Source organism: Pantoea sp. UYEF8 (assembly GCF_040546285.1).
Lineage (GTDB): Bacteria > Pseudomonadota > Gammaproteobacteria > Enterobacterales > Enterobacteriaceae > Pantoea > Pantoea brenneri.
The window spans coordinates 53,801-111,353 of record NZ_JBEPNM010000009.1 but is presented as its reverse complement, the minus strand read 5'-3'; the positions used below and the strand labels follow the sequence as shown (position 1 = coordinate 111,353).

Here is a 57,553-nt window from a genome sequence, read left to right as displayed (position 1 = left end):
GGGTAAGCCGTTGCCACCGCTGGTCGCAGCCTTCCTGCAGCAGGTGCTCTCGGCGCAGGGACAGCGACGGGTCAGCGAAGCGGGTTATCTGCCACTCTCTGATAGCCAGATGGCGCAGGCGCGCGCGGCGCTTAACTGATCCTCTTCAGAGGCGCATTCTGCTCTGCTTGTGTGCTGTGCGCGATGTTTAAGTGAGGGTCTCCAGGCGCGTAGGGCTTTCGCTGTCCGGAACCTGGAAGGTTCACCTTCAGGCGCGCATTCTCTCCTTAACCGCTATGGATGTGCTCCTCTCCCGGCGCGCGCATGTCGCTGCTTATCTGCTGCAAAACCGCGCGGTAGCCCGTCTTATCTGCCAACATGAATTTTCTTCAAGGCCGGTGAATTTTCTTCTATTGCAGCGGGCGGCGGCACATGTCATTCTGCGTTCAGACGTATAGCCATCCAGATGGCTATAAATAACAGAGCGCAATTATTTCCTGCTGAAACCATCGGCAGGCGAGACAGGAGTGATCATGCAAAGAAATACCGCCCCGTTCCGTGCTGATACCGTAGGCAGTTTTCTGCGTCCCGCCGCGATTAAGCAGGCGCGTGAGCAGTTCGCCGCTGGCGAAATTGATGCGGCAGCGCTGCGCCAGGTTGAAGATGACGCCATCCGCGATGTGGTCGCCAGACAGCGCGAAAATGGCCTGCAGGTGGTGACCGATGGCGAATTTCGTCGCGGCTGGTGGCACTTCGATTTTTTCTACGGCCTGGATGGTGTGGAAGCTTATGAAGCAGAGCAGGGGATCCAGTTCAACGGCGTGCAGACCAAAGCGCATGGCGTAAAAGTAGTGAGCAAGCTCGGCTTTTCCAGCCATCCGATGCTGGAACACTTTCGCTTCCTGCAAAGCATTGCCGGTGATGCGGTGGCAAAAATGACCATTCCCAGCCCCAGCGTGCTGCACTTCCGCGGCGGTCGCAAAGTGATCGACGCTGAAGTCTATCCGGACCTGGCAGATTATTTTGACGACCTGGCACAGACCTATAAAGACGCCATTAAGGCGTTTTACGCCGCGGGTTGCCGTTATCTACAGCTGGATGACACCGTCTGGGCCTACCTTTGCTCTGAGGATCAGAAACGCGATATCCGGGCACGCGGCGACGATCCGGAAGCGCTGGCGCGGACCTATGCTCAGGTGCTGAACAAGGCGCTGGAAGACAAGCCAGCCGATCTGACCGTTGGTCTGCATGTCTGCCGTGGCAATTTCCGCTCAACCTGGATTTCAGAAGGTGGTTACGAGCCGGTGGCGGAAATCCTGTTTGGCAGCGTCAATGTCGATGCCTTCTTCCTCGAATATGACAATGCCCGTTCAGGCGGTTTCGAGCCGCTGCGCTTCATCAAGCCAGGCCATCAGCAGGTGGTGCTGGGCCTGATCACCACCAAATCCGGTGAGCTGGAAGATCCGGCGCAGGTGAAAGCCCGACTGCAGGAAGCGGCGCAGTATGTCAGCCTCGACCAGATCTGTCTCAGCCCGCAGTGCGGCTTTGCCTCTACCGAAGAGGGCAACAGCCTGAGCGAAGAGCAGCAGTGGCAGAAGATTCGCCTGGTGGTCGATATCGCAAAACAGGTGTGGTAATGCTGTAAACTTGTGCAAACAGGCGCGTAAAACGCGCCTTTTGTGCATTTGTCAGCGGCGTTATGCGGGGAATTCTCGCGGTCTGTTTATTATTTAGGCACATCATCTTGTGTGCCTGGGTTAAAAATTAACGCTATCCACTGGTTGTTACGTAAATAACGGGATAACCTTCTGGTTTTCCGATCCCGTATTGCCTTTCCCCGCTATAAACGTTTTACTTAGCCCCGTTGTCGATCCATCCCTCCGTGAACAGAAAAAAAGCAGCTTAAATCACCTGCGCTTCACCTCACGACGAGCATAATGCGCTGACATTGGCTGGCTGGTCGTGGTTTTAACGCAGCGAGGGGACAACACAAACCCAACTTCCACCGCAACATCAGTGACAGGCCGTATGACACATCGTTTAACCTCGAAAGACATTCTCGCGCTGGGCTTCATGACATTTGCCCTGTTCGTTGGCGCGGGCAACATCATTTTCCCGCCGATGGTTGGCATTCAGTCTGGCGAACACGTCTGGACCGCCGCTATTGGCTTTCTGATCACTGCCGTGGGTCTGCCGGTGATGACCGTGGTAGCGCTGGCGCGCGTCGGCGGCGGCGTGGATGCACTCAGTACCCCAATCGGTAAGGTTGCCGGTCTGGTGCTGGCCACCGTCTGCTATCTGGCGGTCGGGCCACTCTTTGCGACGCCGCGGACGGCCACCGTCTCCTTTGAGATGGGGATTGCCCCGCTGACCGGTGATGGCGCGATGCCGCTGTTTATCTACAGCCTGGTCTATTTTGCGCTGGTGATTGGCGTGTCGCTCTATCCGGGCAAACTGCTCGATACCGTCGGCCATTTCCTTGCGCCGCTAAAAATTGTGGCGCTGACCGTGCTGGGCATTGCTGCGCTGGTGTGGCCAGCGGGCGGCACTATTCCGGCGACGGAAGATTATCAGCGTGCGGCGTTCTCCAGCGGTTTTGTGAACGGCTATCTGACCATGGATACGCTGGGCGCACTGGTGTTCGGCATCGTGATCGTGAACGCGGCCCGTTCACGCGGGGTTGATAATGCCGCGCTGCTGACGCGTTACACCGTTCTGGCCGGCCTGATTGCTGGCGTGGGCCTGACGCTGGTCTACCTGTGCCTGTTTAAACTGGGCTCCGGCAGCGGCGCGCTGGTCGATCAGAATGCGAACGGCGCAGCGATTCTGCACGCTTACGTTCAGCAGACATTTGGCGGTATGGGCAGCTTCTTCCTGGCGGCGCTGATCTTTGTTGCCTGTATGGTAACGGCGGTCGGTCTGACCTGTGCCTGTGCGGAATTTTTTGCGCAATACCTGCCATTGTCGTATAAAACGCTGGTGTTTATCCTTGGTCTGTTCTCGATGGTGGTGTCGAACCTCGGCCTGAGCCACCTGATTCAGATCTCCATCCCGGTCCTGACGGCGATTTATCCGCCTTGTATCGTGCTGGTGGTGCTGAGCTTCACCCTGAACTGGTGGAACAAGAGCAGCCGGATTATTGCGCCAGCAATGCTGATTAGCCTGCTGTTCGGCATTATTGATGCGATTAAAACTACCGGGTTTAAAGCGTTGCTGCCTGCATTCAGTCAGCACCTGCCGCTGGCCGATCAGGGACTTGCCTGGTTGCCGCCATCGCTGGTGATGCTGCTGATTGCCGCCGTGGTGGATCGGGTTAAAGGACGCGAACAGGTTTCCGTTCACTCGTAGCAGATGGCACTGATTTTTCTTTAACCACGGGCTTGCCCGTGGTTTTTTCATTTCACAGGTACAGGTTGTTATGCAAGAAACCAATAAGCTCAAACGCGGACTGAGCACGCGCCACATCCGCTTTATGGCGCTGGGATCGGCGATTGGCACCGGGCTGTTTTACGGTTCCGCCGATGCGATCAAAATGGCCGGACCCAGCGTGCTGCTCGCCTATATTATCGGCGGGGCCGTGGCCTACATCATCATGCGTGCGCTGGGTGAGATGTCCGTCAACAATCCCCAGGCCAGCTCATTCTCCCGTTACGCCCAGGATTATCTCGGTCCGATGGCGGGCTACATTACCGGCTGGACCTACTGCTTCGAAATCCTGATCGTGGCGATCGCCGATGTGACGGCGTTCGGCATCTATATGGGCGTCTGGTTTCCGGAGGTGCCGCACTGGATTTGGGTACTGAGCGTGGTGCTGATCATCGGCGCGGTCAACCTGATGAGCGTGAAGGTGTTTGGCGAAGTGGAGTTCTGGTTCTCTTTCTTCAAAGTCGCCACCATCATTGTGATGATTCTGGCCGGTTTCGGCATGATTATCTGGGGCATCGGCAACGGCGGCCAGCCGACCGGCATCCATAACCTGTGGACCAACGGCGGCTTCTTTGCCCACGGCGTGGTCGGAATGCTGCTGTCGCTGCAGATGGTGATGTTCGCCTACGGCGGTATCGAAATCATTGGTATCACGGCCGGTGAAGCGAAGGAACCGGAGAAGTCGATTCCGCGCGCCATTAACTCGGTACCCTGGCGTATTCTGGTGTTTTATGTCGGCACGCTGTTTGTGATTATGTCGATCTATCCGTGGAACCAGGTAGGCACCTCGGGCAGCCCGTTTGTGCTGACCTTCCAGCATCTGGGCATCGCGGCGGCCGCCTCGATTCTTAATTTTGTGGTCCTGACCGCCTCACTGTCAGCGATCAACAGCGACGTGTTTGGCGTGGGGCGCATGCTGCACGGTATGGCCCAGCAGGGACATGCGCCGAAGATGTTTATGAAAGTCTCTTCACGCGGTATTCCGTGGGTGACGGTGGTGGTGATGATGTTCGCCATGTTGATTGCGGTCTATCTCAACTACCTGATGCCGGAAAAAGTGTTCCTGGTCATCGCCTCGCTGGCCACCTTTGCGACGGTCTGGGTGTGGATCATGATTCTGCTGTCGCAGATCGCCTTCCGCCGCAAAATCGGCAAACAGGCTGCCAGCGAACTGAAGTTCGCGCTGCCAGGCGGCAGCTGGACCGCGGGTGTCGGTGTCGCATTCCTCTGCTTCATCATTGCGCTGATCGGCTATTTCCCGGATACCCGGATATCGCTTTATGTCGGCGTGGTGTGGATAGTGGTGCTGCTGCTGGGCTACAAGCTGGTACGTAAACCGCGCTGATTGTCGGCTGCTCCCCCTGGCGGGGGAGCAGATGCGCTTTGCCATCTCTTCCATCTTCTCTCTTCCCCCGACTGACTTCTCTGACGCTGCGCTGGCTATTTATGTCAGTCACAACACCGTAACGAAATAACCCGGGCGGATGGCGCTTTCAGACGGTGGAATAACCTATCCGCCTGCGCGGTTAATTATCTGCGGTGAAGGGGATTGCCAGCTAAACATCGGCGTTAAGCGCATCAGGGCGGCTGTGGCGGGGCGAAGAGAACAGCAAATAAATAAAAAAACGGCGAAACCAGTCGCCGAAATATTCAAGAGAATCAGAGAAATAAAAAGGGATGATTGACCCGGTTATCGTAAAACAAAATTAACGCCGCTGATAGCTGGGTTATTTAAATAAGAAAAGTACCAGGTGACAGCAATACAACCAATTAAGCCTGATAAAGCATATTTACGCCGCGCAGCGAGCGCGGCATGGATTTGATTAGCGGCAGCTCAGGGCAGCCGGATGGAAACCGGCTGCGTGGCGCGCTTGTCCAGCCGTTGTTGCCAGCCGGTCAGGGTCGATTGATAAGGACACAGCAGCCCGACGTCGGTCATTCTGCAGTCTGGCTGATGCCACTCCTGACGCAATAAACCCTGTGCGTCATCAATCGGCTGTAACTGACGCAGGCCATCAAGGCTCTGTGCCTGGAAGTAGAGCCGCAGAAAACGCTCGCCGCTCTGGCTGTCACGCCAGCGCTCCAGCACCAGACTGCCGCCGGGCGGAATATTGCCGCGCGCGTAGCCCGGCAGCTGCCAGTCAAACCCCATCAGGGTACGCACCATCGCAATATTGGTGTCATGCGCCACCAGGATCAGCCAGCGGGCAGTGGAGGAATTGCTGGCGATTTCGGTCAGCATCGCCTGCAGTAAAATCGATCCCCGCCGCTGTGCCTGATAGAGCAGATCATTACTCAAATCGTAATTAGCGGTCAGCAACGGCAGCAGGCGGGTAATTTGCGCCGCGGTGGTGATATGCCCCCACGCCAGCTGATCGACGGGCAGATTTTCGCTGTAACCCAGCCGCAGGGTCTCAACCATACTGGCCATCACGCTCAGTCCTTCGACGTAGGTGTGGCCGCTGCGGGTCTGTTTGAATTGCCATGGGCGATCAAAGAAATCACATTTCGCCGTGGGCGGGCAAACCGCGGCTTTAAGCTGCTGAATAGCCGGTTGCAGTTGCTGCTGTAACTGCGCCAGATCGCCCGCTTTCTGCTGCTTAGCCGCAAGTTCTTGCTGCGGATCGGTTTGTGCAAACGCCAGCTTATCGCTCTGAAACAGTGGATCAACCTCACCGGTCACCTGATGGATCGGTACGCCACAGCCCGGAAACGCACCGTCGGCTATCGCCTGGGCGGTGGCTCGGGTGCGCTGGAGCGGGCTGGCGCGCAGATAGACGTCGTCTGCCGTCGGGCAGCCAGCAGGCAGTAAACCAAGCTGGCGGTAATGTTCGCCCTGCCAGCGTCCTTTGTTGACCACTGCGCTGTAGCCGTGACCGGTCAGCTCGCCATCCGCCGTGGTCCATACCGTCCACGGCTGCTGGCTGGCGGCTTCGATCTCTTTACGGTTGCCGGGCGTCGGTGGCCGCACGCCGTGCCGGCTCAGTTCGACCACTTTTTCCAACTGATAATGGGGCAGCGGGGCCGCCTGCATCGGCAGGCTCAGTAGCCAGAGTGCACTCAGGGCTAACGTGCATTGGCACCATCGGGTAGCGCGCATTTATTCGTCCAGCGCGCGATTGCCGGTCAGCGCTTTTATCTTTGGATAGAGCGTGGCATTCGCCAGCAGCACCGGATTGCCATTTTTCAGTCCGTCGTTACTGAGGTAATCGTTAGTGACGCCACCGGCTTCTCGCATCAGCACAATGCCTGGCAGGCTATCCCACGGATGCATATGCGCTTCGTAGTAGCCGATTAACCGGCCCGCTGCCGCCCAGGCGCTGGTCAGCGCGCCGGAACCGATGCGGATAAACATGCCGCCCTGTTGAGTCAGTCCGGCAATCAGGCGGGTAACGCTCTCGCCCGGCGTGCGGCTGGAGTGACTGATGCCGAGCAGACCTTCGTTGAGATGTTGCGCTGCATGTACCTGCAACCGGGTCTCGTTGACCCACGCGCCCTGGCCCAGTCGGGCGTGGAACAGCTCCTGATGATTAGGATCGCACACCACGCCAATCACCGGTTCACCGTCGCACACCACTGCCAGCGAGACGCACCAGTTAGGCAGGCCGTTGACGAAGCAGGCGGTGCCATCAATTGGATCGACGACCCAGATAAAGCTGGCGTTGCCTGTTTCGCCGCCGCTCTCTTCACCGTAGACGGCATCGTCCGGGAAGCGCTCCTCAATCAACGTTTTGATTAATGCTTCGACGTTGCGATCGGCTTCGCTGACCACGTCCTGCAGATCCCTCTTGTGTTCCACCACCAGGTTTTGACGCTGCTGATACCACGAATAAGCCCGGCTGGCCGCCGCACGGGCGATGTCGCAGGCGTAACGGTAACGCGCGTCAATTTCAGAATGCGAAGCGGATGACATCTTTCCCTCTTATGTTTTTTTGCCATAGCGAACGGAAGGCGCGCCTGAACAGGCGGTCTGGCTGTGTGTTTTGCTTAACTATTGTTAAGAAAGGCTTCATTAAGCCGCAGATAAGACGCGATGGCAAGATGGGGAGGGGGCGGGCAGGCGGCTTTTTTGTGCGGTATTGGCCGGCATCTGCCAGCCAACAGAAGAGGATCGGGTTTTACAGCGTTCTGGCCGTCGCCTGCGCCATTAAACGCGGATAAAAAATGAAAAACAGGGCTTCAAGCTGCTCATAGTGTTCAGTGAAGTCGTGATAAGAATCGCGCAGTGCCGCCAGGCGTGGGCGGCGGCTGGCCATGCCGTGCAGCACCCGTTCCAGCCGGGCGGGCTGGGCGTAGTGCTCGAACCAGCGTTCATGCCACATCACTGCGTTCAGCCGCTGAAATTCCTCCGGGGTCGCCGCCAGCTGCGGCACGATTTCGCGCTCGGCAGCGGCAGAAAACTGCGCCAGCGTCAGATCAGAGGTGAAATGCGTCCAGTGACGGGCCAGAAAATGGTCCCAGATGACATCAAGGGTAATCGGGGCCACGCGATAGGTTTCCGGACGGAACAGCTGACGGGCGCGACGGACTTCCGGCAACGCATCGGTCATGACGTCGAGCCGACGATGCATCAGAATGCCGTCAGCCACCGGCGTGGGCCAGTGCTGGTGCGGGTTACCGCGCACAAAATCAGCCATTAAATTGCCGAGTAGCGAGCTGTCAGCCAGTTGGGCCAGATGGAGATGAGCAAGAAAGTTCATGGCTCATTATAGGCTGAACTGCCTTTGCGCAGCCAGTTGTTCAGAATTGGTCGTTTTTCCGCTAAACTGTGCCGCCTGTTTTTGCCTGAGAAAGAACTCTTTCATGCGTGTCGCCGATTTTGCTTTTGAATTGCCCGAATCCCTGATTGCCCACTATCCCCAGGCGCAGCGCAGCGGCTGTCGTCTGCTGTCGCTCGATGGTCCCAGCGGCGCACTGACGCACGGTGTGTTCACCGACGTGCTGGATAAGCTCAATCCAGGCGATCTGCTGGTGTTCAACAACACCCGCGTGATCCCGGCGCGCGTCTATGGCCGTAAAGCCAGCGGCGGCAAAATCGAAATGCTGGTGGAGCGGATGCTCGACGACAATCGCGTGCTGGCCCATGTGCGCGCCTCAAAAGCACCCAAGCCGGGTGCAGCCCTGTTGCTGGGTGAAGATGAGAGCGTTAAAGCGACGATGGTGGCGCGCCACGACGCCCTGTTCGAGATCGCCTTTGACGATGATCGGGCAGTACTCGACATCCTGAACAGCGTCGGCCATATGCCGCTGCCACCGTACATCGATCGCCCTGATGAAGAGGCCGACCGCGAACTCTATCAGACCGTTTACAGTGCCCGTCCCGGTGCCGTCGCTGCGCCTACCGCCGGATTGCACTTCGATGAGCCGCTGTTGCAGGCGCTGAAAGAGAAGGGCGTTGAGATGGCATTTGTCACGCTGCATGTCGGGGCGGGCACCTTCCAGCCGGTGCGCGTCGACAACATCGAAGAACATCACATGCATGCCGAATATGCGGAAGTGCCGCAGGAGGTCGTGGATGCGGTGCTGGCCTGTAAAGCGCGCGGCAACAAGGTGGTCGCGGTTGGCACCACCTCAGTACGCTCGCTGGAGAGCGCGGCCAAAGCGAGTCAGGATGCGCTGATTGCGCCGTTCTTCGACGATACCCAGATTTTTATCTATCCGGGCTACCACTATCAGGTGATCGATGCGCTGATCACCAATTTCCACCTGCCCGAATCTACCCTGATTATGCTGGTCTCGGCGTTTGCCGGTTACCAGCACACCATGGCGGCCTACCGCGCTGCCGTGGCTGAGCAATATCGTTTCTTCAGTTATGGTGACGCGATGTTTATCAGCAAAAATCCGCAGGCGCCGATGGAAAAGATTGGCGACTGATTTATTAACCCACGACCTGACGCGCCTTCTGGCGCAGGGTTGTAGACATCGGACTGTTTCTCCGGTGGAGGCTTTGTGAAATTTGAACTTGATACCACAGACGGGCGCGCGCGCCGTGGCCGTCTGATTTTTGATCGCGGCGTGGTCGAAACCCCGGCGTTTATGCCGGTCGGCACCTACGGCACGGTAAAAGGCATGACGCCGGAAGAAGTGCAGGAGACCGGGGCGCAAATTATTCTGGGCAACACCTTCCACCTCTGGCTGCGTCCGGGCCAGGAGATCATGAAACTGCACGGCGACCTGCATGATTTTATGCAGTGGAAAGGGCCGATCCTCACCGATTCCGGTGGTTTCCAGGTCTTCAGCCTGGGCGACATCCGCAAAATTACCGAAGCCGGGGTGCACTTCCGTAACCCCATCAATGGCGACGCGATTTTCCTCGATCCTGAAAAGTCGATGGAGATTCAGTATGACCTCGGCTCCGACATCGTAATGATCTTCGACGAATGTACGCCGTACCCGGCGGACTGGGACTATGCCAAACGCTCGATGGAGATGTCGCTGCGCTGGGCGAAACGCAGCCGTGACCGTTTTGACAGCCTCGGTAACAAAAATGCGCTGTTCGGCATCATCCAGGGCTCGGTTTACGAAGATTTACGAGATGTGTCGGTGAAAGGTCTGGTAGAGATTGGCTTTGATGGGTACGCTGTGGGCGGCCTGGCGGTGGGTGAGCCTAAACAGGACATGCACCGTATTCTTGAGCACGTCTGCCCGCAGCTTCCGCAGGATAAACCGCGCTATCTGATGGGTGTCGGCAAACCTGAAGATCTGGTGGAAGGGGTCCGTCGCGGCGTCGATATGTTCGATTGCGTGATGCCAACCCGTAACGCGCGTAACGGCCATCTGTTTGTGACTGACGGTGTGGTTAAAATCCGCAACGCCAAATATAAAGATGACACTGCGCCACTGGATGCCGAATGTGATTGCTACACCTGTCGTAATTACAGCCGCGCCTACCTGTATCATCTGGACCGCTGTAACGAAATACTGGGCGCGCGTCTGAACACGATTCACAATCTGCGCTATTACCAGCGCCTGATGGCAGGTTTACGCCAGGCCATCGAAGAGGGTAAATTAGAGCGCTTTGTAAACGAGTTCTACCAACGGACGGGCAAAGAAGTTCCGCCTTTAACGTCTGATAATTCATCAATGAGGGAAATTTAATGAGCTTTTTCATTTCTGACGCCGTGGCCGCAGCAGGCGCACCGTCGCAGGGAAGTCCGTATTCTCTGGTGATCATGCTGGTGGTGTTTGGTCTGATTTTCTATTTCATGATCCTGCGTCCGCAGCAGAAACGTGCGAAAGAGCACAAGAAGCTGATGGATTCCATCTCAAAGGGCGATGAAGTGCTGACCAGCGGTGGCCTGGTAGGTCGCGTAACAAAAGTGTCTGACACTGGCTACGTTTCTATCGCGCTGAATGAGACCAATGAAGTGGTCATTAAACGTGATTTCGTCGCTGCCGTCCTGCCGAAAGGTACTATGAAGGCGCTGTAATTCTATCTTCCCTAAGGGAACTGCCGTGTTAAATCGTTATCCTTTGTGGAAGTATGTGATGCTGGTCGTCGTGATTCTCGTCGGCCTGCTGTATGCGCTTCCCAACCTGTATGGTGAGGATCCGGCCGTTCAAATCACTGGCGCGCGCGGAAGCGCCGCCAGTGAGCAGACGTTGGATCACATTCAGTCCGCATTAAAACAAGACAATATCCAGAGCAAATCCGTTGCGCTGGAAAATGGCGCCATTACCGCGCGCTTCGCTAACACCGATGTGCAGTTACGCGCCCGTGAAGCGATCATGAAGGCGCTGGGCGAAGACTACGTTGTGGCGCTGAATCTGGCTCCGGCCACGCCACGCTGGCTGACGATGCTGTCAGCGGAACCGATGAAACTCGGTCTCGATCTGCGTGGCGGCGTGCACTTCCTGATGGAAGTGGACATGGACACCGCCTTAGGCAAGCTGCAGGAGCAGAATGCCGATACGCTGCGTAGCGACCTGCGCACCAAAAATATTCCTTATACCAACGTCAACAAAATCGCGAACTACGGGGTGGAAATTCGTTTCCGTGACGCCGCCAGCCGCGATGCTGCTGTCTCCTGGCTGACCTCACGTCATCAGGATCTGGTGATCAAAAGCAGCGGCAATGATGCGCTGCGTGCCACCATGAGCGATGCGCGCCTGAGCGAAGCGCGTGAATATGCGGTCCAGCAGAACATCACGATTCTGCGTAACCGTGTGAACCAGCTGGGCGTGGCCGAACCACTGGTACAGCGTCAGGGTTCCGATCGCATTGTGGTTGAGCTGCCAGGTATTCAGGACACTGCACGCGCCAAAGAGATTCTGGGTGCGACCGCGACGCTGGAATTCCGTCTGGTTAATACCAGCGTTGATCCTACCGCGGCGGCCAGTGGCCGGGTGCCGGGCGACTCTGAAGTCAAAGATATGCGTGACGGCCAGCCGGTGGTGCTCTACAAGCGGGTGATCCTGACCGGTGACCACATCACCGACTCGACCTCCAGCATGGATGAGTACAACCAGCCACAGGTGAACATTTCACTGGATGGCGCGGGCGGTAACATCATGTCGAACTTCACCAAGGACAACATCGGCAAGCCGATGGCGACCCTGTTTGTGGAGTACAAAGACAGCGGTAAAAAAGATGCCAATGGCCGTTCAATTCTGGTGAAACAGGAAGAGGTGATTAACGTCGCCAACATCCAGTCTCGTCTGGGGAACAGCTTCCGCATCACCGGTATCAACAACCCGAACGAAGCACGTCAGCTGTCGCTGCTGCTGCGTGCCGGTGCGTTGATTGCGCCTATCCAGATTGTGGAAGAGCGCACTATCGGTCCGACCATGGGTCAGCAGAACATTACTCAGGGTCTGGAAGCCTGCCTGTGGGGCCTGCTTGCGTCGATCCTGTTTATGGTGGTGTTCTACAAGAAGTTTGGTCTGATTGCGACCAGTGCGCTGCTGGTGAACCTGGTGCTGATCGTCGGCGTCATGTCCCTGCTGCCTGGTGCAACCCTGACCATGCCGGGTATTGCCGGTATTGTGTTAACGCTGGCGGTAGCAGTTGATGCTAACGTACTGATTAACGAACGTATTAAAGAAGAACTGCGTAACGGGCGCTCGGTTCAGCAGGCAATTCATGAGGGCTATAAAGGCGCCTTCTCCAGTATTGTCGATGCGAACGTGACCACCCTGATCAAAGTCATCATTCTTTATGCGGTCGGCACCGGTTCGATCAAAGGCTTTGCGATTACCACCGCAATTGGTATCGCGACCTCAATGTTCACCGCGATCGTAGGTACCCGTGCCATTGTTAACCTGGTTTACGGTGGCAAACGCATCAACAAGCTGTCTATCTGAGGAGTGCGTTGTGGCACAGGAATATAACATTGAGCAGTTGAACCACGGGCGTAAAGTCGTCGACTTTATGCGCTGGGATAAGCTGGCCTTCATCATTTCGGGGCTGCTGATCGTAGCCGCGATTGCGATTGTCGGCATTCGTGGCTTCAACTGGGGTCTCGATTTCACCGGCGGTACGGTGATTGAGATCGCGCTGGAAAAACCGGCCGACCTTGATACGCTGCGTGGCGATTTGGTGAAAGCGGGCTTCGACGAGCCGCTGGTGCAGAACTTCGGCAGCAGCCGTGACGTGATGGTGCGCATGGCGCCCGTCACCGGCCCGGCAGGCACCGAGTTAGGCAACAAAGTGGTGTCGGTAATCAACCAGACCACCCAGCAGAACGCGACCGTTAAGCGCATTGAGTTCGTCGGCCCGAGCGTCGGCAGCGATCTGGCGCAGGCGGGGGCGATGGCGCTGCTGTCAGCGCTGATTGCGATTCTGATCTATATCGGTTTCCGCTTTGAGTGGCGTCTGGCGCTGGGCACCGTGCTGGCGCTGGCGCACGACGTGATCATCACCTGCGGTCTGCTGGCGCTGTTCCGGATTGAGATCGACCTGACGATTGTCGCCTCGCTGATGTCGGTGATTGGTTACTCGCTTAACGATAAAATCGTGGTTTCCGACCGTATTCGTGAGAACTTCCGCAAGATTCGCCGCGGCAGCTCTTACGACATTACCAACGTGTCGCTGACCCAGACGTTAAGCCGTACCCTGATTACGTCACTGACCACGCTGGCGATGATCCTGATCCTGTTCATCTTTGGTGGCGCGTTGCTGAAAGGCTTCTCACTGACCATGTTGATTGGTGTGACCATCGGTACGATTTCATCAATTTATGTCTCTTCGGCGCTGGCGCTGAAGCTGGGCATGAAGCGTGAACATATGCTGGTGCAGAAAGTTGAGAAAGAGGGCGCCGATCAGCCTTCTATCCTGCCGTAAGCGCGGTGGGATGATAAAAACGGGCTGCCAGTGATGGCGGCCCGTTTTTTTTGCGCCAGTTAAGGCGCAGCAGGAACGGTTTGAGCCGGTGCGTCAGCGGTAACCTGGTGCACCCGGATAAAGCCGAGCTGATCCGGAGTCAGGCCACTCAGCCGCAGCGGAACCTCAACGGTATGTTGCGGTAACAGTGAGGCGGGCACGGCGATGTTCTGACTCAGACTATCGCTGTTGAGCGGTTTGCCGGTTGCCGGGTCCAGTTCGCCCCAGATTACCGTGGCATGCAGCGCAGGCAACGGTTGATCGCCCATTGCGCGGATCGACAATGTGGTCCGCGATCCACTGGCTTCGGCTACCACCGGCGACAATGTCAGTCGCAGGGTGCCGAGCTGAGTCTGCAGCGCGACCGGGGTATTCGCCTGCGGTACCAGCCATGCACCGTTGCTGGAATGGCTGTTGAGCTGCCCCTGTATCTCCAGCGCACTGGCCTGGGTGGTTAAGTGTTGCATCTGCTGATTGAGCTGGCTCACTTCCTGATGCAACTGCTTAACCTGCGGGTTGGTCGCGGGAGTACTGCAACCGCTCAGTAACGCCAGTGAAAGTGCTGCTGGCGCCCAAACCGTCCTGATCATAAGTTTATCCTTGTCGGTTATTTTGGAATGCGTAAAACCTGGCCAGGATAGATCTTATCAGGATGCGACAGCATTGGCTTGTTGGCTTCGAAAATCTTGTTGTATTCGTTAGCATTTCCATAAACCTGCTTTGCAATAGCGCTCAGCGTGTCGCCTTTTTTCACGGTGTAAAGTTCAGACTCAGTAGCGCTGTCGCTGGTTGTCACCTTGTCTTCGACTTTGGTGATGCCGGCAACGTTACCGGCGGCGATCAGAATTTTCTCTTTCAGCTCCTGTGACAGGCCGTCACCGCTTACCGTGACGGTATCGCCATTCACTTTCACATCGACCTTGTCGCTGTCCGGCAAGCCCAGCTTGTTGATGTGGTCCTGCAGTTTTTTATTTTGATCGTCGCCACCGTTCACGGCATCCCAAAGCTTTTCACCCGCTTCTTTGACGAAATTAAACAGTCCCATACAACCTCCAGTGTGTTAGTAGATATACGCCGTCTTGCGGCTCTATAAGCGTAGACCCTTTTGCCGCAGCCGCGATTTAACACCGTTTATGCTGGGCGCTGGCCGACGGAATGGCACGGAAGAGATTTTGTTGACCGGCAGTTCGCGCTACACTGTCAGGCCCATCTATCTCGCGTCAGGAAACGTCATGCATTGCCCATTCTGCTCCGCTGTGGACACCAAAGTGATTGATTCTCGTCTGGTTAGTGAAGGATCGTCGGTGCGACGCCGGCGCCAGTGTCTGATGTGCCATGAACGCTTTACCACCTTTGAGGTGGCGGAACTGGTGATGCCGCGCGTGGTAAAAAGTAATGACGTGCGTGAGCCTTTCAATGAAGACAAAATGGCCAGCGGGATGATGAAAGCGCTTGAGAAACGTCCGGTCAGTGCTGATGCGGTCGAGAGCGCGGTGAACCACATTAAAACCCAGCTGCGCGCCACTGGCGAACGCGAAATTCCCAGTAAACTGATTGGTAATCTGGTGATGGACGAGCTGAAAAAGCTCGATAAAGTCGCCTATATTCGGTTTGCCTCGGTTTACCGCAGCTTCGAAGATATTCGTGATTTTGGCGAAGAGATCGCCCGGTTACAGGATTAAGCCATGACCGATGAAATCTACATGGCGCGCGCGCTGGAACTGGCGCGCCGCGGCCGCTTTACCACCATGCCCAATCCGAATGTGGGCTGTGTGATTGTCCGTGACGGTCAGGTGGTGGGCGAGGGCTGGCATCAGCGCGCCGGCGAGCCTCATGCAGAAGTGCATGCTCTGCGGATGGCCGGTGATAAAGCACGCGGTGCCACCGCCTATGTAACGCTGGAGCCGTGCAGCCATCATGGTCGCACGCCACCCTGCAGCGACGCGCTGATTGCCGCTGGCGTGAGCCGGGTGGTCGCCGCGATGCAGGACCCCAACCCGCAGGTTGCCGGTCGCGGATTGCACCGGCTGCATCAGGCCGGGATTGCGGTCAGCCACGGGCTAATGATGGAAGAGGCGGAAGCGCTGAATCGCGGTTTCCTGAAGCGGATGCGTACCGGTTTTCCGTGGATCCAGCTTAAGCTGGGTGCCTCGCTGGATGGCCGCACCGCGATGGCGAATGGCGAAAGCCAGTGGATCACCTCGGCGGCCGCCCGTCGCGATGTGCAGCGCTTGCGGGCGCAAAGTGCCGCGATCCTCAGCAGCAGCGCCACGGTGCTGGCTGACGATCCGTCGCTGACGGTGCGCTGGTCCGAACTCAACCCGGACACCCAGGCGTTACTTGATCAACAGCAACTGCGGCAGCCGCTGCGGGTGATTGTCGACAGCCAGAACCGCGTGACGCCGCAGCATCGGCTCATTGACCAGCCGGGTGAAACCTGGCTGATGCGCCATCAACCCGATCAGCAGCATTGGCCAGAGCGCGTCAGTCAGATCGCCGTGCCGCTGCGCGAACAGCAGCTGGATCTGGTGGCGATGATGATGCTGCTGGGTCAGCGTCAGGTGAACAGCGTCTGGGTCGAAGCGGGTGCCAGCCTGGCGGGCGCGCTGCTGCAGGCCGGACTGGTCGATGAACTGATTGTCTATCTGGCACCGAAATTACTCGGCGACCAGGGACGCGGCCTGTGCCAGTTACCGGGCCTTGATCGTCTGGCTGATGCGCCAGGCCTGATTTTCCGCGACGTTCGCCAGGTCGGTGAGGATTTACGCCTGACCCTGACGCCGCAATAACACGGACGGAAAAGCGAGAGCACGCCGCCGAAGAGTATGATAGAATCCGCCCCCCTGCGCGGGGCCAAACAAACCCCCTGAAAGGATAAGTATGAAAGTTATCGAAGCTGCTGTTGCAACGCCTGAGGCCAATGTTGCCATCGTTATTGCGCGTTTTAACAACTTCATTAATGACAGCCTGCTGGATGGTGCAGTTGATGCCCTGAAACGTATTGGCCAGGTCAAAGATGACAATATCACCGTAGTCTGGGTTCCGGGTGCGTATGAACTGCCGCTGGCAGCGCGCGCACTGGCAAACACCAGCAAATATGACGCCGTTATTGCTCTGGGCACGGTAATTCGTGGTGGCACTGCTCACTTCGAATATGTGGCCGGTGAAGCCAGCTCCGGTATCGCCAGCGTTGCCATGAACAGCGAGATTCCTGTCGCGTTCGGCGTGCTGACCACCGAAAATATCGAGCAGGCCATTGAGCGTGCTGGCACCAAAGCCGGTAATAAAGGTGCCGAAGCGGCCCTGACCGCGCTCGAAATGATCAACGTATTGAAAGCCATCAAAGCCTGATTTTTGTAAGGGGAATTTTGTGAAACCTGCTGCTCGTCGTCGCGCCCGTGAGTGCGCTGTTCAGGCGCTTTACTCCTGGCAGTTGTCCAACAACGACATTGCCGATGTGGAATACCAGTTTCTGGCGGAACAAGACGTCAAAGACGTCGATATTAGCTATTTCCGCGAACTGCTGTCCGGTGTGGCGACCAACAGTGCGTATCTGGATGGACTGATGAAGCCTTACCTGTCGCGTCAGCTCGAAGAGCTGGGCCAGGTCGAAAAAGCTATCCTGCGTATCTCGCTGTATGAGCTGAGCAAACGCGCTGATGTGCCCTATAAAGTGGCCATCAACGAAGGGATTGAGCTGGCGAAAGTGTTCGGCGCTGAAGACAGTCATAAATTTGTTAACGGCGTACTGGATAAAGCCGGTCCACAGATTCGACCCCATCGCAAATAAACAAAAAGGCCGGCTTGCCGGCCTTTTTTCATAAAGGGTTAAGCGGAACGTAATTATGTCTTGTGGTGAATTCGAACTCATCGCACGCTACTTCAACCGCAGAACGCGCAGCCGTCGTGATGTCGAACTCGGTATCGGCGACGATTGTGCGTTACTTAGCGTGCCGGAAAAACAGACGCTGGCGATCAGTACCGATACCCTGGTCGCGGGCGTGCATTTCTTACGGGATATTCATCCTGCCGACTTAGGCTACAAAGCGCTGGCGGTTAACCTCAGCGACCTTGCCGCTATGGGCGCCGATCCGGCGTGGCTGACGCTGGCCTTGACCCTGCCGCAGGTCGATGAGAGCTGGCTCGCTGCCTTCAGCGCCAGCCTGTTCGAGCTGCTGGAATATTACGATATGCAGCTGGTGGGCGGCGATACCACTCGTGGCCCTCTGAGCCTGACGCTGGCGATTCACGGCCTGGTGCCGCAGGGCCGCGCCCTGAAACGTTCGGGCGCAAAACCGGGTGACTGGATCTACGTCACCGGCACGCTGGGTGACAGTGCGGCCGGCCTGGCGCTGCTGCAACATCACTGCCGCATCAGCGATCCGGCGGTTCATGAAGCGCTGATTAAACGCCATCTGCGGCCGATGCCGCGCATTCTGCAGGGGCAGGCGCTGCGTTCTCTGGCCACCTCAGCGGTCGATCTTTCGGACGGTTTGATCTCTGATCTCGGCCATGTGCTGAAAGCCAGCGGCTGTGGCGCGCGCCTTAATCTCGACGCGTTACCGCTTTCCGCCGCGCTACGCGATCACTTCGAACCCGAGCAGGTTTTACGCTGGGCGCTGAGCGGTGGCGAAGATTATGAACTCTGCTTCACCGTACCCGAGGTGAACCGCGGCGCGCTGGATGTGGCGCTCGGCCACCTTGGCGTGCCCTATACCTGCATTGGTCAGATGGCACCGGAGTCGGAAGGGCTGATGCTGCTGGAAAACGGCAAGCCAGCGACGTTCCGCCATAAAGGGTTTGATCACTTTGATACTAAATAACGACGTGGCAAAAGGCCGCCTGCGGATGAGCAATCCGTGGCATCTGCTGGCAACCGGTTTTGGCAGCGGACTCAGCCCGGTGGTACCGGGCACCATGGGCTCGCTGGCGGCGATCCCCTTCTGGTGGCTGATGACGCATCTGCCGCAGGATCTCTATTCGCTGGTGGTGCTGGTGGGGATCTGCGTCGGCGTCTACCTCTGCCATCGCACCGCCAAAGATATGGGCGTTCACGATCACGGCAGCATTGTCTGGGATGAGTTTATCGGCATGTGGATCACCCTGATGGCGATCCCGATCAACAGCTGGCAGTGGGTGCTGGGCGGCTTTGTGCTGTTCCGCATTCTGGATATGTGGAAACCCTGGCCGATACGCTGGTTCGATCGCAACGTGCATGGCGGCATGGGCATCATGGTTGACGATATTATTGCCGGCGTGATTGCCGCCGCGATGCTGTACGGCTTCGGTATCTGGCTGGCCGGCTAAAACGGTGGTCGGCATCCCGCATGGGATGCCGTTATCGCCGCGCACCTTAACTCCGCGAACTCTGCGGTCAGGTGCGGGCGTCAGCGTTTATTCGAATCCGACCGCCTGATGCGGTTGATAGACCTCTTCCAGCGTAGCAATCTCAGCCTCACTCAGCGTCACATCCACCGCCTTAACCAAATCATCGAACTGCTCAGCCCGCGAGGCACCGATAATCGGGGCCGTCACGGCGGGTTTACTCAGCAGCCACGCCAGTGCGACCTGCGCCCGGGTGACGCCTTTATCCTCAGCCACCTGCACCAGACGCTGCGCAATCGCCGCATCGTTCTCTTCGGTATTGGCATACAGCGAGGCCATCACCTTATCCGAGGTCGATCGCGCCGTGGTTTCGCCCCACGGACGGGTCAGCTTGCCGCGTGCCAGCGGGCTCCACGGCAGCACCGCGATCTGTTCCTGCAGGCAGAGCGGGTGCATTTCGCGCTCCTCTTCACGCTGAATCAGGTTGTACTGATCCTGCATGCTGACGAAGCGATGCCAGCCCTGCTGCTTCTGCAGGCTTAGTGCCTGGGCAAACTGGCTGGCATGCATTGATGAGGCGCCGATATAGCGCGCTTTACCGGCCTGCACCACATCGTGCAGCGCTTCCAGCGTCTCTTCCAGCGGCGTGTCGTAATCCCAGCGGTGGATCTGCAGCAGGTCGACATATTCCATGCCAAGGCGTTGCAGGCTGTCATCAATCGATTGCAGGATATTCTGGCGTGACAGGCCCTGCGACAGATTAGTCAGCGGGAAGTAGACTTTGGTGGCGACCACGACCTCATCGCGGCGGGCAAAATCTTTCAGCGCCCGGCCGAGGATCTCTTCACTGCTGCCATCGGAGTAGCTGTTGGCGGTGTCAAAAAAGTTGATGCCGGCATTCAGCGCCTGCTGAATCAGCGGGCGACTGCTGGCTTCCGGCAGCGTCCAGGCGTGATTCCCGCGCATCGGCTCACCATAGGTCATACAGCCGAGACAGAGACGTGAAACCTGCAGATCGGTATTACCCAGTTGAATGGTTTTCATAATGACTCCCGCGGCATAGCGCATGATTTTTAGCAGTGAATAAGCATAGCAGGGGCTGCGCTCCCCAAAGGGAAGCGCAGGGAAGGGAGGTTACTGTGCCAGCCAGGCGGCGATCTGTTGCTGAATGCCTTCGGCGTCCAGCAAATAGTCATGACGGATTTCGTCCTGCGTACCCTGCGGGATAAACTCGTCGGGCAGACCGATGTTCAGTACCGGAATGCGCAGACGTTTTGCCATCACCAGTTCGTTGACGCCGCTACCCGCGCCGCCTTTGATCGCGCCTTCTTCCAGCGTGATTAACGCCTCGTGACGGGTCGAAAGCTCAGCAATCAGCGCCTCATCCAGCGGCTTAACGAAGCGCATATCCACCAGCGTGGCATTGAGCGCTTCCGCCGCCGCAGCGGCCTCGGGTAACAGAGTACCGAAGTTAAGGATCGCCAGTTTTTCGCCCTGGCGCTTCACCACGCCTTTACCCAGCGGCAGACTTTGCAGCGGTGCCAGCGGCGTGCCGATGCCGGTGCCGCGCGGATAACGTACCGCACTCGGGCCATCCTGATAGTGGTAGCCGGTGTAGAGCATCTGCCGGCATTCGTTCTCATCACTTGGCGTCATGATCACCATATCCGGCACGCAGCGCAGATACGCCAGATCAAACGCGCCCTGATGGGTCTGGCCATCCGCGCCAACAATGCCGCCGCGATCGATAGCAAACAGGACCGGCAGTTTCTGGATAGCCACGTCATGGATCAGCTGATCGTAGGCGCGCTGCAGGAAGGTGGAGTAGATGGCGACGATCGGCTTGTAGCCGCCAATTGCCATCCCGGCCGCGAAGGTCACCGCATGCTGCTCGGCGATCGCCACATCAAAATACTGGTTGGGATATTCGCGAGAGAAGCCGACCATGCCGGAGCCTTCCCGCATCGCTGGGGTAATCGCCATCAGTTTCGGATCGTCGGCTGCCATCTCGCACAGCCAGTTGCCGAAGATTTTTGAGTAGCTCGGCAGGCCTTCTGCGCTTTTAGGCAGTTCACCGCTGGCGGGATCGAATTTTGGCACCGCATGCCAGGCGATCGGATCTTCTTCCGCCGGGGCGTAGCCTTTGCCTTTTTTGGTCATGATGTGCAGGAACTGCGGCCCTTTCAGGCTACGCATGTTGCTCAGGGTATTGACCAGCGTCAGCACGTCATGGCCGTCGACCGGACCAATATAGTTGAAGCCCAGCTCCTCAAACAGCGTACCCGGCACCACCATGCCTTTCAGATGCTCTTCGGTGCGGCGCACCAGCTCTTTAATCGGCGGCAGGCCAGTCAGCACCCGCTTACCGCCTTCGCGCAGGCGCGCATAGGTTTTGCCCGACAGGATCTGCGCCAGCCGGTTGTTTAACGCGCCGACGTTCTCTGAAATCGACATCTCGTTATCATTCAGGATCACCAGCATGTCAGGTTTGATATCGCCCGCGTGGTTCATCGCTTCAAACGCCATACCGGCGGTGATCGCGCCATCGCCGATAATACAGGCGGTGCGACGACCGAGGCCTTCACGCTCTGCCGCCGCCGCCATGCCGAGACCGGCGCTGATCGAGGTCGATGAGTGGCCAACGCTCAGTACGTCATATTCGCTTTCGCCGCGCCACGGAAACGGATGCACGCCATTTTTCTGGCGAATGGTGCCGATGCGATCGCGACGACCGGTCAGAATTTTATGCGGATAAGCCTGATGGCCGACATCCCACACCAGATGATCGAACGGGGTGTTATAGACATAATGAAGCGCAACCGTCAGTTCGACCACGCCCAAACCCGATGCAAAGTGGCCACTTGAGCGACTCACACTGTCTAACAGGTACTGACGCAGTTCATCACAGAGCGCCGGCAGCTTCTCTTTCGGCAGGGCGCGCAGCTCCTGAACCGTATTTGCCAGCGCCAGTGTCGGGTATTTCGCAATATCAAAACTCATCAGAGACTCATTATGGAAGTTATTTGTCGCGTTCAATTATGAAGCTCGCCAGCGCCTGCAATGCTGTGGTGTTATAAGATTGCGCTGCGAGAATTTCTAATGCATCAAGGGCTTCCTGATACAAATCCCGCGCTTTGGCACGGGCCTGTTCTAATCCTAACAGTGAAGGATAGGTGCTTTTACCGAGATGCTGGTCGGCACCCTGACGTTTTCCGATAACCGCGGTATCGCCCACCACATCCAGAATATCGTCCTGCACCTGAAAGGCGAGCCCGATAGCATCAGCATAGCGGTCAAGTGCCGGTAATGCTGCACGACCTGCTTCGCCCGCCGCCAGCGCACCCAGCCGCACCGCAGCCCGAATCAGTGCGCCGGTTTTATGGCGATGAATCTGCTCCAGCTGCACCAGATCGACCGACTGACCTTCTGCCGCCAGATCCAGCGCCTGGCCGCCACACATGCCTGCCACGCCGCTGGCCCGCGCCAGTTCTGACAGCATCATCAGCCGATACTCCGCGTTGACGCCGGGCATCGGCTCATCCGTCAGAATCGAGAAGGCCAGCGTCTGTAATGCATCGCCAGCCAGTATCGCGGTATCTTCGCCATATTTAATGTGGCAGGTCGGCTGCCCGCGACGCAGTGCGTCGTCGTCCATTGCAGGGAGATCGTCATGAATCAGGGAGTACGCGTGGATGCATTCAACCGCCGCAGCGGGCGCATCCAGACTCGCCGGGTCGGCATGGAGCATTTCGCCGGTGGCATAAACCAGAAAAGGGCGCAGACGTTTACCGCCTAATAATGCCCCATAATGCATGGCATTAACCAGAGGAGAACTCTGAAAAGGGAGTGGCTCTATAAAGCGCGTCAACGCGGCATTCACCTGCTGGTGATACCCGTTGAGCATCTGGGCAAAATCCATTAGTCGTTTTCCGGGGTAAAAGAGGTGAGGTCGGCATCTTTATCATCGCTCAGCAAAATGCGCACACGCTGTTCAGCCTGTTGCAACGTTTGCTGACCGGTACGCGCCAGCTGCACGCCCCGTTCAAACTCATTCAACGCCTCTTCCAACGGCAGTTCACCACTTTCCAGACGGCTGACTATCTGTTCCAGCTGCTGCAATGACGTTTCAAAGCTGGCTGGCTGTTCGGCTTTTTTCGGCATATTTCGGGTCGACTCACGGTTGGGACATTATCCTGCAATCGGTCATGGTAGCTGAGACCAAATGATTAGCAAAATAATCAATGCGGCGGCTGTTGAAGAAGCAGTCACCTGACAAAGGTGATATACTCCTGCGCCTCGGATGCGGTTGCGCCATGCAGCCCGCAATTTTGTGATTTTACCAGCTAAGTGCTGCCTGTTTTAGCACTTATTTGCCCAACGAAGCTGTGTCGCCATGAAGTTTATCATCAAGTTATTTCCTGAAATCACCATCAAGAGTCCGTCGGTGCGTTTGCGCTTTATTAAGATTCTTGCCAGCAATATCCGCAATGTCCTGAAGACGGTCAGTGATGAGATCGCGGTAGTGCGTTACTGGGATCACATTGAAGTGCGTTCGAAAAATCCGGCGCTCGGGGAAATTATTCCTGATGAGCTGACGCGCATTCCAGGGATCCATCACGTTCTGGCGGTTGAAGATCGTGAGTACACCGATATTCATCACATCTTTGAACAGACCTTAGCCCAGTATCGCGACAGCCTGGAAGGAAAAAGCTTCTGCGTCCGCGTTAAACGTCGTGGTAAGCATAGCTTCAGTTCGCAGGACGTGGAACGTTATGTCGGCGGCGGGCTGAACCAGCACATCGAGAGCGCCCGGGTACAGCTTAAAAATCCGGACGTGACGGTGAACCTTGAAGTGGAAGAGAACCGTCTGACGCTGGTGACAGCGCGTTACGAAGGGCTGGGCGGATTCCCGATCGGTACCCAGGAAGATGTGCTGTCGCTGATATCCGGCGGCTTCGACTCCGGCGTCTCCAGCTACATGCTGCTGCGTCGCGGTAGTCGTGTGCACTACTGCTTCTTTAATCTGGGTGGCGCAGCGCATGAAATTGGCGTCCGTCAGGTCGCGCACTATCTGTGGAATCGCTTCGGCCGTTCGCACCGCGTTCGCTTCGTGGCGATTAACTTCGAGCCTGTAGTAGGTGAAATCCTCGAAAAAGTGGATGACGGCCAGATGGGCGTGGTGCTGAAACGCATGATGGTGCGTGCCGCGTCGATGATTGCTGAGCGCTACGGCGTACAGGCGCTGGTGACCGGTGAAGCGGTCGGCCAGGTTTCCAGCCAGACGCTGACTAACCTGCGCCTGATTGATAACGCCTCGGACACCCTGATTCTGCGTCCGCTGATCTCGCATGATAAAGAACACATCATCAAGATAGCGCGTGAAATCGGCACCGAAGATTTTGCCAGCACTATGCCGGAATATTGCGGCGTGATCTCAAAAAGCCCGACGGTGAAAGCGGTTAAGGCGAAGATTGAGGCAGAAGAGCAGAATTTCGACTTCGATATCCTCAATCGGGTAGTGGAAGAAGCGACCAACGTCGATATCCGGACCATCGCCGAACAGACCGAAGAAGAGGTGGTGGAAGTCGAAACCGTGGCCTCGCTGGGCGATAATGATATCGTGCTGGATATCCGGGCGATCGACGAGCAGGAAGAGAATCCATTAAAGCTCAACGCCACCGAAGTGAAATCGCTGCCGTTTTATAAACTCAGCAGCCAGTTTGGCGATCTCGACCAGAACCGTACCTGGTTGCTTTACTGCGATCGCGGCGTGATGAGTCGTCTGCAGGCTCTTTACCTGCACGAGCAGGGCTATAAGAACGTCAAAGTTTACCGTCCATAGTCGATCTACGCCGGTAACACGGCCAGTCGGGACCAGCACGGTCCTGACTGGCCGCCTTCAATCTTATCAGGCCTGATAATCGTAAATGCCCGGTGCCAGCACCAGCTGTGCGGCCACCTCGCGCGCTTTCTCTTTTCCCACCAGCAGATCGATCAGCTTCAGGGCAAAATCCATTGCCGTGCCGGGACCCTGACTGGTCAGCAGTTTCACCCGCGGATCCCAGACCACCCGTCGTTCCATCCATTTCTCTTCAGGTATCGTCTGTTTCAATCCGGGAAAGCCCGTCATGTTGCCGACCGGGAACAGGTCGTGCGGTACCAGTACCGTACCGGCCGCGGCACAGATGGCCGCCACGATTTTGTCGTTGAGGTGATACTGGCGCACCGTTTCAACCAGCAGCGGACTGTCACGAAACGTCTCGGCACCTTTCAGTCCGCCGGGCAACACAATCGCGGCATAATCGTTGTCGGCTACTTCAACCAGCGGGGCATCGGCCAGCAAACGCACGCCGCGCGAGCAGCGGATTTCAAGGCTGCCATCACTCTCAACGCTGGCGGTAACCACCTTTAATCCACCCCGCACCAGCAGATCGATGGTGGTGACGGCTTCGGTCTCTTCACTGCCATGTGCCAGGCAAACCAGTACCGATGCGTTCGCGGACATAATAGGACTCCTTACGTTTAACAATGTCGTACAGCCGGCTGTTTTCCGTCAGCACCAGGCCGTGAGTTCGGGCGCGGCGCAGCAGAAAGCCGCTGATATAATCAATTTCGGTCAGGCGCTGGGCGCGAACGTCCTGCAGCATCGAAGAGGTATTGGCCGCGGTGCTTTCAATTACATCGAAAATAATATCCTGCAGGCTTTCGCTGGCGACGTTCTGACCTTCACGCTCCATCACCCAACTGATCTCATCGCACAGCCGCGCGATCTGATCGGCATAGGCGCGTAAGGCACCGTTCTGGCAATCATATTCCACCGTCATCGGATTGATGACGCAGTTGACCGCCAGCTTACGCCAGCAGGCGGCGCGGATATTGTCGTGCCAGGCGACGTCGGGCAGGGCATGATGCAGGATGTCGGCGATATCGCTGTAAGCGGCGCTTTTACGGTTGCCCGGCCCGATGTGAGTGATACCGCTGGCGATGTGTTTGATTACCGTCCCGTCGCGCATTGCCGCATGGGTAGTAACACCGCGCAGCAGCGGCTGGGTCAGCCCTTTTAGCTCCTCCAGCGTACCCATACCGTTATGCAGCAGCAGCACCGGGCAGTTTTCCGCCAGCACGCTTTCCAGGTTTTTAACCGCAGGCGAGACCTGCGGCGCTTTCAGTGTCACCAGCAGTAACTGGCTCTCAGCCAGAAACAGCGGATCGTTAGCTATAAAGGTGCGGTTTGAAATGTTGCCTTGCGGATCGATGACATTGGCTGAGCAATAGGGCTGTGGTACCCGCAACCAACCCTGAACCTCGTGTCCCTGGCGAGCCAGCGCTGTGAGCCACACCTGACCCAGAGCACCGCAACCTAACACGGTAATTTTCATACTGCCTCCCGCTGGCGGGCTATCTATTTATTCTTCACTGTCACAGAACAAGTATAGCGTTGTGTGCAGCCTGATTTTATTTAGCACCGTAAGACGCGTATTATGCATGTCACTTTAGCGTCAGGAGAAGAAGAGATGCCATCTTTCGATATCGTTTCAGAAGTCGATCTGCAGGAAATTCGCAATGCGGTGGAAAATGCCAACCGTGAAGTGTCTACCCGCTTTGATTTCCGCAACGTGAGCGCCGAATTTGAGCTCAACGAAAAGAATGAAACCATCAAAATCACCAGCGAGTCCGATTTTCAGGTCAAACAGCTGGTCGATATTTTGCGTGAGAAACTGCTGAAGCGCGGAATTGAAGGCGGTGCCTTAGAGGTGCCGGAAGAGATTGAGCACAGCGGTAAAAGCTGGGCAGTCGATGCCAAACTGAAAAAAGGCATTGAAAGCGACGTGGCGAAAAAGCTGGTGAAGCTGATCAAAGACAGCAAGCTGAAAGTGCAGACCCAGATTCAGGGTGAAGCGTTACGCGTTACCGGCAAAGCGCGTGATGACTTGCAGGGTGCTATGGCGATTGTGCGCGGCAGCAACCTTGGACAGCCGTTCCAGTTTAAAAACTTCCGCGACTAAGCGGGGGGGCAGGCTGGGTTTCCTCAGCCTGAATGCAGTGATAAAAACCCGGCAAAGGCCGGGTTTTTTGTTATCTGGCAGGAGCAGCCCTGCATCGATCTGAATTTGTTAGCCGTCTGAATAGCGGAGTCAGAGACATCGGTGGGATCGCACGCTGGCTTGCATCTCTTTGAACAAGTCAAACGTCTGGAGCGGGTTGGGAGCTTGAGGGCGTTTGTAAGATCGCGGGCTGGCTCAGGGAACCTGTGCCTTTCGCAAAGACGCAATAGCGCTATCCATGACGGCTCAGCGCGGGCGATTACGCACCTTATCCCTGAGGTGCGCCCGTAGCCGGGCCAACGCGTTGCGTTGTTCAAAAACGCTCCCGGCGTTTTTGTCCCTGGCCCGCGATGCTTTGCTACAGGCACAGGCATCCATCGCCCTGGATTTATGAGTCGTCTGTAAGAAGGCTTGTGCCGGGTTTAAGATTAAGCACCAAATCAAATTCGGGGGGATTCAGCAGCAACGTAAAAGCTAAAGGGGCGCAGAGAACACGGGCAGAAGAGGAAAGTGTCCCGCGCCAGGGACGGCGCGGGCCGAGCGTGCCATGGATGGCGGCTTTTGCGACTTTCCGATCTGACCATGTTCCCTGAGCCAGTTCGATCCCACAGCGAAACGGGCTAATCGGTCAGATTTAACCGACAGAACCCATTTTAAACTAGCAACTGCCTAACAGAGCTTCCAGCTCAGGACGGCTGGTAACCTTGCTATCAATTTTGATGTAGGCGCTTTTCTCTTCCGGCACGATAAAGACCGAGTTAACGCCCGGCTGCGCTTTCAGACGCTGTTCCAGGTTGGGCGCTGCCAGTGCCGCATCGCTCAGCACCAGCCGCAGGCTGCTGACATACGGCGGCTCCTGCATCGTCATACTGACAAACAGCCAGGCGGCGGCGACTATAGCACCGACCAGGAATACCGTTTGCGCATCGAAGTGACCAAAAACCCAGCCACCCATGCTGCCGCCCACCGCCACGCCGAGGAACTGGCTGGTGGAGTAGAGGCCCATCGCCGTGCCTTTATAACCGGCAGGGGACTCTTTACTCACCAGCGACGGCAGAATCGCTTCCATCAGATTGAAGGCGAAGAAGAACAGCTGCACGCCGACGACCAGCGTCCAGAAGTGGCCCGCCGCGCCCCACAGCACAATTTCTGCCACCACGATCATCCCGACGCAGCCGACAAATACCCGCTTCATACGACGCTTCACTTCGGCGTAGATGATAAACGGCACCACGCCAGCAAACGCGATCAGCATCGTGGCGAGATAGACTTTCCAGTGCTCAGGTGCCGGGAAGCCCGCCTGTTCAAACTGGCCGGGCAGGGCGACAAAGCTCGACATCAACAGGACGTGCAGGCAGAAAATACCGATATTCAGCTTAACCAGTCGGGAGTTGGCCAGCACTTTACGGAAGCTGCCTTTCACCATCCCGGATTCGCGGTTCAGCACGTGGTGTGAGGCGGACGGCACCACCAGCAGGGTAATCACGATGCCGAGCGACGCCAGGATCGCAATCATCCAGAACAGCGCATGCAGACCCAGCGCGTGGGTGACGATGGGACCGACCACCATTGCAATCGCAAAGGTAATGCCGAAACTGATGCCGATAAAGGCCATCGCTTTGGTGCGGTTCTGTTCGCGCGTCAGATCCGACAGCAGCGCCATCACGGCGGCGGCAATGGCACCGGACCCCTGTAAGGCGCGGCCCAGAATAATTCCCCAGATCGATTCGGTGCAGGCCGCGATCACGCTGCCCAGCACAAACAGCAGCAGTCCGCCGACGATCAGCGGCTTACGACCAATACGATCGGAAAGCAGACCAAAAGGAATCTGAAATATCGCCTGAGCAAGGCCGTAAATACCAATGGCCAGGCCGATTAAGGTTTCACTCGCGCCCTGTAACGCCATGCCATACGTGGTCAATACCGGCAGGACCATGAACATTCCCAACATGCGCAGGGAAAAGACCGTACCGAGGCCCCATGTGGCGCGCAGCTCCACCGGAGTCATTTTATTATCGTTCATTCCAACCTCTGTTAATGTGCTGCGTTTATTCTAGGGGGCGGGGCAGGGCGGGTAAAATAATAGTTTTTAAGCAGTGGTAACAAAAAGAAAGGGCGCGAAAATCGCGCCCTTATCATGCTGTTGCGGTATCGGTTACCAGACGTAGGTCAGCAGGTCTTTCGAGGCCGGAGCCATCGAATCTACCGACATCATCACGCTGAGAGCGGTGATGGCGACGATGGAGAAGACGAACAGCTTACGTGCCCAGACCCGATCGTTAGCGGTCTTGTAGCCCGATAACGCCATGCCTAGCCACCAGACGCTGACGGCAGCAGCCACCACCAGATATTTGTAGCCGGCGTATCCGCCCAGCGTCAGCATCAGCGTGGCAATCATAAACGCCAGAATGTAGAGCGTAATATGATTCTTCGCTACCGAGATGCCTTTCACCACCGGCAGAACCGGGATGTTCGCTGCCTGGTAATCTTTAAAACGGAAGATGGCAATCGCGTACGAATGCGGCATCTGCCACAGGCTAAAGATCGCCAGCAGGATTAACGCGCCTGCATCAAACTCGTTGGAGACCGCACAATAACCGATCACCGGTGGCGCGGCACCAGACAGACTACCGATCAGCGTTCCGTAGACTGAATTACGCTTCATATAGAGGCTGTAAACGCCGACGTACACCACGAAGCCCATCACCGCCAGCCACATGGCCAGCGGGTTAGCGCCGAAATAGAGCAACGCAAAGCCAGCAATACCCAATACAGTGGCATAAACCAGGCTTACTTTCGCGGAGATGAGGCCTTTTACCAGCACCCGATTCCTGGTTCTCTCCATTTTGATGTCGATGTCGCGGTCAATCACGTTGTTGAAGACACAACCTGATGCGACTACCAGTGACACGCCAACCAGTGCGGTGAGAAACAGGGCGTAATCAATGCTGCCTTTAGAGGCCAGCAGAAATCCGCCGATCACAGAAATTAAATTCCCGAAAATAATTCCTGGTTTTGTAACTTGCAGGTATTGCTTAAACATTACGCGCGACTCTTTAGTGAGGCATCATGTTGTAGTTGAGGTTCCACATGATCCACAGTGAGCCTACTACGACAATCAGGATGATAATTGCCGAGAAGACAATGGCCACCATGTTCCAGCCACCCTCAGACTTGCTGTCTAAATGCAGGAAGTAGACCAGGTGCACCAGCACCTGAATCACTGCACAGACCAGCACAACACCGAGAATGGTACCGTGAGATGCACTGCCATCCATTACCATCCAGAACGGGATTGCCGTCAGGATGATAGAGAGGATGAAGCCGATCATGTAAGACTTCACGCTACCGTGAGAAGCGCCATGTTCGTTAACAGAATGACTCATTACATGGCTCCCATCAGGTAAACAACGGTGAAGACGCAAATCCAGACCACGTCCAGGAAGTGCCAGAACAGGCTCAGACACATGATACGAGTACGGTTAGTGGCATTCAGGCCGCGTTTAGACACCTGGAACATCAGTACCAGCATCCAAATCAGACCGGAGGTCACGTGCAGACCGTGGGTACCGACCAGCGTAAAGAAGCCAGACAGGAAGCCACTGCGATCCGGACCGAAGCCTTCAGCAATCAGGTGATGGAATTCATAGATTTCCATGCCGATGAAGCCCAGACCAAACAGGAAGGTCAGCGCCAGCCAGCCGATAACGGCACCTTTTTGCTCCTTGTTCATCGAGATAACAGCCATGCCGTAAGTGATCGAACTCAACAGCAGCAGGGCGGTTTCTACCAGAACAAACGGCAGTTCAAAGATATCTTTACCTGCCGGGCCACCGGCAGTGTTGTTGACCATAACTGCATAGGTCGCAAACAGGGTTGCGAAGATAATGCAGTCACTCATCAGGTAGATCCAGAAGCCAAAGACTTTATTGGCTCCTGCATCGTGATGCCCATGCTCCGCATGGGCGTCGTGGTGATGCTTAATCAGAGTTTCAGTTGACATTATTTCAGACCTGCTTTGCTGATTTCGTCAAAGTGCTGCTTCTCAATCTTCTCAACTTCGGCAACCGGTACGTAGTAATCCACGTCTTCGTCGAAGCTCTTCACAATCCAGGTAACGATCATGCCGAGGAATGAGAGGCCAGCCAGCCACCAGATATGCCAGATCAGCGCGAAGCCCATAACCGTGGCGAATGCACAGATGATCAGTGCAGCACCGCTGTTTTTCGGCATATGAATTTCTTCATATTTTTCCGGCTGTTTGTACGCTTCGCCTTTCTCTTTCATTTCCCAGAAAGCGTCACGCTCATGGACATGCGGGATGACAGCAAAGTTGTAGAACGGTGGTGGTGAAGAGGTTGCCCACTCCAGCGTACGGCCGCCCCACGGGTCACCGGTCACATCGCGGTTCTGGTCACGGTCACGTACCGAAACGTAGAACATGGTCAGCTGACACAGGATACCCATTGCAATCAGACCCGCACCGACCGCAGCAACCACCAGTAAGGAGTGGAACTGTGGATCGATATCCTGGCTCAGACGACGGGTCATACCCATGAAGCCCAGTGCGTACAGCGGCATAAAGGCAACGAAGAAGCCAATGATCCAGAACCAGAATGCGCGCTTACCCCAGGTTTCGTTCAGGGTGAAGCCAAAGGCTTTCGGGAACCAGTAGGTCACGCCCGCCATACAACCGAACACCACACCACCGATGATCACGTTATGGAAGTGTGCAATCAGGAACAGGCTGTTGTGCAGAATGAAGTCAGCGCCCGGAACGGCCAGCAGTACGCCGGTCATACCCCCTACGGAGAAGGTTACCAGGAAGCCAACGGTCCACAGCATGGCAGAGTGCATCTGAATGCGGCCCTGATACATAGTGAACAGCCAGTTAAAGATTTTAACCCCGGTCGGAATCGCGATGATCATCGTCATGATACCGAAGAAGGCGTTAACGTTGGCTCCCGCACCCATGGTGAAGAAGTGGTGCAGCCAGACGATGAACGACAGCACGGTAATGGCGATGGTCGCCCACACCAGCGAGGTGTAACCAAACAGACGTTTTTTGGAGAAGGTCGCCGTAATTTCTGCGAACACACCAAACACCGGCAGAACCAGAATGTAAACTTCCGGATGACCCCAGACCCAGATCAGGTTGACGTACATCATCATGTTCCCGCCCATTTCATTGGTGAAGAAATGGAAGCCGAGATAACGATCAAGGGTCAACAGTGCCAGCGTAACGGTAAGAACCGGGAACGCAGCGATGATCAGGACGTTGGTGCAGAGCGCGGTCCAGGTAAATACCGGCATTTTGAACAGGCTCATGCCCGGTGCGCGCATCTTCAGAATGGTCACGAAGAAGTTAATACCGGTTAAGGTCGTACCAATACCGGAAAGCTGGAGACTCCAGATCCAGTAATCGACCCCGACGCCGGGACTGTACTCCGCGCCGGAGAGCGGCGGATATGCCAGCCAGCCGGTCTGTGCGAACTCGCCCACACCCAGCGACAGGTTAACCAGGATCACACCGACCGCAGTAAACCAGAAGCTCAGGTTGTTCAGGAACGGGAACGCCACGTCGCGTGCGCCAATCTGCAGCGGTACGGCGATGTTCATCAGGCCAACCACGAACGGCATCGCCACGAAGAAGATCATAATCACGCCATGCGCGGTAAAGATCTGGTCGTAGTGGTGCGGTGGTAATATGCCCGCTTCCCCGGCCGAAGCCAGTACCTGTTGGGTACGCATCATGATCGCATCAGCAAAGCCACGCAGCAGCATGACAAAGGCCATGATGATATACATGATACCCAGTTTTTTGTGGTCAACAGACGTTAGCCATTCTGACCACAGATATTGCCATTTACCAAAATAGGTGATGGCAGCAATGACCGCCAGACCACCTAAGATGATACCGGCGACCGTAACCATGATAATCGGCTCATGGTACGGCACTGCATCCAGTGTTAATTTTCCGAACATCGTATTATTCCTCGGCTCCCGCGGAAGCGGCGTGACTCATGTCCATACCTTCGTGCTCAGGCATGTCCATTTTCCCGTGGCTCATCTTGAACTTGTTAATGACTTGCAAGAACAGTTTCGGATCAGCTGAAGAGAAATATTCCACCGGATGATTTTCGCTTGGCACAGCCACTTTCTCGAAATCTTCCATAGTGTTCAGCGTGTTAGGGGCTGCTTTAACTTTAGCCACCCACTGCTGGAATTCCGCATCGTCTTTGGTTGCAATGGCTTTGAACTTCATGCCAGAGAAACCGCGACCACTGAAGTTCGCAGAGATACCGTCGAAAGTCCCTGGCTCATTCGCAATCAGATGCAGCTTGGTCTGCATACCAGCCATTGCATAAATCTGGCTGCCGAGTGTCGGGATGAAGAAAGAGTTCATGACGGAGTTGGACGTGATTTTGAAGTTCACTGGCGTATTTGCCGGGAAGGCAATCTGGTTGACGGTCGCAATACCCTGTTCCGGGTAAATGAACAACCATTTCCAGTCCAGTGCAACCACATCGATTTCAACCGGTTTCACATCGGATTGCAGCGGTTTGCTGGGCTCCAGTGCGTGGGTTGATTTCCAGGTCAGCACGCTGAGGAAGAGAATGATCAGGATCGGAATGGTCCAGACCACGGCTTCCACTTTGTTAGAGTGTGACCAGTTCGGGCTGTACTTCGCATTCGTGTTGGACGCCCGATATTTCCAGGCAAACACCACGGCCATCAAGACTGCGGGAATCACGACGATCAACATCAGGCCAAAGGCAGTCAGTATCAGCGAACGTTGCTCCAGTGCAATCTGTCCTTTGGGATTTAACAATGCACTATCGCAGCCACTCATTAATAAAGTGCCTGCAATTAATGACAAAATCCCCAAACTTTTATTGTATTTACTGAGTCTCATTTAACGACCTCAATGACAAAGGGCTCTATTGTCGTTTAAGTGTGCGCGCATTTTACGGGAAGGTTTATGCAGTGTAAACCAGCTTAAGGATGTGTCAGAGGCGTGTTGACACCTTTTGCTAAGGGTGTCACAGATGTTGCTTCAGGTGACAAATTATTAACGCAGACAAGCAGTTGGGGCCAATATAACAAAAACCAATGGAAGTAACCGCTAAAAAATCAGGGAAAGGAATAACCCTTACTTTTATCTCCAGATTATTTAACAAATTCGCATCATTTGATCGATGAAATTTAACCAAACTAATTGCTCACCGGTTTTTAGTATTTCAGAGGATCCTATTTTCGCAAGAATGTTTTTTTTAAAAATAACACGCGATGATAAAACCAGCTGCCCGCCGCGCTTCGGTAAAACAATAAGCAATCAGCGGTGAAACATTGATTCTGCTAATGACTGGTGGCAGGCGATGCGCCGCTGTTTTTCAGCGCCCGGTAGTCCAGCACCACACCAGACAGCACCGCCAGCAAGGTCAGCGCCATCCCGATTTCAAACAGCCGCGGCAGCCACAGCGTCAGCGTCAGCACGCCGAGCGCGTCGATCGCCAGCGCCAGCAACCACAGTGCCAGCAGGCTGCATCCGGCAGCAAACAGACGATTGGTCCAGCGATAACCCTGCGGGTAGCAGCTGCGGACCAGGAAAGTGCCGCTTTGCTGTACCTGATCCAGCGTCTGGCGGCAGAACGCCAGCAGCAGCAAGCCCGGCAGACCGGCGACTACGGTAAAGGCATAGAACGTCGGCCATCCCCACAGCTCAACCAGCCAGCCAGCTGCCGGACCGACATAGACCCGGCCAACGGCGGAGAGCGCCGACAGCAGCGCAAACTGGGTGGCGGAAAAGGATTTGTTACACAGCGTCATGAGCAGCGCCACAAATGCCGCTGTCCCCATGCCGCCGCACAGATTTTCAACAAATACCGCGCTCGCCATGCTCCACAACTGCTTGTCGGTTACCGCCAGCAGCCAGTAGCCAAAATTCGATATCGCCTGCAGCAGGCCAAAAATCATCAACGCCCGGAACAGGCTCAGGCGCTGCATCAGCACCCCGCCATATAACGCACCGATAATCGTCGCCAGCAGGCCAAGCGTTTTGTTGACCAGTCCGACGTCACCGGCATTGAAGCCCACGCCACGAATCAGGAAGGTGGTCGTCAGCGAGGCAGCAAACGCATCGCCCAGCTTATAAAGGATGATCAGGGTGATCAGCAGCCAAGCATTGTTGCGCTGGAAAAAATCTTTTAACGGATCGACCACCGCCTGACGCAGCGTATGTGGCGTGGTGATGTGAGTGTCCGGTTCGCTGGCCAGCAGGGTGGCGATAATGCCGGGCACCAGCATCAGCGCCATCAGCCAGTAGGTCGCCTGCCAGCCCAGATAGCGATCGGCCAGCCACAGCGCGAGTCCGCCCGAAATCAACATCGCCAGCCGGTAGCCCAGCACGGTGATTGCCGCACCGCTACCGCGCTCTTCCGGCGGCAGGATGTCAGTTTTCCAGGCGTCAAAAACGATATCCTGCGAAGCAGAGCAGAAGGCGATCACGACCGCCAGTGCGGCCATCAGGGTCAGATCCCGGCTGGGTTGCAGAAAACCCATCGCCACAATGCCGCCAATCAGCGCCAGCTGACTGAGCAGTAACCAGCCGCGACGCCGTCCGAGAAACGGCGGAGTATAGCGGTCCATCATGGGCGACCAGAGAAACTTAAACACGTAAGCCTGACCCACCAGCGAAAAAAAGCCGATGGTTTTCAGGTCAACATTTTCTACCGTCATCCACGCCTGCAGCGTCCCGGCAGTCAGCGCGAGCGGCAGCCCGGAAGCAAAACCGAGTAACAGTAATACGGCGGCGTTTTTTTGACTGAAGAGACGAAGATAGTGGTTCATGCTGACCCTGAATGTAGCGATGTGCCCGGCACAGAGCCGGGCAGGCGTGAAGCGGAATTAACGGGCGTTTTGCTTGATGAAGTCATTGACGCTGGTGTCCTGCGCCATATCAGCGATGACATCGCTCATGGTGGAGTTCACTGCGTTAGTAATCTTCTGGTTACTGGCGCTGAACGCACCTTCTACGCTGTAGGTCTGGCGGTAGTTTTTAACCTGCTTGTTGCCGTTTTTGGCGGTGGCGATGATCGAGATATCCGCTTTGGTGGTGATGCTGTAGCGCACATTGCCCTGCGTCACGTCGGCATACAGATTGTTCACCACAATCTGCAAATCAACTGCGCCATTCGGACCCACCATATAACCGCGTGCGGTCATTTGCTTCTCCAGCACTTCCTGCAGCAGGAAACGCAGATCGCGCGATGGCGTCAGGGTCACTAACTGACCATCACGGTTCACTTTCGCCAGCGCCTGATCGCTACGCTGATCGGCACCGTTAATGCTGACGGTAACGCCCATCAGGCCGGGATCCTGCTGCGGCAACTGAATTTTTGGCTGGATAGTGAGGGTATTATTGCTGGTTGCACAGCCGGCCAAAATGAACGCAGCCAGCAGCGGGAATAACAGTTTTTTCAACATACTTTTTCTCGTTGGTGTCGGGGGTTGGTTTGCAAAAACTGCCGCCATCATAGCATTGCCCGGCAGTGAAAAAAGCCCCGTCAAAGTGGAAAATGCGTATCAGGCGGATTTTAGATTGGATCGTTCAGCGCCGGGTTTGCTGATGCTTTCCTCTGCGTTATCATGCGCGCCGACGAAGCGCGGGCCGCAAATCGAATATTTACCGTCCGGCTACGGGAAAGCGCGATAAAAGCGACTAATATTGAAAGAGATGGGGCACAGCGCTCGCCATTGAGGAGTAATACCCATGATTCGCGAACAAATAGAAGAAAAGCTGCGCCTGGCTTTTGAGCCGGCTCATCTGGAAGTGCATGACGAAAGTTATCGACACAATGTTCCTGCCGGGTCTGAGAGCCATTTCAAAGTGGTCATTGTCAGTGATTGCTTTGCGGGCCAACGTTTCCTGGCGCGTCATCGCTCCATCTACGGTGAACTCGCGGCCGAATTAGCCGGCAGCGTGCACGCCTTAGCACTTCATACCTATACCCTGAAAGAGTGGGAAGGACTGCAGGATACGGTGCTGGCGTCGCCGAACTGTCGCGGTGCCGGAACGCTCGCCTGATCACCCCTCACGAAAACGGCCTGCGGGCCGTTTTTTTTTGCTTATTTAGCCAGAAACGCGATCTCCGGCTCAAAAAAGCAGCAAAGCTGCTGAAAAGTGGTGAGTTAGCGTCCTCGACTCATTCCGGCGATGTCGCTATAATGCTGCGTCTATTTTTCCGGAATGTCTTCGGGACGCTTCTGGTAACAGGGATCAGGTTCTCTTCACGGAAGCCGTCCCGGTTGTTGGATACGGCGCATTTCACTATGTGTGGTGTCTGAAGTTGACCGAGCACGTGATTTTTTGAGGTAACAAGATGCAAGTTTCTGTAGAAACCACTCAGGGCCTGGGCCGTCGCATTACGATTACTGTCGCTGCTGACAGCATCGAAAGCGCTGTAAAAAAAGAACTGGTTGACGTTGCCAGGAAAGTCCGTATCGATGGTTTCCGTAAAGGCAAAGTGCCGATGAACATCGTTGCGCAGCGTTACGGCGCTTCTGTCCGTCAGGACGTGCTGGGCGATCTGATGACGCGTAACTTCGTTGACGCCATCATCAAAGAGAAGATCAATCCGGCTGGCGCACCAAACTATGTGCCGGGCGAATATAAAGAAGGTCAGGATTTCACCTACTCGGTTGAATTCGAAGTTTATCCAGAAGTTGAGCTGAAAGGCCTGGAAAACATCGAAGTCGAAAAACCACTGGTTGAAGTGACTGATGCTGATGTTGACACCATGCTGGACACCCTGCGTAAGCAGCAGGCTAACTGGATCGAAAGCGATGCAGCAGCCGGTCCGGAAGATCGTGCCACTATCGATTTCAACGGTTCTGTTGACGGTGAAGAATTCGAAGGCGGAAAAGCCTCTGATTTCGTACTGGCAATGGGCCAGGGCCGCATGATCCCAGGCTTTGAAGAAGGCGTTGTGGGTCACAAAGCGGGCGAGACTTTCACTATCGACGTGAAATTCCCGGACGACTACCACGCGGAAAACCTGAAAGGCAAAGACGCGAAGTTCGAGATCGTGCTGAAGAAAGTTGAGACGCGCGAACTGCCAGAACTGACCGAAGAGTTCATCAAGCGTTTCGGCGTTGAAGATGGTTCCGTTGCCGGTCTGCGTGCTGAAGTGCGTAAGAACATGGATCGTGAGCTGAAAGGTGCAATCCGTAACCGCGTGAAAACGCAGGCGATTGATGGCCTGGTCGCGGCGAACGACATCGACGTGCCCGCCGCTCTGATCGACAGCGAAATCGACGTTCTGCGTCGCCAGGCTGCACAGCGTTTCGGTGGCAACGAGCAGCAAGCGCTGGAACTGCCACGCGAACTGTTTGAAGAGCAGGCGAAACGCCGTGTGGTAGTTGGCCTGCTGCTGGGCGAAGTGATTCGTACCCACGAGCTGAAAGCTGACGAAGCCCGCGTTAACGCGCTGATTGAAGAGATGGCGTCTGCGTATGAAGATCCGCAGGAAGTGATCGAGTTCTACAGCAAGAATAACGAGCTGATGAACAACATGCGCAACGTCGCACTGGAAGAGCAAGCGGTTGAAGCGGTTCTGGCGAAAGCCAAAGTGACCGAGAAAGAGACCAACTTCCAGGATCTGATGAATCAGACCGCACAGGCCTGATCACCGATTTAACCGTCTGTGCTAAGCCCGTGACTGAAAAGTCGCGGGCTTTTTTGTGTTTCGCGTTTGAGCGCACACTCTTTGACGCTATTTGCCTAATTATTCGGCAAATTATTCACGCATCGCTTTTTCCGGGTTAGCGATTGAAGAAAAGGTTGTTATGCTTGAAACAACTGGGCAGCATCCCCAGATACAGGGAGTATGCAAGAAAACAGTTATGCTGACTGATTAGCCGTCCTGAGGTGTCGGAAACAGGCTGAGCGTGGTTTTTTCCGCTCGTCTTACGTAGAATCGGTACAGAATGTTGCCAATGAAATTTATCCAGGAGACGGTAATGTCATACAGTGGCGATCGTGAATATACTGCACCGCACAATGCGCTGGTGCCAATGGTGGTCGAACAAACTTCGCGCGGTGAGCGTTCTTACGACATTTACTCCCGTCTGCTCAAAGAGCGCGTCATCTTTCTGACCGGCCAGGTTGAAGATCACATGGCCAATCTGATCGTGGCGCAGATGCTGTTTCTGGAAGCAGAGAACCCGGAAAAAGATATCTATCTCTACATCAACTCGCCAGGCGGGGTGATTACCGCCGGGATGTCGATCTACGACACCATGAAATTTATCAAACCAGATGTCAGCACCATCTGTATGGGACAGGCCTGCTCTATGGGTGCCTTCCTGCTGACTGCGGGCACCAAAGGTAAGCGTTTCTGCCTGCCAAATTCCCGCGTGATGATCCACCAGCCACTGGGTGGCTACCAGGGTCAGGCGTCAGACATTGAAATCCATGCGCGTGAAATCCTGAAAGTTAAGCAGCGTATGAACGAACTGATGGCTGAGCATACCGGTAAAACGCTGGAAGAAATTGAGCGTGATACCGAGCGTGACCGTTTCCTCTCGGCGAGTGAAGCGGTAGAGTATGGATTAGTCGATTCAATTCTGACGCATCGAGAATAAGACCCGACTTACCCTTGTCCTTACGCTATAGTTAACGGGATAAGGGTACCAGTTTGGGTTGAATGAATTTCGGCCGTCTCCGCACGGCCAGCGCCGTACGCCGGTATGGCCTGAGAACAAGAAGAGGTTAACTGATGACAGATAAGCGCAAAGACGGTTCAGGAAAGTTGCTGTACTGCTCTTTTTGCGGCAAAAGCCAGCATGAAGTGCGAAAGCTGATTGCCGGGCCGTCAGTGTATATCTGCGATGAGTGTGTTGATCTGTGTAACGACATCATTCGCGAAGAGATTAAAGAAGTTGCCCCGCATCGCGAACGTAGCGCGCTGCCTACACCGCATGAAATTCGCCATCACCTCGATGATTATGTAATCGGCCAGGAAAAGGCGAAGAAAGTGCTGGCTGTGGCGGTGTATAACCACTACAAACGCCTGCGTAACGGCGATACCAGCAATGGCATCGAACTGGGCAAAAGTAACATTCTGCTGATTGGCCCGACCGGTAGCGGTAAAACGCTGCTGGCAGAAACACTGGCACGCTTGCTGGATGTGCCGTTCACCATGGCTGACGCCACCACGCTGACCGAAGCGGGTTACGTGGGTGAAGATGTGGAAAACATCATTCAGAAACTGCTGCAGAAGTGCGACTACGACGTGCAGAAAGCGCAGCGCGGCATCGTTTATATTGATGAAATCGACAAAATCTCACGTAAGTCTGATAACCCGTCGATTACCCGTGACGTTTCAGGCGAAGGCGTGCAGCAGGCATTACTGAAGCTGATTGAAGGCACCGTGGCTGCCGTTCCACCGCAGGGTGGACGTAAGCATCCGCAGCAGGAATTCTTGCAGGTTGATACCTCTAAGATTCTGTTTATCTGCGGCGGCGCATTTGCCGGACTGGATAAAGTGATTGCCCAGCGTGTGGAGACCGGATCGGGTATCGGTTTCGGCGCCACCGTAAAAGGCAAATCGCAGAAAGCCACCGAAGGCGAACTGCTTTCACAGTGTGAACCGGAAGATTTGATCAAATTTGGTCTGATCCCCGAATTCATTGGTCGTCTGCCGGTAGTCGCTACCCTGAGCGAACTGAGTGAAGAAGCGCTGATACAGATTCTGCGTGAACCGAAAAACGCCCTGACCAAGCAGTACCAGGCGCTGTTTAACCTGGAAGGCGTTGAGCTGGAATTCCGTGACGAGGCGTTAACCGCTATCGCGAAAAAAGCGATGTCACGCAAAACCGGCGCACGTGGTTTACGTTCAATCGTCGAAGGGGCGTTGCTGGAAACGATGTACGACCTGCCGTCGATGGACGATGTCGAAAAAGTGGTGATTGATGAATCAGTTATTGAAGGCCAGTCTGAGCCGATGCTGATTTACGGTAAGCACGAAGCGCAGGCTTCTGGCGAATAAATAAACAGATCATCCAGGTTGTCATCTTAAAAAAGGGGAAAATGTTTCCCCTTTTGCTTTTCTCGCCTCTGTGACGTTGAATGTCGGACGATCATCCCCATATACTCAGATACCTGTGGGTTTAACTGCATACCTGCCTGATGCGGTTCCCATCACCTGGCGGACATTAAACTAAGAGAGAGCTCTATGAATCCTGAGCGTTCTGAACGCATTGAAATCCCCGTGTTGCCGCTGCGCGACGTGGTGGTTTATCCGCACATGGTAATTCCGTTGTTTGTTGGCCGGGAAAAATCAATTCGGTGCCTCGAAGCCGCAATGGATCATGATAAGAAGATCATGCTGGTCGCACAGAAAGAGGCTTCAACGGATGAACCTGGCATTAACGATCTCTTCTCGGTAGGGACCGTTGCATCTGTATTGCAAATGCTGAAACTGCCGGACGGTACGGTTAAAGTGCTGGTCGAAGGTTTGCAGCGCGCCCACATCACCACGCTGGCGGATAACGGTGATCATTTTGTGGCCGAGGCTGAATATCTGGTGTCGCCAGAGATTGAAGAGCGCGAGCAGGAAGTGCTGGTGCGCACCGCAATCAATCAGTTTGAAGGCTACATCAAACTTAATAAAAAGATCCCGCCTGAGGTTTTAACCTCGCTGAACAACATTGACGATGCGGCCCGTCTGGCTGACACCGTCGCTGCACATATGCCGTTGAAACTGGCAGACAAACAGTCTGTGCTGGAGATGTCCGACGTTAACGAACGTCTGGAATATCTGATGGCGATGATGGAGTCTGAAATCGATCTGCTGCAGGTTGAGAAGCGTATTCGCAACCGCGTTAAAAAGCAGATGGAGAAGAGCCAGCGTGAGTACTATCTGAATGAGCAGATGAAGGCGATTCAGAAAGAGCTGGGCGAGATGGACGATGCGCCTGACGAGTACGAAGCGTTAAAACGCAAAATCGACGCGGCCAAAATGCCGGAAGAGGCGCGTGAAAAAGCCGAAGCTGAGCTGCAGAAGCTGAAAATGATGTCTCCGATGTCAGCGGAAGCGACCGTGGTACGTGGCTACATCGACTGGATGGTGCAGGTTCCATGGAACGCGCGCAGCAAAGTCAAAAAAGATCTGCGTAAAGCCCAGGAGACGCTGGATATCGACCATTACGGCCTTGAGCGCGTGAAGGATCGTATCCTTGAGTATCTTGCGGTGCAGAGTCGCGTCAGCAAAATCAAAGGCCCGATCCTCTGCCTGGTCGGACCGCCAGGGGTAGGTAAAACCTCCCTCGGTCAGTCGATCGCGAAAGCGACCGGACGTAAATATGTACGTATGGCGCTGGGCGGCGTACGTGACGAAGCCGAGATCCGTGGTCACCGTCGTACCTATATCGGTTCGATGCCGGGCAAGCTGATCCAGAAAATGGCTAAAGTCGGGGTTAAAAACCCGCTGTTCCTGCTGGATGAGATTGACAAAATGTCGTCCGACATGCGCGGCGATCCGGCTTCAGCATTGCTGGAAGTGCTTGATCCAGAACAAAACATTGCGTTCAACGATCACTATCTGGAAGTCGATTATGACCTGTCAGATGTGATGTTCGTGGCGACCTCGAACTCCATGAACATTCCGGCACCGCTGCTGGACCGTATGGAAGTGATTCGTCTGTCGGGTTACACCGAGGATGAAAAACTGAACATCGCCAAACAGCATCTGTTGCCGAAACAGATTGAGCGTAACGCGCTGAAAGCCAATGAGATCACGGTCGAAGACAGTGCGATTGTCGGCATTATCCGTTACTACACGCGTGAAGCCGGGGTGCGTAGCCTTGAGCGTGAGCTGTCGAAATTGTGCCGTAAAGCGGTCAAGTCGCTGCTGATGGACAAGACGAAAAAGCACATCACTATCAATGGTGAAAACCTGAAGGATTTCCTCGGGGTGCAACGCTTCGACTACGGTCGTGCTGACAGTGAAAACCGCGTGGGCCAGGTAACCGGTCTGGCGTGGACCGAAGTGGGTGGCGATCTGCTGACGATTGAAACCGCCTGCGTACCGGGTAAAGGCAAGCTGACCTATACCGGTTCACTGGGTGAGGTGATGCAGGAGTCAATTCAGGCCGCCTTAACCGTGGTGCGTGCGCGTGCCGAGAAGCTGGGCATCAACGGCGACTTCTACGAGAAACGTGATATCCACGTTCACGTTCCGGAAGGGGCAACGCCGAAAGATGGTCCAAGCGCCGGTATTGCGATGTGTACGGCGCTGGTCTCCTGCCTGACCGGTAACCCGGTCCGTGCTGATGTCGCCATGACCGGTGAAATCACCCTGCGCGGACAGGTACTGCCGATTGGCGGACTGAAAGAGAAGCTGCTGGCAGCCCACCGCGGTGGCATTAAAACGGTGCTGATCCCGGACGACAACAAACGCGATCTGGAAGAGATTCCACAGAACGTGATTGCCGATCTCGACATCCATCCGGTCAAACGCATCGAAGAAGTGCTGAATCTGGCACTGGAAAATGCGCCGTACGGTATGCAGGTTGCGACCGCAAAATAGTGATTAACGGCATAAACCGTTAAAAAGCGAAGCTGGCAAGGCAATTGGCGCTTGCCAGCTTTTTTTTGTGCCGCTAATTTAGGTGGCTGCCGACGCGGTGTTCTCAGAGAAATTCCGTTGTTTCGGCTCCACAGGCTTGATATAACTTGCTGCGCGTGCGTATCCGGCGGGAAGCGCGGGTACGATGTGAAATAATAAAAGAGGGGATGAAGAGAGTGAATAAGTCACAGTTGATCGACAAAATTGCTGCGGATGCTGATATTTCTAAAGCAGCAGCGGGACGTGTTTTAGATGCATTCATGGGTTCTGTTTCTGACGCGCTGAAAGGCGGCGACGAAGTGGCGCTGGTCGGTTTCGGCACTTTCTCCGTGCGCGAGCGTGCTGCACGCACTGGCCGCAACCCACAAACCGGCAAAGAGATTACAATTCCGGCCGGTAAAGTACCGGGCTTCCGTGCTGGTAAAGCATTGAAAGACGCAGTCAATTAATAACAACGAAAACGTTCATTGACGTATTTTCTTCAGTGGATCAGAGGACGGTTAACGCGTTCTCATGTAACATACGGGCACATCAATCAGATGTGCCTTTTTTGTTTTAACCGGCGATAATCAGGCCATAATATGGACCGGAGCCGGCTTGAGGCTGACAGCGAAGTCTGCAGCTGCGTGATGCGTCAGGATACGGCGTATTGCGCCCGAGCTTTACATTCACACTACAGCGGAGTGTTGTCATACCATGATGGACAATTTACGCGCGGCGTCGAACCATGTCGTGCTCAAGATTATTTTGGGGTTGATTATCCTCTCCTTTGTGCTGACCGGCGTTGGCAACTATCTGATTGGCGGCAACAACGATTATGCGGCCAAAGTTAACGGTCAGGAAATCAGCCGGGCACAGCTGGAACAGGCGTTCAACAGCGAGCGCAGCCGTCAGCAGCAGATGCTGGGCGATCAATTTTCTCAGCTGGCCAGTAACGATGGCTACATGCAGCAGATCCGCCAGCAGGCGCTGTCGCAGTTAATCGATCAGGCCCTGCTCGACAGCTACATCAAAGACTTACATCTCAGCATCAGTGACGATCAGGTTAAGCAGGCGATTTTTAATCAGCAGGCTTTCCAGACCAACGGCAAATTTGATAATGCCAAATATCTTGGTCTGATCGGCAACATGGGCTTTTCTGCCGACCAGTATGCTGAAGCGCTGCGTAAGCAGCTCTCTAATCAGCAACTGATCAATGCGGTGGCAAACACCGACTTCATGCTTAAGGGCGAAACCAGCAAACTGGTGGAGCTGGTTTCACAACAGCGTGTTATTCGTCAGGCGACCCTCGACGTCAATGCTCTGGCGGCTAAGCAGACCGTGTCTGATGACGAGATAAATCAGTATTACCAGCAGCATAAAACCAGCTTCATGGCGCCGGAGCAGTTCCGTGTCAGCTACATCCTGATGGATGCAGCCAGCATGCAACAGGATGCCAGCGAGGCCGATATTCAGGCCTGGTACGACCAGCATAAAGCTGATTACACCCAGCCGCAGCGTAATCGCTACAGTGTTATTCAGACCAAAACGGAAGCGGACGCTAATGCGTTGCTGACCCAGCTGAAAGGCGGTGCCAGCTTCACCGAACTGGCAAAAAGCAAATCCATCGACCCGATCTCTGCGCGTAAGGGCGGGGATATGGGCTGGCTGGAACCTGCGACCACGCCAGATGAGCTGAAAAATGCCGGTCTGACCGAAAAAGGCCAGATGTCCGGGGTGATTAAATCCTCGGTCGGTTTCCTGATTGTGCGTCTCGACGATATCCAGCCAGAGCAGGTTAAGCCGCTGGATGAAGTTCGTGATGCCATTGCGGCGAAAGTGAAGCAGGAGAAGGGCGTCGATGCCTTCTATAAACTGCAGCAGAAAGTCAGCGAAGCGGCCAGCAACGATAACGAATCGCTGGCGGGTGCCGAGCAGGCTTCCGGCCTGAAAGCCAAAGAAACCGGCTGGTTCAGCCAGGATGCGCTGCCGAAGGAACTCGACTTTGACGCGGTGAAACAGGCGATCTTTAACGGTGGACTGGTCGGGCAGAATGGTGCACCGGGCAATAACTCTGACATCATCAGCGTCGACGGTGACCGGGCCTTTGTGCTGCGCGTCAGCGAGCATAAGCCGGAAGCAGTGAAGCCGCTGGATCAGGTTAAAACTCAGATTGCTGACACCCTGAAACACGATAAAGCTACCCAACAGGCGAAATCGCAGGCTGACAAGCTGCTGGCCGACCTTAAAGCCGGTAAACAGGATGCGTTAACCGCCGCAGGTCTGACCCTGAGCGCCAGTAAAACGGTCGATCGTAATGCCCAGGACCCGGTTGCACAGGCGGCTTTCAATCTGCCACAGCCGGCGGAGAATAAACCGTCGTGGGGCGTGAGCGAAGATATGCAGGGTAATGTGGTGCTGGTGGCGGTGGATAAAGTCACTACCGGCAGCATGCCACAGGCGCAGATCGATGAAATGGTCAAAGGCGTGACGCAGAATAATGCCCAGCTGGCGTTTGAAGCCCTGCTGCAAAATCTGCGCAAAGAGGCAAAAATTAAGTACGGCGCAGCCGCACAAATGCAGTAAGCCTCGCAGAACCGGCGTAACAAATGAAATAATCAAAGGCCGCATTCGCGGCCTTTTCCATATCTGCAATCTGGCTTTTGAAGCCATCCGGCGGGGATGCCATCCTGTGGCTGCTGTTAACCACAAGGAGAAACACAGCATGGCTAAATCGACTTTATGTGCCCTCTATTTTTCACTCGCGCTGGGCGGCGCGTTCTATCAGACCTCACTGTCTGCCGCACCTGCGCCTGCTTCGGACAGCAGCGCAGCTGCGAAAAGTATTTTGCCGTCCACACCATCGGCGGTCGTCACGCCGCAGGAGCAGGTCAGTATCAATCAGGCCACAGCCGAGCAGCTCTCTGCCGCCATGCAAGGTGTCGGGCTGAAGAAGGCGCAATCAATCGTCAGCTATCGTGAGCAGTACGGACCGTTCAGCGCCATCCAGCAGTTAAATGAGGTGCCGGGTATTGGCAATTCGCTGCTGGAGCGTAATGCGGCCCGCCTGAAATTGTGAGGCGCCACGCATCTCTGATGCTTTGTCTGCTGTAGCAGAACGACTCTGCTAAAGTGAACAGGTCCAACCAGTTCACTCGCAGCAGCAGGAGAGCATAAACATGCAGACCACAATTAAAGTGCGCGGCTACCATCTTGATGTCTATCAGCACGTTAACAACGCGCGCTATCTCGAATTCCTCGAGGAGGCGCGCTGGCAATGGCTGGAAGAAGTTGAGGCATTTCACTGGCTGCTGGAACAGAAACTGGCATTTGTGGTGGTGAATATCAATATCAACTATCGTCGCCCGGCCGTGCTGGGCGACGTACTGGCAATCGACAGCCAGATTACCCAGTTGAACGGTAAAAGCGGAATTATTGCGCAGCGGGTGTTGCTGGCGGGAGAAGAGACGGTGGTCGCTGATGCCGCGCTGACCTTCGTTTGCATCGACCTGAGAACCCAGAAGGCGGTACCGCTGGAGGGAGAATTGCGTGAACGACTGACGCGCCTGATGGCCTGAGCACATTGTGGCGCATCCTGATGAAGCAGAGGCGGCAACGGTGGTGTGATTGCCGCCCCGATAGGCTTACTCCAGGCCGCTTTTGGCCTTCATGGCGGCCATGACACCGGCACGATCGTTAAGGTAGCCCTGCAGGCCATTGGCGCGTAAATGGCAGGCGGCACACTCACCGCATCCATCGCCTTTCACGCCGTTATAGCAGGTCAGGGTCTGCTCGCGTACCAGTGGTAACTGCTGCCAGTAGTCCGCCAGCGCCCAGGTTTCAGCTTTATTCAGCCACATCAGCGGGGTTTCAAAACGGACCTCGCGCGCCATACCGAGGCTGACCGCATGATTCAGCGCTTTGACAAACTCATCGCGGCAGTCGGGATAGCCGGAAAAGTCCGTTTCACATACCCCGGTAATCACCGCTTCCGCTTCAACCTGATACGCATAAACTGACGCCAGGGTCAGGAACAGGATATTGCGGCCCGGTACGAAGGTGCTCGGCAAGCCGCTGGCGTTGGGATCGTAGGTCGGAACCGGGATGTTATCTCGCGTCAGGCTGCTGACAGCCAGATCGTTCAGCATCGTAACATCCAGCACTTTATGGGCGCGTGCGCCCAGCCTGATGGCCAGGTCGCGTGCTACCTCGATCTCTTCACGATGACGCTGACCATAATCGAATGTGACACAGTGAACTTCATCGTATTGCTGTAACGCCTGAACAAGGCAGGTGGTGGAATCTTGTCCACCGCTAAAAACGACAACGGCGCGTTTCATGCTATTTTCCCGATGGTGAGTTATGCGCTTATGGTAATGCCTCACTCCGCCGCTGAACAGCTGTGCGGCCGATCAATCGGCGGTGGGATCCAGGCACGACTGAAATCGAACCAGCCCAGGGTGTTTAACTGAATGCCTTCAACGCCGGGCGGCGCGTAAATCTGATAGCGGTAATTGAATAGCGGCAGCAGGATACCGGCGCGCATTAGCTGATGATAGAGCTGATGCAGGGCCTGATCACGAGCCTCACTGTCGGCCAGTTGCTGCAGGGTCAGCAGTTGCGCTTGTACCGCTTCACCCTGAGCGGTGGCCATGAAAGGGCGCCATAATCTGTCGAGCTGTAACCAGCCTGCAAGAGTAAACACCGGCGCATCCCCGATCAGCCGATCCCCCATCACGATATCTGCTTCATCAAGCTGCGGCACGCTGTGCCAGCTCTTAACCTCATGAAATACCACCCGCAACGTGCAGCCGTGCTGTTGTAATAGCTGGCGCAGGGCCTCAGCGGTCTGGTGCAGTTCGACCGGCAGTTGATAATACAGCGTCAGGCTGGCTGGCAGTGACAGTGGTTCGGCATCAATCGGCGGCACCGGCCAGCCTGGCAGTAACTCCTGGCTGGGGGTAATCAATCCTTCATCAAGCGGCAAGCGCGCAATAATGCCGCTTTGCTGGATCAGCTGGAACAGCCGTCGCGCCTTGGCAGGCGTAAAACCGGCGCGTGGACGACAGACCAGATAGCAAAAGCCAAGGCTGATACTGCTGCTGACCGGTTGCAGGGCTTTCAGATCGCCGGCGTCGCCAATCGCAATCTGCACCGGATGACGGCAACTGCTGCCGAGCATCGGATCAAACAGCTGCGGAGTAATCCAGTACTCCACCGCCTGCAGCAAGGGCAGACGCAGATGCCAGCGGGCATGACTTTCAATTCTCACCAGTTCCGGGGTGAAGTGCATTAGCTTCCAGGGGCCACTGCCGATACTGGCATCGTCGGGATGGGGCAGCAGGCACAGCAGGTGAGCGAGACGATGGGGCAGCCAGAAATCGCTGCGCCGCAGGGTAAACCGCACCGCGAGCGGATGAGGCGCATCGACTTCGATCACCTCAGCCAGCAGCGTGCTGACCCGCGGGTCCTGTAACAGATGCTGCAACTGCGTGACCAGCTGAGCGGCCCGAATCGGCTCCTCGTTATGCCACACCAGCTGCGGGCGTAACCAGAACAGCCAGCGGCAGGCGGACTCATCGTGTTGCCAGTGGTGGGCCAGATCCCCGACCGGCTCGTCCTGCTCAAAACGGGTCAGCCCGGAATAGAGTTGACGCACCAGATGCTGCTCGGCCCGGCCGGTGATGTGTCGCGGCTCGGTACTTTCCAGCGGGCGATAGTACGGAATACGCAGAACCGGTGAATCGTTCTGCCATTGCCCGCCCATCAGCGGCCGCAGCATATTAATCAGCCGTTCCGGCGGGACATCCAGCAATTGCAGCGCGTCGGCAGTATCCCCGGCATCCAGCTGGCTTTGCAGTAGCTGCTGACGTAGCTGCTCAGGCGAGCGCAGAAACTGCAGCAGTCCCTGTTTGCCGCGACCCGGTTCGCCGTGCCACTGCAACCAGCCGGCATGCTGCCATTGTGACAACAGGGTACGCAGATGGCGCTCACTACAAATGCAGTGGCGGGCCATCTCGGCAACGCAGGTTTGCTGGGCTGCGCCCTGGCTTTGCTGCCACAGGCGCTGAAACTGATTAAGACGGTTGAGCTGACGCATAGTAAACCCGGAACAGTTTTTTCAAAGTATTCACTATTAGTTCCGTAATTAACAGGCAATAGTAAGGCTCACCTTTACAGCAGAGGATTGATTATGGTGCGCTTAGCCGCCTTCGATATGGATGGCACCCTGTTACTGCCCGATCATCAGTTGGGCCAGCAAACGCTGGCGAGCCTGCATGCCCTGCATCAGCGCGGTATACATCTGGCGCTGGCCACCGGTCGTCACCTGCTGGAGATGCAGATCCTGCGGCAACAGATGATCCTGCCGGCGTGGCTGATCACGGGTAACGGCACCCGGATACACGATCAGCAGGGTAATCTGCTGTTTGCCCAGGATCTGCCGCCTCAGGTGGCGGAAGAGGTGATCCACAGCCACTGGCAGACCCGCGCCAGCATCCATATTTTCAACGATCAGGGCTGGTTTACCGATCGTCCGCAGCCGGATCTGCTGGCGGCCCATCAGATGAGCGGGTTCCACTATCAGTTGCGCGATTTAAAAACCATGCCGGCACATCAGGTCACTAAAATCTGTTTTGTCGATCATCATCAGTCGCTCTGCCAGTTAAAAACGCAGCTGGATGCCGCGCTGGGCGAGCAGGCCAATATCTGTTTCTCTGCCGCCGATTGTCTCGAAGTATTGCCGAAAAACTGCAACAAAGGCAGCGCCCTGGCACGGTTATGCGATGGTCTTTCATTGACCCTGGCAGAGTGCATGGCGTTTGGCGATGCGATGAACGATCGGGAAATGCTGGCGCAGGCGGGGCACGGTTTCATCATGGGCAATGCGATGGCGCAGTTAAAGGCGGCGTTACCGCATCTGCCGGTCTTAGGACATTGCGAGACACAGGCGGTGTCTCACTATTTAAATCACTGGCTGGCGACACCCCACCTCGCGTATTCCCCCGAATGCTGAGGATTGCCGTGTACCGGACAGGATGTCCGGTTTTTTATTCCAGCTCGCGCTGCCACGGCGTGATATCACCGATGTGTTTCGCTACCCACTCCGGCTGATAATAACTATCCGGATAACGCTCGCCGCTGTCACACAGCAGCGTCACCAGCGCGCCCTGCTGGTTAGCCGCCCGTAAACGTTTTGCGACCTGCATCATGCCCCAGAAATTGGTACCGGTGGAGGCACCCGGTTTGCGTCCCAGAATTTTTTCCAGCTTCAGCATGGCGGCCAGCGTCGCACCATCGGGGACTTTGATCATTTCATCTATTACGTCTGGCATAAACGAAGGCTCCACCCGCGGACGACCAATGCCTTCAATCAGGCTGCCACGCGTGCTGGTCAGGCTGGCATCGCGCTGATGCCAGTAATCAAAAAATACCGAGTGCTGCGGATCGACCACCAGTAAATTCGTGGAGAAACCCTGATAGCGGATATAACGTCCCAGCGTAGCGGAAGTGCCGCCGGTACCGGCACTCATGATCAGCGTATGGGGAACCGGATAGGGCTCATGCTGCATCTGGCGAAAAATGCTTTCGGCAATGTTGTTGTTACCGCGCCAGTCGGTTGCCCGCTCGGCATAGGTAAACTGATCCATAAAGTGGCCGTTCAGCTCGCGCGCCAGCCGTTCAGATTCGACATAAAGCTGGCAGGGATCGTCAACGAAATGGCACTGCCCGCCATAAAAGGTGATCTGCTCAATTTTCCGTTTCGCCGTGCTGGCAGGCATTACCGCGATAAACGGCAGGCCGAGCAGCCGTGCGAAGTACGCCTCAGAAACGGCAGTGCTGCCTGACGAGGCTTCAATTATTGGCGTATCCTGTTTAATCCAGCCGTTCGCCAGGCCATACAGAAACAGTGATCGCGCCAGTCGGTGTTTGAGGCTGCCACTTGGATGGGTGCTCTCATCTTTCAGGTAAAACCAGATGCCGGGATAATCCGCCAGATCGAAACGGATCAGGTGGGTTTCAGCCGATCGTTGAAAATCGGCGTTAATTTCGTTGATAGCGTGGCGAATCCAGCAGCTGTGCATCTTACGCGTCCGGCAGAGAGAGTTGCGGCTATTTTAAGGCACGAGCAGGAAAAAGAGATTGCAATATTGACGCTAAAATAGCGCTAATGGAGAAAATCATTCTCTCGGAGTGGCGAATGTTAGATAAAACTGACCTGAAACTGCTGGCGTTGTTGCAACGCGATTGTACGCTGTCGCTGCAGGCATTAGCCGAGGCGGTCAACCTCACCACCACGCCCTGCTGGAAGCGCCTGAAAAAGCTCGAAGATGATGGCATTATTCGCGCTCGGGTGGCGTTGCTGGATGGCGAAAAAATCGGATTGTCACTGACGGCGTTTATGTTTGTGAAAACCCAGCAGCACAGTCGCGACTGGTATCAGGCGTTTGTCTCGGTGGTCAACAGCATGCCGGAAGTGATGGCCTTTTACCGGATGGCCGGCGAGTATGACTATCTGCTGCGCATCCAGGTGGCCGACATGAAAAGTTATGATGCTTTTTACAAGCGGTTAGTCAACGGCGTCCCAGGCCTGATTGATGTAACCTCCAGCTTCGCCATGGAAGAGATTAAATACACCACGGCCTTACCTGTCGCCCCATAAAGGCATGAGATTGAGAACAGCGTTGTGCGATTATTCAGTCAATTAAGTTGGTACTTTCTGCGTGAGTGGCGGCGCTATCTGGGCGCGGTCACCTTACTGATCATTATTGCCATTCTGCAACTGTTGCCGCCGCATGTGGTCGGGGTAATCGTCGATGGCGTGACGCAAAACAGCATGAGCATGAGCCGCATCATGCTGTGGATCGGCGTGATGCTGGCTACCGCGCTGGTAGTTTATCTGCTGCGCTACGTCTGGCGGGTATTGCTGTTTGGTGCCTCTTACCAGCTGGCGGTCGAGTTGCGCGAAGATTTTTATCGCCAGCTGAGCCGTCAGCAACCCGCATTTTACCTGCGCCACCGTACCGGTGACCTGATTGCGCGCGCCACTAATGATGTCGATCGGGTGGTGTTTGCCGCCGGGGAAGGGGTACTGACGCTGGTCGATTCGCTGGTGATGGGCTGCGTTGTGCTGCTGGTGATGAGCACCCAAATCAGCTGGCAGCTGACGCTGCTTTCGCTGGTGCCGATGCCGATCATGGCAATCGTCATTCATCGCTACGGTAATCAGCTGCACCATCGCTTTAAGGTGGCGCAGGCCGCCTTCTCCAGCCTCAACGATCAGACGCAGGAGAGCCTGACCAGCATCCGGATGATCAAGTCTTTTGGTCTGGAACAGCATCAGTCGCAGCAGTTCTCTGACATCGCCCGCGATACCGGTGAAAAGAACCTGCGGGTAGCGCGGATGGATGCCCGTTTTGATCCCACCATCTATATCGCCATCGGTTTTTCAAATCTGCTGGCGATCGGTGGCGGCAGCTGGCTGGTCTGGCACGATCAGATGACGCTGGGTCAGCTCACCAGTTTTGTGATGTATCTGGGCCTGATGATCTGGCCGATGCTGGCGCTGGCGTGGATGTTTAACATCGTCGAGCGCGGCAGCGCCGCCTGGAGCCGTATCCGCGCGCTGCTGGCGGAAGCGCCAGCGGTCGAAGATGGCGATAAAACCCTGCCACCGGAACCAGGCAACCTGCAGGTAGCGATCCGTGAATTTCACTATCCGGCCAGTGCCGGTCCGGTGCTGAGTCAGGTCAGTTTCGAACTGAAACCTGGCGAAATGCTGGGGCTGTGCGGCCCGACCGGCAGCGGCAAGAGTACGCTGCTCAGCCTGATCCAGCGCCATTTTGATATCCAGCAGGGCGATATCCGCTATCACCAGATTCCGCTGCCACAGCTGCGGCTGGACAGCTGGCGCAGCCGGCTGGCGGTGGTCAGTCAGACCCCGTTTCTGTTTTCTGACAGCGTCGCCAACAACATCGCGCTAGGAAAACCGGGTGCGACCCAGCAGGAAATTGAGCGGGCCGCCACGCTGGCCTGCGTTCACGAGGATATTCTGCGGCTGCCGCAGGGCTATGAAACCGAAGTCGGGGAGCGTGGTGTGATGCTGTCGGGCGGGCAGAAGCAGCGTATCTCGATTGCGCGCGCGCTGCTGCTGAACGCGGAAATCCTGGTGCTTGATGATGCGCTGTCGGCGGTAGATGGCCGTACCGAGCATGAAATACTGCACAATCTGCGCCAGTGGGGACGAGGCCGGACCCTGATCATCAGCGCCCACCGTTTATCGGCGCTGACTGAAGCCAGTGAAATTCTGGTGCTGCAGCACGGCACCATCGCGCAGCGTGGCGATCATGAAGCGCTGGCGGATCGCCCGGGCTGGTATCGCGACATGTACCGTTATCAGCAGCTGGAAGCCGCGCTGGATGACGATGAGAATGAGAAAGGAGTGCCGCATGGCTAAGTCTGCCCGCTTGTGGCCCACCCTGAAGCGCCTGTTAAGTTACGGCAAGCCGTGGCGGAAATCCCTGTCGCTGGCGGTGGGCATGTTATGGATTGCCGCCGCCGCCGAAGTGACCGGGCCGGTGCTGGTCAGTTACTTCATCGACAATCTGGTGGCGAAACATCAGATGCCGTGGGGGCTGGTTACCGGGCTGGTAGTGAGTTTTATCCTGCTGCAACTGCTGGCGGCCGCCCTGCATTACTGGCAGGCACTGCTGTTTAACCGCGCCGCCATTGGGGTGGTGCAGCGCTTGCGCAGTGACGTGATGAATGCCGCGCTGTGCCAGCCGCTCAGCGCCTTCGACACCCAGCCGGTCGGACAGATTATTTCGCGCGTCACCAATGACACCGAAGTAATCCGTGATCTCTATGTCACGGTGGTGGCGACGGTACTGCGCAGCGCGGCACTGGTAGGCGCCATGATGGTGGCGATGTTCAGCCTCGACTGGCGTATGGCGCTGGTAGCGATGATGATTTTCCCGCTGGTGCTGGTCGTGATGCTGATTTACCAGCGTTACAGCACGCCGATTGCCCGCCGGGTCCGCAGCTATCTGGCCGACATTAATAACGGCTTCAACGAAGTGATCAGCGGCATGAGCGTGATCCAGCAGTTTCGTCAGCAGGCGCGTTTTGGCGAGCGGATGGGCGAGGCGAGTCGTTCGCACTATCTGGCGCGGATGGAAACGCTGCGGCTTGACGGTTTCCTGCTGCGCCCGTTGTTAAGCCTGTTTTCAGCCATGGTGCTGTGCGGATTGCTGATGCTGTTCAGTTTCTCCGTGCCCGGCGTGTTTGAAGTCGGCGTACTGTATGCCTTTATTACCTATCTGGGACGGCTGAATGAGCCGCTGATTGAGCTCACCACCCAGCAATCGATGTTGCAGCAGGCGGTGGTCTCGGGCGAGCGGATCTTCGAGCTGATGGATGCGGCGCAGCAGCAGTATGGGCCCGACGCGCGGCCGCTGGCCACCGGTCGTCTGACCCTGAGAAACCTCAGCTTTGCCTATCGCGAAGATCGTGACGTGCTCAGCGAAATCAATCTTGAGGTGCCGTCACGCAGCTTTGTGGCGCTGGTCGGGCATACCGGCAGCGGCAAAAGTACCCTGGCAAATCTGTTAATGGGTTACTACCCGATTACCCGCGGTGAGATACGCATTGACGATCGTCCGATTGGCGAACTCAGCCATGCAGTACTGCGGCGGGGTATCGCGATGGTTCAGCAGGATCCGGTGGTGCTGGCGGATACGCTGCTGGCTAACGTCCGGCTTGGTCGCGAGATCAGCGAAGAGGCGGTCTGGACGGTGCTGGAGCAGGTGCAGCTGGCCCCTCTGGCGCGTGCATTGCCTGACGGCATTCACACCCGGCTGGGCGAGCAGGGCAACAATCTGTCTGTGGGTCAAAAGCAGCTGCTGGCGCTGGCGCGAGTCCTGGTCGATCTGCCGCAGGTGATGATCCTCGACGAGGCGACAGCCAATATCGACTCGGGCACCGAGCAGGCGATTCAGCAAACGCTGCGAACCCTTCGCCAGCACAGTACGCTGGTGGTGATCGCCCACCGGCTCTCAACAATTACCGAAGCGGATAACATCCTGGTGCTGCATCGTGGCAGGGTGGTCGAGCAGGGGAATCACGCGCAATTACTGGCGCTGCAAGGCCGTTACTGGCAGATGTATCAGCTGCAGCAGGTAGGTGATGATCTGGCGACGGGCATCCCCTTAACAACCGCAGGGTAAGTTGCACCTTTTTTGCGCGGTTTTATCAGAATAATCTGTATAAATGCACGCCTTTGATGCCTGGCGCACCAAAGTAGTGCATTCGCTTTTCTGGCAGTGCGCCATTCTCTGGGCTGCTGACTGACCCCCGACAAAACACGCCTTGCCCCGTCTCGCCTCGGTGATTGATTCCACGGTTTTTTTATTTATGGCACAGGCTTTGCTTAGATCCCTGCGTGTCCGTGAGACTCACTCATTTAATCGCTGGAGGGGATCCAATGAAGCTGGTTACCGTCGTAATTAAGCCATTCAAGCTGGAGGATGTGCGTGAAGCGTTATCCTCTATCGGCATTCAGGGGCTGACCGTCTCCGAAGTAAAAGGTTTTGGTCGTCAGAAAGGCCACGCGGAGCTGTACCGTGGCGCAGAATACAGCGTGAACTTCCTGCCTAAAGTCAAAATTGACATCGCCATCGCTGACGATCAGTTAGACGAAGTGGTGGATGTCATCAGTAAAGCGGCTTACACCGGCAAAATTGGCGACGGTAAAATTTTCGTGGCTGAACTGCAGCGCGTCATTCGTATTCGTACCGGCGAGACCGACGAAGCCGCTCTGTAATTAAGACTCAGTACTGTGATGGGATGGAAAAAAATGAATAAAGTTTTCGCTAAGTTGGGCCTCACCAGCCTGGCACTGTTACCATCGCTCGCGATGGCTGCACCTGCCGTTGCGGACAAGGCTGATAACGCATTTATGATGATTTGCACCGCGCTGGTGCTGTTTATGTCGATTCCAGGTATTGCGCTGTTTTACGGCGGATTGATTCGCGGCAAGAACGTCCTCTCCATGCTGACGCAGGTTGCGGTCACCTTTTCTCTGGTCTGCGTATTGTGGATGGTTTACGGCTATTCACTGGCCTTTAGCGAAGGTAACGCCTTCTTTGGTGGCTTCGGCTGGGCGATGCTGAAAAACATCCAGCTGACCGCAGTAATGGGCAGCTTCTACCAGTATATCCACGTTGCCTTCCAGGCATCGTTTGCCTGTATCACCGTCGGCCTGATTGTCGGTGCCATTGCTGAACGTATCCGCTTCTCTGCCGTGCTGATTTTTGTTGGTGTCTGGCTGACCCTGGCCTATCTGCCTATCGCACATATGGTGTGGGCGGGCGGCTTCCTGGCTCAGGATGGCGCGCTGGACTTCGCTGGCGGCACCGTGGTGCACATCAATGCCGCAGTTGCCGGACTGGTTGGTGCTTATCTGGTTGGCAAACGTGCTGGCTTCGGCAAAGAAGCGTTCAAACCGCATAACCTGCCAATGGTCTTCACCGGTACCGCCATCCTCTATGTGGGCTGGTTCGGCTTCAACGCCGGTTCTGCCTCGGCGGCTAACGAAATTGCGGCGCTGGCCTTCCTGAATACCGTTGTCGCCACTGCGGGCGCGGTGCTGTCATGGACCTTTGGTGAGTGGGCCGTACGCGGTAAACCTTCACTGCTGGGCGCCTGTTCTGGCTTCATTGCCGGGCTGGTGGCTATTACTCCAGCCTGTGGTTACGTGGGTGTCGGCGGGGCGTTGATTATTGGTCTGGTTGGTGGACTGGCCGGACTGTGGGGCGTCACCACCCTGAAGAAATGGCTGCGGGTGGACG

54 protein-coding genes (2 of these 54 cut by a window edge) are annotated in these 57,553 nt (G+C 55.8%); 32 read left to right on the top strand and 22 right to left on the bottom strand.

Going from position 1 to position 57,553, the window contains the following annotated elements; genetic code table 11:
• The 4 genes from ABIB18_RS16870 to proY all read left to right on the top strand — a co-directional run.
• Positions 1-139, top strand: the final stretch of a protein-coding gene (locus ABIB18_RS16870) for a PstS family phosphate ABC transporter substrate-binding protein (protein ID WP_354474899.1). It extends 782 nt beyond the left edge of the window; 139 of the gene's 921 nt are visible here — the last part of the coding sequence; its start codon lies beyond the left edge, outside the window; it ends in the stop codon at positions 137-139.
• A 373-nt stretch (positions 140-512) separates the two neighbouring features.
• Positions 513-1,616, top strand: coding sequence for a cobalamin-independent methionine synthase II family protein (locus ABIB18_RS16865; protein ID WP_031374701.1), 1,104 nt, complete (start codon positions 513-515; stop codon positions 1,614-1,616).
• 391 nt (positions 1,617-2,007) lie between these two features.
• Positions 2,008-3,327, top strand: a complete 1,320-nt coding sequence (brnQ, locus tag ABIB18_RS16860; protein ID WP_031374700.1) for a branched-chain amino acid transporter carrier protein BrnQ — start codon at positions 2,008-2,010, stop codon at positions 3,325-3,327.
• A gap of 70 nt (positions 3,328-3,397) precedes the next feature.
• Complete coding sequence (gene proY / locus ABIB18_RS16855; protein WP_354474897.1) at positions 3,398-4,750, top strand: proline-specific permease ProY; 1,353 nt, start codon at positions 3,398-3,400, stop codon at positions 4,748-4,750.
• 489 nt (positions 4,751-5,239) lie between these two features.
• Here the strand turns inward: proY and ABIB18_RS16850 are convergent, their stop codons facing one another.
• From ABIB18_RS16850 to ABIB18_RS16840, 3 genes are all read right to left on the bottom strand, one after another.
• The gene (locus tag ABIB18_RS16850; RefSeq protein WP_354474895.1) at positions 5,240-6,505 is read right to left on the bottom strand and encodes a histidine-type phosphatase; all 1,266 of its coding nucleotides are present in this window, start codon (positions 6,503-6,505) and stop codon (positions 5,240-5,242) included.
• A complete protein-coding gene (locus ABIB18_RS16845) occupies positions 6,506-7,318 on the bottom strand; it encodes an inositol monophosphatase family protein (protein WP_031374699.1) in 813 nt (270 codons plus the stop codon). It lies immediately after the preceding gene.
• A gap of 205 nt (positions 7,319-7,523) precedes the next feature.
• A complete protein-coding gene (locus ABIB18_RS16840) occupies positions 7,524-8,105 on the bottom strand; it encodes an acyl carrier protein phosphodiesterase (RefSeq protein ID WP_031374698.1) in 582 nt (193 codons plus the stop codon).
• A 103-nt stretch (positions 8,106-8,208) separates the two neighbouring features.
• On the opposite strand from ABIB18_RS16840, the gene queA reads away from it, so the two are divergent.
• The 5 genes from queA (at position 8,209) to secF (ending at position 13,687) form a co-directional block, all read left to right on the top strand.
• On the top strand, positions 8,209-9,279 hold the full coding sequence (queA, locus tag ABIB18_RS16835) for a tRNA preQ1(34) S-adenosylmethionine ribosyltransferase-isomerase QueA (protein ID WP_354474892.1): 1,071 nt from the start codon (positions 8,209-8,211) through the stop codon (positions 9,277-9,279).
• 75 nt (positions 9,280-9,354) lie between these two features.
• Positions 9,355-10,503 (top strand): tRNA guanosine(34) transglycosylase Tgt, encoded by a 1,149-nt coding sequence (tgt, locus tag ABIB18_RS16830; protein WP_031374696.1) that lies wholly within the window; start codon positions 9,355-9,357, stop codon positions 10,501-10,503.
• Positions 10,503-10,835 carry a preprotein translocase subunit YajC gene (yajC, locus tag ABIB18_RS16825; RefSeq protein WP_031374695.1) on the top strand — a complete coding sequence of 111 codons (333 nt, stop codon included), beginning with the start codon at positions 10,503-10,505 and terminating at the stop codon, positions 10,833-10,835. The genes tgt and yajC overlap by 1 nt, the downstream gene beginning before the upstream one ends.
• Positions 10,836-10,860: 25 nt before the next feature.
• The gene (gene secD / locus ABIB18_RS16820; protein ID WP_072050997.1) at positions 10,861-12,708 is read left to right on the top strand and encodes a protein translocase subunit SecD; all 1,848 of its coding nucleotides are present in this window, start codon (positions 10,861-10,863) and stop codon (positions 12,706-12,708) included.
• 10 nt (positions 12,709-12,718) lie between these two features.
• A complete protein-coding gene (gene secF / locus ABIB18_RS16815; protein ID WP_069727932.1) occupies positions 12,719-13,687 on the top strand; it encodes a protein translocase subunit SecF in 969 nt (322 codons plus the stop codon).
• A 59-nt stretch (positions 13,688-13,746) separates the two neighbouring features.
• On the opposite strand, the gene ABIB18_RS16810 is transcribed toward secF, so the two are convergent.
• The gene (locus ABIB18_RS16810; RefSeq protein WP_069727933.1) at positions 13,747-14,316 is read right to left on the bottom strand and encodes a DUF3251 domain-containing protein; all 570 of its coding nucleotides are present in this window, start codon (positions 14,314-14,316) and stop codon (positions 13,747-13,749) included.
• 17 nt (positions 14,317-14,333) lie between these two features.
• Positions 14,334-14,771: a peptidoglycan-binding protein LysM gene (gene lysM / locus ABIB18_RS16805; RefSeq protein WP_089562045.1), complete on the bottom strand. Its 438-nt coding sequence runs from the start codon at positions 14,769-14,771 to the stop codon at positions 14,334-14,336.
• A gap of 187 nt (positions 14,772-14,958) precedes the next feature.
• On the opposite strand from lysM, the gene nrdR reads away from it, so the two are divergent.
• From nrdR to pgpA, 6 genes are all read left to right on the top strand, one after another.
• Entirely contained in the window at positions 14,959-15,408 is a 450-nt protein-coding gene (gene nrdR, locus ABIB18_RS16800; RefSeq protein ID WP_009091750.1) for a transcriptional regulator NrdR, read from the top strand.
• A gap of 3 nt (positions 15,409-15,411) precedes the next feature.
• Positions 15,412-16,515, top strand: a complete 1,104-nt coding sequence (ribD, locus tag ABIB18_RS16795) for a bifunctional diaminohydroxyphosphoribosylaminopyrimidine deaminase/5-amino-6-(5-phosphoribosylamino)uracil reductase RibD (RefSeq protein WP_046288488.1) — start codon at positions 15,412-15,414, stop codon at positions 16,513-16,515.
• Between the two features lie 91 nt (positions 16,516-16,606).
• Positions 16,607-17,077: a 6,7-dimethyl-8-ribityllumazine synthase gene (gene ribH / locus ABIB18_RS16790; protein WP_031374691.1), complete on the top strand. Its 471-nt coding sequence runs from the start codon at positions 16,607-16,609 to the stop codon at positions 17,075-17,077.
• 19 nt (positions 17,078-17,096) lie between these two features.
• A complete protein-coding gene (gene nusB, locus ABIB18_RS16785; protein WP_031374690.1) occupies positions 17,097-17,516 on the top strand; it encodes a transcription antitermination factor NusB in 420 nt (139 codons plus the stop codon).
• 55 nt (positions 17,517-17,571) lie between these two features.
• Positions 17,572-18,549, top strand: a complete 978-nt coding sequence (thiL, locus tag ABIB18_RS16780) for a thiamine-phosphate kinase (protein ID WP_031374689.1) — start codon at positions 17,572-17,574, stop codon at positions 18,547-18,549.
• A complete protein-coding gene (gene pgpA / locus ABIB18_RS16775) occupies positions 18,539-19,033 on the top strand; it encodes a phosphatidylglycerophosphatase A (protein WP_159223913.1) in 495 nt (164 codons plus the stop codon). The genes thiL and pgpA overlap by 11 nt, the downstream gene beginning before the upstream one ends.
• 87 nt (positions 19,034-19,120) lie before the next feature.
• Here pgpA and ABIB18_RS16770 read toward each other — a convergent pair whose 3' ends face one another.
• From ABIB18_RS16770 to xseB, 4 genes are all read right to left on the bottom strand, one after another.
• Positions 19,121-20,095, bottom strand: a complete 975-nt coding sequence (locus ABIB18_RS16770; RefSeq protein WP_354474886.1) for an aldo/keto reductase — start codon at positions 20,093-20,095, stop codon at positions 19,121-19,123.
• 90 nt (positions 20,096-20,185) lie between these two features.
• The gene (gene dxs / locus ABIB18_RS16765; RefSeq protein ID WP_046288486.1) at positions 20,186-22,051 is read right to left on the bottom strand and encodes a 1-deoxy-D-xylulose-5-phosphate synthase; all 1,866 of its coding nucleotides are present in this window, start codon (positions 22,049-22,051) and stop codon (positions 20,186-20,188) included.
• A gap of 19 nt (positions 22,052-22,070) precedes the next feature.
• Entirely contained in the window at positions 22,071-22,970 is a 900-nt protein-coding gene (gene ispA / locus ABIB18_RS16760; protein ID WP_069727938.1) for a (2E,6E)-farnesyl diphosphate synthase, read from the bottom strand.
• Complete coding sequence (xseB, locus tag ABIB18_RS16755) at positions 22,970-23,212, bottom strand: exodeoxyribonuclease VII small subunit (protein ID WP_031374685.1); 243 nt, start codon at positions 23,210-23,212, stop codon at positions 22,970-22,972. Before xseB ends, ispA begins: the two co-directional genes overlap by 1 nt.
• Positions 23,213-23,444: 232 nt before the next feature.
• On the opposite strand from xseB, the gene thiI reads away from it, so the two are divergent.
• Positions 23,445-24,893, top strand: a complete 1,449-nt coding sequence (thiI, locus tag ABIB18_RS16750) for a tRNA uracil 4-sulfurtransferase ThiI (protein ID WP_031374684.1) — start codon at positions 23,445-23,447, stop codon at positions 24,891-24,893.
• Positions 24,894-24,959: 66 nt separating this feature from the next.
• Here the strand turns inward: thiI and yajL are convergent, their stop codons facing one another.
• Both yajL and panE read right to left on the bottom strand, forming a co-directional pair.
• Positions 24,960-25,556: a protein deglycase YajL gene (yajL, locus tag ABIB18_RS16745; protein ID WP_031374683.1), complete on the bottom strand. Its 597-nt coding sequence runs from the start codon at positions 25,554-25,556 to the stop codon at positions 24,960-24,962.
• On the bottom strand, positions 25,510-26,430 hold the full coding sequence (gene panE / locus ABIB18_RS16740) for a 2-dehydropantoate 2-reductase (RefSeq protein ID WP_031374682.1): 921 nt from the start codon (positions 26,428-26,430) through the stop codon (positions 25,510-25,512). The genes yajL and panE overlap by 47 nt, the downstream gene beginning before the upstream one ends.
• 135 nt (positions 26,431-26,565) lie before the next feature.
• Between panE and ABIB18_RS16735 the strand changes: the two genes are divergently transcribed.
• A complete protein-coding gene (locus ABIB18_RS16735) occupies positions 26,566-27,057 on the top strand; it encodes a YajQ family cyclic di-GMP-binding protein (protein WP_003852530.1) in 492 nt (163 codons plus the stop codon).
• Positions 27,058-27,754: 697 nt separating this feature from the next.
• Here ABIB18_RS16735 and ABIB18_RS16730 read toward each other — a convergent pair.
• From ABIB18_RS16730 to ABIB18_RS16695, 8 genes are all read right to left on the bottom strand, one after another.
• On the bottom strand, positions 27,755-29,119 hold the full coding sequence (locus tag ABIB18_RS16730) for an MFS transporter (protein ID WP_031374681.1): 1,365 nt from the start codon (positions 29,117-29,119) through the stop codon (positions 27,755-27,757).
• Between the two features lie 132 nt (positions 29,120-29,251).
• The gene (cyoE, locus tag ABIB18_RS16725; RefSeq protein ID WP_046288485.1) at positions 29,252-30,139 is read right to left on the bottom strand and encodes a heme o synthase; all 888 of its coding nucleotides are present in this window, start codon (positions 30,137-30,139) and stop codon (positions 29,252-29,254) included.
• Between the two features lie 13 nt (positions 30,140-30,152).
• Positions 30,153-30,482 (bottom strand): cytochrome o ubiquinol oxidase subunit IV, encoded by a 330-nt coding sequence (locus ABIB18_RS16720; protein ID WP_008924889.1) that lies wholly within the window; start codon positions 30,480-30,482, stop codon positions 30,153-30,155.
• The gene (locus ABIB18_RS16715; protein ID WP_013356987.1) at positions 30,482-31,099 is read right to left on the bottom strand and encodes a cytochrome o ubiquinol oxidase subunit III; all 618 of its coding nucleotides are present in this window, start codon (positions 31,097-31,099) and stop codon (positions 30,482-30,484) included. The genes ABIB18_RS16720 and ABIB18_RS16715 overlap by 1 nt, the downstream gene beginning before the upstream one ends.
• The gene (gene cyoB, locus ABIB18_RS16710; protein ID WP_089562051.1) at positions 31,099-33,081 is read right to left on the bottom strand and encodes a cytochrome o ubiquinol oxidase subunit I; all 1,983 of its coding nucleotides are present in this window, start codon (positions 33,079-33,081) and stop codon (positions 31,099-31,101) included. Before cyoB ends, ABIB18_RS16715 begins: the two co-directional genes overlap by 1 nt.
• A 4-nt stretch (positions 33,082-33,085) precedes the next feature.
• Positions 33,086-34,012 carry a cytochrome o ubiquinol oxidase subunit II gene (gene cyoA / locus ABIB18_RS16705; RefSeq protein ID WP_031374679.1) on the bottom strand — a complete coding sequence of 309 codons (927 nt, stop codon included), beginning with the start codon at positions 34,010-34,012 and terminating at the stop codon, positions 33,086-33,088.
• Between the two features lie 443 nt (positions 34,013-34,455).
• A complete protein-coding gene (gene ampG, locus ABIB18_RS16700) occupies positions 34,456-35,946 on the bottom strand; it encodes a muropeptide MFS transporter AmpG (protein WP_069727941.1) in 1,491 nt (496 codons plus the stop codon).
• A 57-nt stretch (positions 35,947-36,003) separates the two neighbouring features.
• Positions 36,004-36,582 carry a lipoprotein gene (locus ABIB18_RS16695; RefSeq protein ID WP_031374677.1) on the bottom strand — a complete coding sequence of 193 codons (579 nt, stop codon included), beginning with the start codon at positions 36,580-36,582 and terminating at the stop codon, positions 36,004-36,006.
• A 286-nt stretch (positions 36,583-36,868) separates the two neighbouring features.
• Here ABIB18_RS16695 and bolA point away from each other — a divergent pair, with 286 nt between their 5' ends.
• From bolA to ABIB18_RS16650, 9 genes are all read left to right on the top strand, one after another.
• Entirely contained in the window at positions 36,869-37,183 is a 315-nt protein-coding gene (gene bolA / locus ABIB18_RS16690) for a transcriptional regulator BolA (RefSeq protein ID WP_031374676.1), read from the top strand.
• Positions 37,184-37,478: 295 nt separating this feature from the next.
• On the top strand, positions 37,479-38,783 hold the full coding sequence (gene tig / locus ABIB18_RS16685) for a trigger factor (RefSeq protein WP_046288484.1): 1,305 nt from the start codon (positions 37,479-37,481) through the stop codon (positions 38,781-38,783).
• Between the two features lie 334 nt (positions 38,784-39,117).
• Positions 39,118-39,741, top strand: coding sequence for an ATP-dependent Clp endopeptidase proteolytic subunit ClpP (gene clpP, locus ABIB18_RS16680; RefSeq protein ID WP_031374675.1), 624 nt, complete (start codon positions 39,118-39,120; stop codon positions 39,739-39,741).
• 134 nt (positions 39,742-39,875) lie between these two features.
• Positions 39,876-41,147: an ATP-dependent protease ATP-binding subunit ClpX gene (clpX, locus tag ABIB18_RS16675; protein ID WP_031374674.1), complete on the top strand. Its 1,272-nt coding sequence runs from the start codon at positions 39,876-39,878 to the stop codon at positions 41,145-41,147.
• A gap of 186 nt (positions 41,148-41,333) precedes the next feature.
• Complete coding sequence (lon, locus tag ABIB18_RS16670) at positions 41,334-43,688, top strand: endopeptidase La (protein WP_031374673.1); 2,355 nt, start codon at positions 41,334-41,336, stop codon at positions 43,686-43,688.
• 215 nt (positions 43,689-43,903) lie between these two features.
• On the top strand, positions 43,904-44,176 hold the full coding sequence (hupB, locus tag ABIB18_RS16665; protein ID WP_014606441.1) for a nucleoid-associated protein HU-beta: 273 nt from the start codon (positions 43,904-43,906) through the stop codon (positions 44,174-44,176).
• 247 nt (positions 44,177-44,423) lie between these two features.
• Complete coding sequence (gene ppiD / locus ABIB18_RS16660; protein WP_031374672.1) at positions 44,424-46,292, top strand: peptidylprolyl isomerase; 1,869 nt, start codon at positions 44,424-44,426, stop codon at positions 46,290-46,292.
• A 139-nt stretch (positions 46,293-46,431) separates the two neighbouring features.
• A complete protein-coding gene (locus ABIB18_RS16655; protein ID WP_031374671.1) occupies positions 46,432-46,785 on the top strand; it encodes a helix-hairpin-helix domain-containing protein in 354 nt (117 codons plus the stop codon).
• Positions 46,786-46,885: 100 nt separating this feature from the next.
• A complete protein-coding gene (locus tag ABIB18_RS16650; protein WP_031374670.1) occupies positions 46,886-47,284 on the top strand; it encodes an acyl-CoA thioesterase in 399 nt (132 codons plus the stop codon).
• A gap of 66 nt (positions 47,285-47,350) precedes the next feature.
• Here the strand turns inward: ABIB18_RS16650 and queC are convergent, their stop codons facing one another.
• Complete coding sequence (gene queC / locus ABIB18_RS16645; protein ID WP_031374669.1) at positions 47,351-48,046, bottom strand: 7-cyano-7-deazaguanine synthase QueC; 696 nt, start codon at positions 48,044-48,046, stop codon at positions 47,351-47,353.
• A 41-nt stretch (positions 48,047-48,087) separates the two neighbouring features.
• Complete coding sequence (locus ABIB18_RS16640) at positions 48,088-49,806, bottom strand: SgrR family transcriptional regulator (RefSeq protein WP_354474876.1); 1,719 nt, start codon at positions 49,804-49,806, stop codon at positions 48,088-48,090.
• 93 nt (positions 49,807-49,899) lie between these two features.
• Between ABIB18_RS16640 and cof the strand changes: the two genes are divergently transcribed.
• Complete coding sequence (gene cof / locus ABIB18_RS16635) at positions 49,900-50,721, top strand: HMP-PP phosphatase (RefSeq protein WP_089562054.1); 822 nt, start codon at positions 49,900-49,902, stop codon at positions 50,719-50,721.
• Between the two features lie 34 nt (positions 50,722-50,755).
• Here cof and ABIB18_RS16630 read toward each other — a convergent pair whose 3' ends face one another.
• The gene (locus tag ABIB18_RS16630; RefSeq protein WP_354474874.1) at positions 50,756-51,790 is read right to left on the bottom strand and encodes a PLP-dependent cysteine synthase family protein; all 1,035 of its coding nucleotides are present in this window, start codon (positions 51,788-51,790) and stop codon (positions 50,756-50,758) included.
• A gap of 116 nt (positions 51,791-51,906) precedes the next feature.
• Between ABIB18_RS16630 and ABIB18_RS16625 the strand changes: the two genes are divergently transcribed.
• From ABIB18_RS16625 to amtB, 5 genes are all read left to right on the top strand, one after another.
• Positions 51,907-52,368 (top strand): Lrp/AsnC family transcriptional regulator, encoded by a 462-nt coding sequence (locus ABIB18_RS16625; protein WP_031374666.1) that lies wholly within the window; start codon positions 51,907-51,909, stop codon positions 52,366-52,368.
• Between the two features lie 24 nt (positions 52,369-52,392).
• The gene (locus ABIB18_RS16620) at positions 52,393-54,162 is read left to right on the top strand and encodes a SmdA family multidrug ABC transporter permease/ATP-binding protein (RefSeq protein ID WP_354474871.1); all 1,770 of its coding nucleotides are present in this window, start codon (positions 52,393-52,395) and stop codon (positions 54,160-54,162) included.
• Positions 54,155-55,930, top strand: coding sequence for a SmdB family multidrug efflux ABC transporter permease/ATP-binding protein (locus ABIB18_RS16615; RefSeq protein ID WP_031374664.1), 1,776 nt, complete (start codon positions 54,155-54,157; stop codon positions 55,928-55,930). Before ABIB18_RS16620 ends, ABIB18_RS16615 begins: the two co-directional genes overlap by 8 nt.
• 257 nt (positions 55,931-56,187) lie before the next feature.
• Positions 56,188-56,526: a P-II family nitrogen regulator gene (gene glnK / locus ABIB18_RS16610; protein WP_003850469.1), complete on the top strand. Its 339-nt coding sequence runs from the start codon at positions 56,188-56,190 to the stop codon at positions 56,524-56,526.
• A gap of 33 nt (positions 56,527-56,559) precedes the next feature.
• Positions 56,560-57,553, top strand: partial view of an ammonium transporter AmtB gene (gene amtB, locus ABIB18_RS16605; protein WP_069727946.1) — the 5' portion only. It continues 293 nt past the right edge of the window; only the first 994 of its 1,287 coding nucleotides appear in the window; its start codon is at positions 56,560-56,562; its stop codon lies off the right edge, out of view.

Bases quoted from the DNA above. Each gene is read 5' to 3' on its own strand.
- ABIB18_RS16730 (WP_031374681.1), bottom strand. From the start codon at position 29,119: ATGAACGATAATAAAATGACTCCGGTGGAGCTGCGCGCCACATGGGGC.
- xseB (WP_031374685.1), bottom strand. From the start codon at position 23,212: ATGCCGAAAAAAGCCGAACAGCCAGCCAGCTTTGAAACGTCATTGCAG.
- clpP (WP_031374675.1), top strand. From the start codon at position 39,118: ATGTCATACAGTGGCGATCGTGAATATACTGCACCGCACAATGCGCTG.
- bolA (WP_031374676.1), top strand. From the start codon at position 36,869: ATGATTCGCGAACAAATAGAAGAAAAGCTGCGCCTGGCTTTTGAGCCG.
- lon (WP_031374673.1), top strand. From the start codon at position 41,334: ATGAATCCTGAGCGTTCTGAACGCATTGAAATCCCCGTGTTGCCGCTG.
- glnK (WP_003850469.1), top strand. From the start codon at position 56,188: ATGAAGCTGGTTACCGTCGTAATTAAGCCATTCAAGCTGGAGGATGTG.
- ribD (WP_046288488.1), top strand. From the start codon at position 15,412: ATGACCGATGAAATCTACATGGCGCGCGCGCTGGAACTGGCGCGCCGC.
- brnQ (WP_031374700.1), top strand. From the start codon at position 2,008: ATGACACATCGTTTAACCTCGAAAGACATTCTCGCGCTGGGCTTCATG.
- ABIB18_RS16770 (WP_354474886.1), bottom strand. From the start codon at position 20,095: ATGAAAACCATTCAACTGGGTAATACCGATCTGCAGGTTTCACGTCTC.
- yajL (WP_031374683.1), bottom strand. From the start codon at position 25,556: ATGTCCGCGAACGCATCGGTACTGGTTTGCCTGGCACATGGCAGTGAA.
- ribH (WP_031374691.1), top strand. From the start codon at position 16,607: ATGAAAGTTATCGAAGCTGCTGTTGCAACGCCTGAGGCCAATGTTGCC.
- yajC (WP_031374695.1), top strand. From the start codon at position 10,503: ATGAGCTTTTTCATTTCTGACGCCGTGGCCGCAGCAGGCGCACCGTCG.
- ABIB18_RS16850 (WP_354474895.1), bottom strand. From the start codon at position 6,505: ATGCGCGCTACCCGATGGTGCCAATGCACGTTAGCCCTGAGTGCACTC.
- ABIB18_RS16715 (WP_013356987.1), bottom strand. From the start codon at position 31,099: ATGTCAACTGAAACTCTGATTAAGCATCACCACGACGCCCATGCGGAG.
- ABIB18_RS16720 (WP_008924889.1), bottom strand. From the start codon at position 30,482: ATGAGTCATTCTGTTAACGAACATGGCGCTTCTCACGGTAGCGTGAAG.
- ABIB18_RS16625 (WP_031374666.1), top strand. From the start codon at position 51,907: ATGTTAGATAAAACTGACCTGAAACTGCTGGCGTTGTTGCAACGCGAT.
- cyoE (WP_046288485.1), bottom strand. From the start codon at position 30,139: ATGTTTAAGCAATACCTGCAAGTTACAAAACCAGGAATTATTTTCGGG.
- nrdR (WP_009091750.1), top strand. From the start codon at position 14,959: ATGCATTGCCCATTCTGCTCCGCTGTGGACACCAAAGTGATTGATTCT.
- ABIB18_RS16810 (WP_069727933.1), bottom strand. From the start codon at position 14,316: ATGATCAGGACGGTTTGGGCGCCAGCAGCACTTTCACTGGCGTTACTG.
- ABIB18_RS16840 (WP_031374698.1), bottom strand. From the start codon at position 8,105: ATGAACTTTCTTGCTCATCTCCATCTGGCCCAACTGGCTGACAGCTCG.
- thiI (WP_031374684.1), top strand. From the start codon at position 23,445: ATGAAGTTTATCATCAAGTTATTTCCTGAAATCACCATCAAGAGTCCG.
- ppiD (WP_031374672.1), top strand. From the start codon at position 44,424: ATGATGGACAATTTACGCGCGGCGTCGAACCATGTCGTGCTCAAGATT.
- ABIB18_RS16630 (WP_354474874.1), bottom strand. From the start codon at position 51,790: ATGCACAGCTGCTGGATTCGCCACGCTATCAACGAAATTAACGCCGAT.
- proY (WP_354474897.1), top strand. From the start codon at position 3,398: ATGCAAGAAACCAATAAGCTCAAACGCGGACTGAGCACGCGCCACATC.
- ABIB18_RS16640 (WP_354474876.1), bottom strand. From the start codon at position 49,806: ATGCGTCAGCTCAACCGTCTTAATCAGTTTCAGCGCCTGTGGCAGCAA.
- ABIB18_RS16735 (WP_003852530.1), top strand. From the start codon at position 26,566: ATGCCATCTTTCGATATCGTTTCAGAAGTCGATCTGCAGGAAATTCGC.
- ABIB18_RS16865 (WP_031374701.1), top strand. From the start codon at position 513: ATGCAAAGAAATACCGCCCCGTTCCGTGCTGATACCGTAGGCAGTTTT.
- cyoB (WP_089562051.1), bottom strand. From the start codon at position 33,081: ATGTTCGGAAAATTAACACTGGATGCAGTGCCGTACCATGAGCCGATT.
- ABIB18_RS16650 (WP_031374670.1), top strand. From the start codon at position 46,886: ATGCAGACCACAATTAAAGTGCGCGGCTACCATCTTGATGTCTATCAG.
- lysM (WP_089562045.1), bottom strand. From the start codon at position 14,771: ATGGGACTGTTTAATTTCGTCAAAGAAGCGGGTGAAAAGCTTTGGGAT.
- ampG (WP_069727941.1), bottom strand. From the start codon at position 35,946: ATGAACCACTATCTTCGTCTCTTCAGTCAAAAAAACGCCGCCGTATTA.
- thiL (WP_031374689.1), top strand. From the start codon at position 17,572: ATGTCTTGTGGTGAATTCGAACTCATCGCACGCTACTTCAACCGCAGA.
- ABIB18_RS16695 (WP_031374677.1), bottom strand. From the start codon at position 36,582: ATGTTGAAAAAACTGTTATTCCCGCTGCTGGCTGCGTTCATTTTGGCC.
- cyoA (WP_031374679.1), bottom strand. From the start codon at position 34,012: ATGAGACTCAGTAAATACAATAAAAGTTTGGGGATTTTGTCATTAATT.
- ABIB18_RS16655 (WP_031374671.1), top strand. From the start codon at position 46,432: ATGGCTAAATCGACTTTATGTGCCCTCTATTTTTCACTCGCGCTGGGC.
- queC (WP_031374669.1), bottom strand. From the start codon at position 48,046: ATGAAACGCGCCGTTGTCGTTTTTAGCGGTGGACAAGATTCCACCACC.
- panE (WP_031374682.1), bottom strand. From the start codon at position 26,430: ATGAAAATTACCGTGTTAGGTTGCGGTGCTCTGGGTCAGGTGTGGCTC.
- dxs (WP_046288486.1), bottom strand. From the start codon at position 22,051: ATGAGTTTTGATATTGCGAAATACCCGACACTGGCGCTGGCAAATACG.
- ispA (WP_069727938.1), bottom strand. From the start codon at position 22,970: ATGGATTTTGCCCAGATGCTCAACGGGTATCACCAGCAGGTGAATGCC.
- cof (WP_089562054.1), top strand. From the start codon at position 49,900: ATGGTGCGCTTAGCCGCCTTCGATATGGATGGCACCCTGTTACTGCCC.
- ABIB18_RS16615 (WP_031374664.1), top strand. From the start codon at position 54,155: ATGGCTAAGTCTGCCCGCTTGTGGCCCACCCTGAAGCGCCTGTTAAGT.
- clpX (WP_031374674.1), top strand. From the start codon at position 39,876: ATGACAGATAAGCGCAAAGACGGTTCAGGAAAGTTGCTGTACTGCTCT.
- tig (WP_046288484.1), top strand. From the start codon at position 37,479: ATGCAAGTTTCTGTAGAAACCACTCAGGGCCTGGGCCGTCGCATTACG.
- ABIB18_RS16845 (WP_031374699.1), bottom strand. From the start codon at position 7,318: ATGTCATCCGCTTCGCATTCTGAAATTGACGCGCGTTACCGTTACGCC.
- queA (WP_354474892.1), top strand. From the start codon at position 8,209: ATGCGTGTCGCCGATTTTGCTTTTGAATTGCCCGAATCCCTGATTGCC.